This is a genomic window from Mycolicibacterium sp. XJ1819, assembly GCF_053483675.1.
In genome coordinates this window covers 228393-286063 of the sequence record NZ_JBEFST010000002.1, presented here as the reverse complement: position 1 = coordinate 286063, position 57671 = coordinate 228393, and the positions used below count along the sequence as shown (strand labels likewise).

General features: G+C 66.8%; 46 protein-coding genes and 1 pseudogene (2 of these 47 cut by a window edge). 24 read left to right on the top strand and 23 right to left on the bottom strand.

Annotated features, from left to right (window positions below):
- Positions 1 to 9230, bottom strand: the 5' portion of a protein-coding gene (locus tag ABQE89_RS03215) for an SDR family NAD(P)-dependent oxidoreductase (RefSeq protein WP_448414044.1). Its footprint begins 1720 nt before the window's first position; the window shows 9230 of its 10950 coding nt (coding positions 1-9230); it begins with the start codon at positions 9228 to 9230; its stop codon lies beyond the left edge, outside the window.
- 247 nt (positions 9231 to 9477) lie between these two features.
- Here ABQE89_RS03215 and ABQE89_RS03210 point away from each other — a divergent pair, with 247 nt between their 5' ends.
- The 4 genes from ABQE89_RS03210 (at position 9478) to pe (ending at position 16902) form a co-directional block, all read left to right on the top strand.
- The gene (locus ABQE89_RS03210; RefSeq protein ID WP_448414203.1) at positions 9478 to 10899 is read left to right on the top strand and encodes a condensation domain-containing protein; all 1422 of its coding nucleotides are present in this window, start codon (positions 9478 to 9480) and stop codon (positions 10897 to 10899) included.
- A 27-nt stretch (positions 10900 to 10926) separates the two neighbouring features.
- Positions 10927 to 13947 carry an MMPL/RND family transporter gene (locus ABQE89_RS03205; protein WP_448414042.1) on the top strand — a complete coding sequence of 1007 codons (3021 nt, stop codon included), beginning with the start codon at positions 10927 to 10929 and terminating at the stop codon, positions 13945 to 13947.
- Entirely contained in the window at positions 13944 to 15692 is a 1749-nt protein-coding gene (locus ABQE89_RS03200) for an AMP-binding protein (RefSeq protein ID WP_448414040.1), read from the top strand. Before ABQE89_RS03205 ends, ABQE89_RS03200 begins: the two co-directional genes overlap by 4 nt.
- A 73-nt stretch (positions 15693 to 15765) precedes the next feature.
- Positions 15766 to 16902: an acyltransferase PE gene (gene pe, locus ABQE89_RS03195; protein ID WP_448414038.1), complete on the top strand. Its 1137-nt coding sequence runs from the start codon at positions 15766 to 15768 to the stop codon at positions 16900 to 16902.
- 397 nt (positions 16903 to 17299) lie between these two features.
- On the opposite strand, the gene ABQE89_RS03190 is transcribed toward pe, so the two are convergent.
- Positions 17300 to 17944 carry a GAP family protein gene (locus tag ABQE89_RS03190; protein WP_448414037.1) on the bottom strand — a complete coding sequence of 215 codons (645 nt, stop codon included), beginning with the start codon at positions 17942 to 17944 and terminating at the stop codon, positions 17300 to 17302.
- Between the two features lie 135 nt (positions 17945 to 18079).
- On the opposite strand from ABQE89_RS03190, the gene ABQE89_RS03185 reads away from it, so the two are divergent.
- Positions 18080 to 18565: a flavin reductase family protein gene (locus tag ABQE89_RS03185; protein WP_448414035.1), complete on the top strand. Its 486-nt coding sequence runs from the start codon at positions 18080 to 18082 to the stop codon at positions 18563 to 18565.
- 16 nt (positions 18566 to 18581) lie between these two features.
- On the opposite strand, the gene ABQE89_RS03180 is transcribed toward ABQE89_RS03185, so the two are convergent.
- The 3 genes from ABQE89_RS03180 to ABQE89_RS03170 form a co-directional block, all read right to left on the bottom strand.
- A complete protein-coding gene (locus ABQE89_RS03180) occupies positions 18582 to 18743 on the bottom strand; it encodes a hypothetical protein (protein WP_448414033.1) in 162 nt (53 codons plus the stop codon).
- Between the two features lie 83 nt (positions 18744 to 18826).
- On the bottom strand, positions 18827 to 19810 hold the full coding sequence (locus ABQE89_RS03175; protein ID WP_448414032.1) for an acyl-CoA dehydrogenase family protein: 984 nt from the start codon (positions 19808 to 19810) through the stop codon (positions 18827 to 18829).
- Between the two features lie 2 nt (positions 19811 to 19812).
- Entirely contained in the window at positions 19813 to 20958 is a 1146-nt protein-coding gene (locus ABQE89_RS03170; RefSeq protein ID WP_448414030.1) for an acyl-CoA dehydrogenase family protein, read from the bottom strand.
- Positions 20959 to 21350: 392 nt separating this feature from the next.
- Between ABQE89_RS03170 and ABQE89_RS03165 the strand changes: the two genes are divergently transcribed.
- The 3 genes from ABQE89_RS03165 (at position 21351) to ABQE89_RS03155 (ending at position 24901) form a co-directional block, all read left to right on the top strand.
- Entirely contained in the window at positions 21351 to 22823 is a 1473-nt protein-coding gene (locus ABQE89_RS03165) for an aldehyde dehydrogenase family protein (protein WP_448414028.1), read from the top strand.
- Between the two features lie 46 nt (positions 22824 to 22869).
- Positions 22870 to 24075, top strand: a complete 1206-nt coding sequence (locus ABQE89_RS03160; RefSeq protein ID WP_448414026.1) for a CaiB/BaiF CoA transferase family protein — start codon at positions 22870 to 22872, stop codon at positions 24073 to 24075.
- A 76-nt stretch (positions 24076 to 24151) separates the two neighbouring features.
- The gene (locus ABQE89_RS03155; RefSeq protein WP_448414024.1) at positions 24152 to 24901 is read left to right on the top strand and encodes a GntR family transcriptional regulator; all 750 of its coding nucleotides are present in this window, start codon (positions 24152 to 24154) and stop codon (positions 24899 to 24901) included.
- 4 nt (positions 24902 to 24905) lie between these two features.
- Here ABQE89_RS03155 and ABQE89_RS03150 read toward each other — a convergent pair whose 3' ends face one another.
- Genes ABQE89_RS03150 through ABQE89_RS03130 form a run of 5 tightly spaced genes read right to left on the bottom strand, consistent with a single transcriptional unit; the run spans position 24906 to position 30273 of the window.
- Positions 24906 to 25724 (bottom strand): mycofactocin-coupled SDR family oxidoreductase, encoded by an 819-nt coding sequence (locus tag ABQE89_RS03150; protein ID WP_448414022.1) that lies wholly within the window; start codon positions 25722 to 25724, stop codon positions 24906 to 24908.
- On the bottom strand, positions 25711 to 26178 hold the full coding sequence (locus ABQE89_RS03145; RefSeq protein WP_448414020.1) for a Zn-ribbon domain-containing OB-fold protein: 468 nt from the start codon (positions 26176 to 26178) through the stop codon (positions 25711 to 25713). Before ABQE89_RS03145 ends, ABQE89_RS03150 begins: the two co-directional genes overlap by 14 nt.
- Positions 26178 to 27380: a thiolase C-terminal domain-containing protein gene (locus tag ABQE89_RS03140; RefSeq protein ID WP_448414018.1), complete on the bottom strand. Its 1203-nt coding sequence runs from the start codon at positions 27378 to 27380 to the stop codon at positions 26178 to 26180. The genes ABQE89_RS03145 and ABQE89_RS03140 overlap by 1 nt, the downstream gene beginning before the upstream one ends.
- Positions 27381 to 27407: 27 nt before the next feature.
- On the bottom strand, positions 27408 to 29237 hold the full coding sequence (locus ABQE89_RS03135; protein WP_448414016.1) for a flavin-containing monooxygenase: 1830 nt from the start codon (positions 29235 to 29237) through the stop codon (positions 27408 to 27410).
- 49 nt (positions 29238 to 29286) lie between these two features.
- Positions 29287 to 30273, bottom strand: coding sequence for a cyclase family protein (locus ABQE89_RS03130; protein ID WP_448414014.1), 987 nt, complete (start codon positions 30271 to 30273; stop codon positions 29287 to 29289).
- A gap of 242 nt (positions 30274 to 30515) precedes the next feature.
- On the opposite strand from ABQE89_RS03130, the gene ABQE89_RS03125 reads away from it, so the two are divergent.
- From ABQE89_RS03125 to ABQE89_RS03065, 13 genes are all read left to right on the top strand, one after another.
- Positions 30516 to 31238: a GntR family transcriptional regulator gene (locus ABQE89_RS03125; protein WP_448414012.1), complete on the top strand. Its 723-nt coding sequence runs from the start codon at positions 30516 to 30518 to the stop codon at positions 31236 to 31238.
- A 158-nt stretch (positions 31239 to 31396) separates the two neighbouring features.
- Entirely contained in the window at positions 31397 to 31618 is a 222-nt protein-coding gene (locus tag ABQE89_RS03120; RefSeq protein WP_448414010.1) for a ferredoxin, read from the top strand.
- Positions 31615 to 32820 carry a cytochrome P450 gene (locus ABQE89_RS03115; RefSeq protein ID WP_448414008.1) on the top strand — a complete coding sequence of 402 codons (1206 nt, stop codon included), beginning with the start codon at positions 31615 to 31617 and terminating at the stop codon, positions 32818 to 32820. The genes ABQE89_RS03120 and ABQE89_RS03115 overlap by 4 nt, the downstream gene beginning before the upstream one ends.
- A gap of 5 nt (positions 32821 to 32825) precedes the next feature.
- Positions 32826 to 33587: an SDR family NAD(P)-dependent oxidoreductase gene (locus ABQE89_RS03110; protein ID WP_448414006.1), complete on the top strand. Its 762-nt coding sequence runs from the start codon at positions 32826 to 32828 to the stop codon at positions 33585 to 33587.
- A gap of 357 nt (positions 33588 to 33944) precedes the next feature.
- Entirely contained in the window at positions 33945 to 34748 is an 804-nt protein-coding gene (locus ABQE89_RS03105) for an MlaE family ABC transporter permease (protein WP_448414004.1), read from the top strand.
- Positions 34745 to 35596, top strand: a complete 852-nt coding sequence (locus ABQE89_RS03100) for an ABC transporter permease (protein ID WP_448414002.1) — start codon at positions 34745 to 34747, stop codon at positions 35594 to 35596. Before ABQE89_RS03105 ends, ABQE89_RS03100 begins: the two co-directional genes overlap by 4 nt.
- A gap of 5 nt (positions 35597 to 35601) precedes the next feature.
- On the top strand, positions 35602 to 37044 hold the full coding sequence (locus ABQE89_RS03095; protein ID WP_448414000.1) for an MCE family protein: 1443 nt from the start codon (positions 35602 to 35604) through the stop codon (positions 37042 to 37044).
- An 18-nt stretch (positions 37045 to 37062) separates the two neighbouring features.
- The gene (locus tag ABQE89_RS03090) at positions 37063 to 38091 is read left to right on the top strand and encodes an MCE family protein (RefSeq protein ID WP_448414201.1); all 1029 of its coding nucleotides are present in this window, start codon (positions 37063 to 37065) and stop codon (positions 38089 to 38091) included.
- A complete protein-coding gene (locus tag ABQE89_RS03085) occupies positions 38088 to 39338 on the top strand; it encodes an MCE family protein (protein WP_448413998.1) in 1251 nt (416 codons plus the stop codon). Before ABQE89_RS03090 ends, ABQE89_RS03085 begins: the two co-directional genes overlap by 4 nt.
- Positions 39335 to 40645, top strand: coding sequence for an MCE family protein (locus tag ABQE89_RS03080; RefSeq protein ID WP_448413996.1), 1311 nt, complete (start codon positions 39335 to 39337; stop codon positions 40643 to 40645). Before ABQE89_RS03085 ends, ABQE89_RS03080 begins: the two co-directional genes overlap by 4 nt.
- Positions 40642 to 41787 (top strand): MCE family protein, encoded by a 1146-nt coding sequence (locus ABQE89_RS03075; protein ID WP_448413994.1) that lies wholly within the window; start codon positions 40642 to 40644, stop codon positions 41785 to 41787. The genes ABQE89_RS03080 and ABQE89_RS03075 overlap by 4 nt, the downstream gene beginning before the upstream one ends.
- Before the next feature lies 1 nt (position 41788).
- Positions 41789 to 43243, top strand: a complete 1455-nt coding sequence (locus ABQE89_RS03070; protein ID WP_448413992.1) for an MCE family protein — start codon at positions 41789 to 41791, stop codon at positions 43241 to 43243.
- Positions 43244 to 43267: 24 nt separating this feature from the next.
- On the top strand, positions 43268 to 43708 hold the full coding sequence (locus ABQE89_RS03065; protein WP_448413990.1) for a lipoprotein LpqH: 441 nt from the start codon (positions 43268 to 43270) through the stop codon (positions 43706 to 43708).
- Between the two features lie 70 nt (positions 43709 to 43778).
- Here ABQE89_RS03065 and ABQE89_RS03060 read toward each other — a convergent pair whose 3' ends face one another.
- From ABQE89_RS03060 to ABQE89_RS03045, 4 genes are read right to left on the bottom strand one after another with little or no spacing between them, the layout of a single operon-like run.
- Positions 43779 to 44528 carry a succinate dehydrogenase/fumarate reductase iron-sulfur subunit gene (locus ABQE89_RS03060; protein ID WP_448413989.1) on the bottom strand — a complete coding sequence of 250 codons (750 nt, stop codon included), beginning with the start codon at positions 44526 to 44528 and terminating at the stop codon, positions 43779 to 43781.
- A complete protein-coding gene (locus ABQE89_RS03055; RefSeq protein ID WP_448413987.1) occupies positions 44528 to 46495 on the bottom strand; it encodes a fumarate reductase/succinate dehydrogenase flavoprotein subunit in 1968 nt (655 codons plus the stop codon). Before ABQE89_RS03055 ends, ABQE89_RS03060 begins: the two co-directional genes overlap by 1 nt.
- 40 nt (positions 46496 to 46535) lie before the next feature.
- Positions 46536 to 47351, bottom strand: a complete 816-nt coding sequence (locus tag ABQE89_RS03050; RefSeq protein WP_448413985.1) for a succinate dehydrogenase subunit SdhC — start codon at positions 47349 to 47351, stop codon at positions 46536 to 46538.
- A 48-nt stretch (positions 47352 to 47399) separates the two neighbouring features.
- The gene (locus ABQE89_RS03045) at positions 47400 to 47696 is read right to left on the bottom strand and encodes an Rv0250c family protein (protein WP_448413983.1); all 297 of its coding nucleotides are present in this window, start codon (positions 47694 to 47696) and stop codon (positions 47400 to 47402) included.
- 110 nt (positions 47697 to 47806) lie between these two features.
- Between ABQE89_RS03045 and ABQE89_RS03040 the strand changes: the two genes are divergently transcribed.
- Positions 47807 to 48565 carry an isocitrate lyase/PEP mutase family protein gene (locus ABQE89_RS03040; RefSeq protein WP_448413981.1) on the top strand — a complete coding sequence of 253 codons (759 nt, stop codon included), beginning with the start codon at positions 47807 to 47809 and terminating at the stop codon, positions 48563 to 48565.
- On the opposite strand, the gene ABQE89_RS03035 is transcribed toward ABQE89_RS03040, so the two are convergent.
- Together ABQE89_RS03035 and ABQE89_RS03030 are read right to left on the bottom strand one after the other, a co-directional pair.
- Complete coding sequence (locus ABQE89_RS03035; protein ID WP_448413979.1) at positions 48562 to 48990, bottom strand: hypothetical protein; 429 nt, start codon at positions 48988 to 48990, stop codon at positions 48562 to 48564. The genes ABQE89_RS03040 and ABQE89_RS03035 overlap by 4 nt on opposite strands.
- Positions 48991 to 49084: 94 nt before the next feature.
- On the bottom strand, positions 49085 to 49522 hold the full coding sequence (locus ABQE89_RS03030) for an Hsp20/alpha crystallin family protein (RefSeq protein ID WP_448413977.1): 438 nt from the start codon (positions 49520 to 49522) through the stop codon (positions 49085 to 49087).
- Positions 49523 to 49796: 274 nt separating this feature from the next.
- On the opposite strand from ABQE89_RS03030, the gene nirB reads away from it, so the two are divergent.
- Both nirB and nirD read left to right on the top strand, forming a co-directional pair.
- Entirely contained in the window at positions 49797 to 52328 is a 2532-nt protein-coding gene (gene nirB / locus ABQE89_RS03025; protein WP_448413975.1) for a nitrite reductase large subunit NirB, read from the top strand.
- Positions 52325 to 52672: a nitrite reductase small subunit NirD gene (gene nirD, locus ABQE89_RS03020; RefSeq protein ID WP_448413974.1), complete on the top strand. Its 348-nt coding sequence runs from the start codon at positions 52325 to 52327 to the stop codon at positions 52670 to 52672. The genes nirB and nirD overlap by 4 nt, the downstream gene beginning before the upstream one ends.
- Here the strand turns inward: nirD and ABQE89_RS03015 are convergent.
- From ABQE89_RS03015 to ABQE89_RS02985, 7 genes and pseudogenes are all read right to left on the bottom strand, one after another.
- Positions 52670 to 53353, bottom strand: a pseudogene (locus ABQE89_RS03015) (sirohydrochlorin chelatase); the annotation flags it as partial. The gene nirD and the pseudogene ABQE89_RS03015 overlap by 3 nt on opposite strands.
- A complete protein-coding gene (locus ABQE89_RS03010) occupies positions 53350 to 54498 on the bottom strand; it encodes a uroporphyrinogen-III synthase (RefSeq protein WP_448413972.1) in 1149 nt (382 codons plus the stop codon). The pseudogene ABQE89_RS03015 and the gene ABQE89_RS03010, both read right to left, overlap by 4 nt.
- 88 nt (positions 54499 to 54586) lie before the next feature.
- Positions 54587 to 55141, bottom strand: coding sequence for a GNAT family N-acetyltransferase (locus tag ABQE89_RS03005; protein ID WP_448414199.1), 555 nt, complete (start codon positions 55139 to 55141; stop codon positions 54587 to 54589).
- Positions 55142 to 55220: 79 nt separating this feature from the next.
- Positions 55221 to 56111: a 5-oxoprolinase/urea amidolyase family protein gene (locus tag ABQE89_RS03000; protein WP_448414197.1), complete on the bottom strand. Its 891-nt coding sequence runs from the start codon at positions 56109 to 56111 to the stop codon at positions 55221 to 55223.
- Positions 56112 to 56122: 11 nt separating this feature from the next.
- Positions 56123 to 56788: a 5-oxoprolinase subunit B family protein gene (locus tag ABQE89_RS02995; RefSeq protein WP_448413970.1), complete on the bottom strand. Its 666-nt coding sequence runs from the start codon at positions 56786 to 56788 to the stop codon at positions 56123 to 56125.
- A 75-nt stretch (positions 56789 to 56863) separates the two neighbouring features.
- Positions 56864 to 57565 (bottom strand): queuosine precursor transporter, encoded by a 702-nt coding sequence (locus ABQE89_RS02990; RefSeq protein ID WP_448413968.1) that lies wholly within the window; start codon positions 57563 to 57565, stop codon positions 56864 to 56866.
- A gap of 12 nt (positions 57566 to 57577) precedes the next feature.
- On the bottom strand, positions 57578 to 57671 hold the final stretch of the coding sequence (locus ABQE89_RS02985; RefSeq protein WP_448413966.1) for an ABC transporter substrate-binding protein. 818 nt of this gene lie beyond the right edge of the window; only the last 94 of its 912 coding nucleotides appear in the window; its start codon lies beyond the right edge, outside the window — the gene reads right to left on this strand; it ends in the stop codon at positions 57578 to 57580.

The window sequence follows — 57671 nt, the reverse complement described above, 5'->3', positions numbered from 1 at the left end:
GGGCTCAGCCCGTCGGGCACCGTGGCCACCAACTGCGCGGGGACATTGAACCGGCTGGAGAACGCGCCCTGCATGAAACCGTAGACCCGCTGGCCCACGTGGAGTCCGGTGACGCCGTCTCCCAACTGCGTCACCGTGCCGGCGAAGTCGCCGCCGATCGGGCCGGGGTCACCCGGGTAGAGCCCGAGCACATTGAGCACGTCGCGGAAGTTCAGGCCCGCGGCCTCCACGCGGACCTGCACGTAACCCTCGGCGGGCGCGGGCACATCCGTCTCGGTCAGGCGCAGGTTGTCGATCGCGCCGCGTTCGGTGGGCGCCAGGGTGTAGTCGCCTCCGCGTGGCACCGTGAGGTGACCGCTGCGCGCCCATGGCAACAGCCGCGACGTCAGCAGCTTTCCCTGGCGCAGCGCGAGTTCCGGTTCGTCCACCGGGGTTTCCAGCAGATCCGCCAGCACCTGGACGGCCTCCTGCGAGCCGTCGCAGTCGACCAGGCGGCAGCGCAGCGCGGGTTCCTCGTTGATCGTGGTACGCCCGAATCCCCACAACGCGGCCTGCACCGGGTCGACCGGTTCGCCGGACTCGGTGGCGACCGCGCGCTCGGTGACGATCCACAGCCCGCCGGGCAGCTTCAGCTCGCCACCGGCCACCGCGTGCACCGTGCTGAGCAGGTTGGCGATCTCGGCCTCGATTCGCGCGGCGGCAGCGTCGCTCGACTCGTCGGGCCGCGGTGCCGCCGCGCGCCACACCACGCCGGAGAACGCCATCCCCCGCGAGTGGGCATCAGCCAGCAGCGGTCCCAGTAGTTCGGAATCGCCGGCCCGGTCCACCGACACGCAACCGGCCACGGCGGCGGCCAGTTCGTCGAATCCGGCGATCAGCCAGGTCCCGCCGGCACCGGCATCGGGCGCTGGGAGCGGCACCTCGTGCCAACCGACGGTGTGCAGCAGACGGGTGGCGTCGCCACCGAGGCCACGCAGCAGCGCTTCTCGCGGTGCGCGCTTCACCGTGAACTCCCGAATACCGCCGAGCTGGTGACCATCTCGACTGACGAACTCGAGATCGAAGACCTGGGTCTCGCTGTCCAGTGGGCCGCTGTGCCATTTGGCGCGACAGTAGAACCGGCGAGGCATCTTCTCCCGCAGCGTCACCTGCCCGTACCGCAACGGCAGGAACAGATCGCTGACGCCCTGTTCGGCCGCGACAAGCGCAGGGAACGCCGGGAACGCCACCCCGGTGCACAGGTCCATCAGCACCGGGTGCATGGGCTCGGTCCCGAGTTGTTCGGTGAGTTCTTCGCCGACGACGACGTCGCCGATCGCCTCACCGTCGCCGAGCCACAGCGACTTCAGGGAACCCGACCACGTCGGCCCCCACGCCAGTTCCATGTCGGCGAACGTCTCGAACAGGTCCTGCGGGCGCATCCGGGTGCACCGTTCGAGCGCCTCGTCGACGGGTTCGGATTCGTCGGCGGTGTCGGTCGAGCCGCTGACCACGGTGCCGTCGGCATTCAACGACCAGTCCGCGGCGCGTTCACCGTACGGCCGGCTGTGCACCTGGAAGCGCCACTCGCCGTCGACCTCCTGCGGATGCAACGTCAGCTGCACCTCACGAGAACTCTTCTCGGGCAGGATGATCGGTTCGTAGAAGAACACGTCCTTCACGCTTGCCGGGGTGCCGACCGCAGCCAACGCCATCGCCGCATACGTGGCGCCGGGGACGACGACGGTGCCGTAGATGACATGGTCGCAGAGCCACGGTTGCGACTTGACGGACAACCTGCTGGTGTAGACCGTGTCGCCGGACGCCAGGTCCTTTGCGCTGCCGAGGATCCCGGACACCGCGGGACCGTCGACGGCGATATTGGACGTTCTCGGCCAGAACCGGCGCCGCTGGAATGGGTAGGTGGGAAGTTCCAGCACGCGACGGCGCCGGCGATGCAGCGCAGCGAAATCGGGCTGGTGCCCGCCGACGTAGGCGGCGGCCAGCGCGTCGGCGATCTGACGCCGATCGCCAACCCCCCTGCGCAGCGAGACGATCGCGCGCGGCGCGGCCAGGTGCTCCGGCCAGACCTGCACCGCGGCCCCGGTCAGCACCGGTTGCGGTCCGATCTCCATCAGGACCGAACAGCCCAGCGCCGCCACGGTGCGCACGCTCTCGGCGAACTGCACCGGTTGGCGGGAATGCCGCCGCCAGTACGGCGCATCCAGCGGATGTTGCGCGGTCAGTACGGCACCGGTCCGGTTGCACACCAACGGCAACGTCGGCGCGGCGAACTCGAATTGCGCAGCGTAGGACTCGAACTCGTCGAGAACCGGGTCCAACAGTTCGGAATGGAAGGCGTGGCTGGTCTCCAGCCACGTGCAGCGGATGCCGTCGTCGGAGAACCTGGCCACGATCTGCTCGAGATCGTCACCGCGGCCGGACAGCACGGTGTTGGGGCCGTTGTAGGCGCCGACCGACACCCGCGGGAACTCGCTCGCGATCTCCTCGATCTGCTTGGCGTCGGAGAAGATCGCCACCATCCGGCCACCTTCGGGCAAGCTGCCGAACATCCGTCCGCGTTCGGCCATCAGTCGTGCACCGTCTTCGAGACTGAACACTCCGGCCACACAGGCCGCCGCGTACTGGCCGACGCTGTGCCCCAGCACCACATCGGGTGTGACGCCCCAGGACTGCCACAGCTGGGCCAGACCCATCTCGACGGCGAAAAGGGCGGGCTGCGCATACGACGTGTGCCGCAACCGCTCACCGGACTCCCGGTCGTCGGTGAAGAGCACCTCCAGCAGCGGCTGCGGCAGCATGTCCTCGACGGCGGCCGCGCAACGCCGCACGGTATCGGCGAAAACGGGTTCAGCGTCGAACAATTCACGCGCCATACCCGGATACTGGCTGCCCTGCCCGGTGAACAACCAGGCGGTGGTCGGCGGATGGGTGTGTTCGCCGCGAAGGACGCCCGGTCGCGTGCGGTTCTCGGCGAGGTCGGCCAGCCCCTGGCGGGCCGCGTCGACCGAATCCACCACCAGCGCGGCGCGGTGCTCGAAATGCGAACGGCCGGTACCTGCGGTGCGGCAGACGTCGGCAACGTCGACGCTCGGGTTGGCGTCCAACCAGGCGTCGTAACTTCGCGCCAGCGCCATCAGCGCCTCCGGTGAGCGGGCCGACAGCGGCAGCACGTGCGCGGACTCGCCGGAGGCGTCGGGCTCGGCGGCGTCTTCGCCTGCCGCACCGGCCGGTTGGGCCGGTGCTTCCTCGATCAGCACATGCGCGTTGGTCCCGGTGAAGCCGAACGAACTCACCCCGGCACGCCGGGGCCTGCCGTTGGTCTGCCACGGCAGCGTCTTGTCCACGACCCGTACCGGCAGCGAGTCCCACGGGATGTGCGGCGACGGATTGTCGAAGTGCAGGCTCTGCGGCAGCAGCCCGTGTTGCAGCGACAACACGACCTTGATCAGGCCGGCGGCCCCGGATGCCGACTCGAGGTGACCGATGTTGGTCTTCACCGATCCCATCAGCAGCGGCCGGTCGGCCTCGCGCGAGCCGCCGTAGGCGGCCGCGGCGGCCTGAACCTCGATCGGATCACCCAGCGGCGTGCCGGTTCCGTGCGCCTCGAGGTAGTCGACGTCCCCGCCGGTCAGCCCGGCACGCGTCAGAGTCTCCTCGATAAGCCGTTGCTGTGCACCGCCATTGGGCACGGTGAGACCGCTGGAGGCGCCGTCCTGGTTCACCGAGCTGGCGGGGATGACGGCGGCGACCCGGTCGCCGTCACGCAGCGCGTCGCCCAGTCTCTTGAGCACCAGGATCCCGCAGCCTTCGCCGCGCACATAACCGTCGGCAGACGCGTCGAACGTCTTGCACCGGCCCGCGGGCGACAGCATCCGCGCGCGGGAGGCGGCAACCGTGGTCACCGGGCTGAGCAATACGTTCACCCCGCCGGCCAACGCCAGATCGCAGTCACCGGAGTGCAACGCCTGGCACGCCTGGTGCACCGCCACCAACGCCGAACTGCACGCGGTGTCGACCGCGACCGCGGGTCCCTCCAGACCCAGCGCGAACGCGACCCGACCCGAGATGGCGTTGAGCGCGTTGCCGGTGATGAAGTGGGGTTCGATCTTGTCGATCGACTCGGCCGACAGCAGATGGGCGTACTCGTTGGCGGCCACGCCGGTGAATATCCCGGTGCGGCTGCCGCGCAACTCGGCGGCCGAGAGCCCGGCCCGTTCCAACGCCTCCCATACCGTCTCGAGCATCAACCGCTGCTGCGGTTCGATCCACACCGCCTCGCGCGGCGAGATGCCGAAGAATTCGGGGTCGAATCCGTCGACGCCGTCGAGGAATCCGCCGAATCGTGTGTAGGTCTTGCCCGGCGTCTCCGGATCGGGATCGTAGAACTCGTCGATGTCGAAGCGGTCCTCCGGGACCTCACGGATCGCGTCGACGCCACCCGCCAGCACCTCCCAGAACGCCTCGGGGTCGGGCGCGCCGGGGAAGCGGCACGACACCGCGACGATGGCGATGGGTTCGTCGGTGCGCGGCGTGGCCGAGACCGCCTGCGCTAGCCCGGCCTCTTCGGGGGCCTGCACCGCGAGCCCCAGCACATCGCCGAGCAGATAGTCGGCGGCATCGGACAGCCGGGGGTGGTCCATCACCAGGGTGACCGGGATCTGGAGGCCCAGCCCCTGTTCGAGGCGGCGCCGGAGTTCCACGGCCATCAGCGAATCCATGCCGAGGTCGAAGAACCCGGCCTCCTCGCGGATCTCGGCGGTGTCCACCCGCGTCACCTCGGCGACCGCGCTGCGCAGGTGCTCGGTCAGCAGCCGCTTACGCTGCCGCACCGGAGCGTTCGCCAGCCGCTCGACCAATGGGGTCCGCCCGGACGACGTCGCCCCTGCCGTCGAGGCCGCCTCGGTGGGCACCTCCTGCTCCAACTCCGCCAGGAACGCGCGTCGCCCGGCTTGCTGGTAGAGCGGAAGGAAACGGGCCCAGTCGATCCGGGCCACCACACCTTGTGGGTGTGTCTCGGAGGCCGCGACGGCGGCGGCAAGGCCCGCCAGCGCGTCGGCGGGTGCCAGCGTCTGGACCCCGCGTTGGTCCAGCCGAGCGCGGGACTCCGCATCGGCCATGCCCGCCGACCAGGGACCGAAGTTGACACTGACCCCGGCGATGCCCTGCTCGCGCAGGCGCCAGGCCATGCCGTCGAGGAACGCGTTCGCCGCGCCGTAGGCCGTCTGACCGAAGCCACCCCACACCGAAGCGATCGAGGAGGTGCTGATGAAGAAGTCGAGCGCCAGATCGATCGCCGCTTCACTCAAATGCCAAGCGCCCCAGACCTTGCCGGCAAACACCCGATCGACCTCGGCGTCGTCGGAGGAGCTCAGCGCAGTGGTGCCGATCTCACCTGCGGCGTGTACGATGCCGGCCAGCGGCGGCATCGCGGCCGATATGTCCGCAAGCAGGCGGGTGACGTCGTGCGCATCCGCGACATCGGCGGTGACCACCCGGACTTCGCAGGCGTGCTGTTCGCGCAGCGTGTCGATGCGCTGCTGCACGGCATCGTCGGGCGAGCGGCGACTGGTCAGCACCAGATGCCCGGCACCGTGCGCGGCCAGGTACCCGGCGATTTCTGAGCCCAGCGCACCGAGTCCGCCGGTCACCAGATACGTTGCGTCCTTACGCAACTGCAAGGGTGCGGCGCTGGGCGGCTCGGTCGGCCGAACCAACCGGGGAACGTAGACCGCCTGACCTCGCAACGCGATCTGGTCTTCTCTGATGTCGGAGTCGCGCGGCGCCGCGATCCGGTCGACGAGCCCAGACCATTCGTCGGCGGTGCCGTCGGCCAGATCCGCCAGCCCGCCCCACACCAGCGGAAGCTCCAGCGACGCGGCCCGGCCGAATCCCCACAGGCAACTCTGCTCCGGGGCCACGGTGTCCGCGTCGGTGACCCGCTGGGCGCCGCGGGTGACCAACCAGATCGGACTGCGCAGGTCGGCAGCGACCGCGGCGCGAAAGAGCCGCCGCGTCGGGCCCATGATCCGGTGTTGCATCCGCAGCAGCGACCGCATCGACGGCGTGCCGGCATCGGTGTCCAGCGCCGCCACATGCACGATCCGCAGCGTCGAGTCATCCTGCGCCGCAGCGCGCAACGCGTCGGTGAGCCGGGTCTCGTCCGCATCGGACACCGGCAGTCCGACGATCTGGTGCTCGATGTCGCGTGCGGCGAGTGCCTCGGTCAGGGGGCCGATGGCATCGGTGTCGTCGCTGATGAGGATCCAGGTGGACTTCTCGCCGGTGCCGGACCCGCGAGCAGTGGCCTGCTCCCAGCGGATCCGATAGCGGTCGTCGGCGATCGATTGCGATGATCGCTGCTGATTATGTTGTGCGGCAAACCTGGTCAGCACGTCGAGCGTCTGCTGATCGCCGTCGGCGCCGTCGAGCAGGGCCGCGAGCTCCCCGATCCGGCCCTCCTCGAGCAGGCGGACGGCCTCGGTGCGCGCGGGCCCGCCGGCCGTGTCTCGGTCGGTGGCCGCATCGTCGTCGCGATCGCCGGTTTGGTTGTCGGAGAACCAGTACCGGCGGTGTTCGAACGGATAGGTGGGTAGATCGACCGTGCGCGCCCGGTCCTCTCCGAGAGCGGCGAAGTCAGGCAGGTGGCCCAGAACATAAGCGTCGGCTAGGGCTTCGGTGACCTGCCGGTGGTCGGCGGTGTTCCGGCGCAGCGACGCGATGGCCCGAGGCGCGGTGGTGGGGTCGGGCCATGCGGCCAGGGCAGCGGCGGTGAGTACCGGCCGTGGGCCGATCTCGAGTAACACCTTGCAGTTCATCTCGGCGAGCGTGTGCACGCTCTTGGCGAACTCCACCGGTTGGCGCGCATGCCGGCGCCAGTACGCGCCGTCGAGTTTCACGCCCCAGCCCAGCGCGGCGCCACTGCGGTTGTCGATCAAAATCCGTTGCGGGGGGTGGAATTGGAAACCCTGCGCGTACGACTCGAATTCGTCGAGGATCGGGTCGAGCAGCGCCGAATGGAATGCATGGCTGGTCTCCAGCCAGTCACACCGGACACCGGTTGCGCTCATCCTCGCCACTGCCGTTTCGAGATCGCCTGCGGGTCCGGACAATACGGTGTTGGCACCGTTGTAGGCCGCGACCGACAGGCTTGGGAACTCGTCGGCGAGGCTCTCGACACGTTCGGCGGCGGTGAACACGGCGACCATCCGCCCGGCGGCGGGCAGCGAGCCGAACAGGCGGCCGCGTTCGGCGATCAGTCGCGCACCGTCGTCGAGGCCGAAAACTCCAGCGACGCAGGCCGCCGAGTACTGCCCGACGCTGTGGCCGAGCACCACGTCGGGCTGGAAACCCCACGACTGCCAGAGGCGGGCCAGGCCCATCTCCACCGCGAACAGGGCGGGCTGCGCGTAAGTCGTCTGCCGCAGGAACTCGTCGGCATCGGGACTGTCCACGTCGAAAATCGCGTCGAGCAACGGCTTTTCGAGAATGTCTGCCACGGCGTGCGCGCAGTGCTTCATCGTCTCGGCGAACACCGGCTCGGTGTCGAACAACTCGCGTGCCATGCCGGGGTACTGGCTGCCCTGACCGGTGAACAGCCATGCGGTCTTGGGTGTGTCGTGGGATTCTGCGCGCAGGACACCCGGCGCCGGGCGATCGTCGGCGAGCGCGCCGAGCAGTTCGACGGCCTTGTCTGTCGAATTGGCCACCAACGCGGCCCGGTGCTCGAGATGGGCGCGCCCCGCGCCGGCGGTGAGACATATGTCGGCCAGGGTGGCGTCCGGGTTCTCGGCCAGCCAGCCACGGTAGTGACCGGCGAGCTGCACCAGGGCATCGGAGGTGCGCGCCGACAGCGGAAGGAGACGGAACCGCCCGTCGGGCTGGTCGCTTGGTACCGGTGGCTGCGACGCCGTCGGGGCCTCTTCGAGGATGACGTGGGCGTTGGTACCGGCGAAACCGAACGAGCTCACCCCCGCGACGAGGGGACGGCCGTGGCGGTCCCACGGCATGGTCTCCGTCACCACCTCGATCGGAAGTCGGTCCCATGGGATGTGCGGGGACGGGTCGGTGAAGTTGAGGTGCTTCGGCAGGGTCTGGTGTTCGAGGGCCAGGATGACCTTGATGACACCCGCGATCCCCGCGGCCGCTTCCAGGTGTCCGATGTTGGTCTTCGCCGACCCGATCAACAGCGGCCGATCGGCGTCCCGGCCGGCGCCGAGCACCTCACCGGCGGCCTGGGCCTCGATCGGGTCGCCCAGCGATGTCCCGGTGCCGTGCGCCTCGAGGTATCCGACGGCGTTGGGTTCGAGATCGGCGCGCTTGAGCGCGTCGGCGATAACCCGTTGCTGGGCAACGCCGTTGGGTACCGTCAGTCCACCCGACGCACCGTCCTGGTTGACGGCGCTGCCGCGGATGACGGCCCGGATCCGGTCACCGTCGCGGATGGCGTCCTCGAGCCGCTTGAGGACGACGACGCCACACCCCTCACCGCGCACATAGCCGTCGGCGGCCGCGTCGAACGTCTTGCACCGGCCGTCGGGCGCGAGCATGCGCGCCTGGGAGAAGGTGATCATGGTGGCCGGGGTGAGCAGCACGTTGGCGCCGCCGGCGAGCGCGAGGTCACATTCACCCAAGCGGAGCGCCTGACACGCCTGATGGATGGCCACCAACGACGAACTGCACGCCGTGTCGACCGCGACCGCGGGCCCCTGCAGCCCCAACCGGTAGCTGATCCGGCCCGCCGCCGCGGCGTTCGACGTTCCGATCGCCATGTAGGCCTCGATCTCGGCATACGTCAGCTGATCAGACACCATGCCCAGGTAGTCATGGGTGGCCAGACCCACGAAAACGCCGGTGTCGGTATCTGCCAGGGCTGCGGGCGACGTGCCCGAATGCTCCACCGCGCGCCAGGCCGTCTCCAGCAGGAGCCGGTGCTGCGGGTCCATCAATCGGGCCTCGCGCGCCGACATCCCGAAGAACGGGGCGTCAAAGCCCGAGGCGTCGTCGACGAAGCCCGCACGGCGGGTCACGACCTTGCCGGGCGCCCCGGGTTCCGGATCGAAGAACTCCTCGACGTTCCAGCGGTCGTCGGGCACCTCGGAGATCGCGTCCCGGCCGTCGCGCAGCAGGGTCCAGAAGGCGTCGGCGTCCGGAGCTCCCGGGAACCTCGCCGCGTATCCGACGACTGCGAAACGACCTGTCGATTCGTTCGGGTGTAAGGCGGATCCCATGCCGGCTAGTGCTCCCTTGGCATCGACGGTCAGAAACATGCCCCCGTTCGAGACATCTGTCGCGTCCGTAAATAAACGCCTACCCCCGCACACTATGGCACGGGCGCGCACGGGATGCTGGGATCGCATCCCCGAGGTTGATCCCGCACAGGACACCCTCGAACGAGCGAGAGTATGTTGATCCGGCAACGGCACGATGCCGGATCGACAGCCGGCACAGAGCGGCTTGACCTGGGAGGACGACGGTTTGCGCATTGGCAAGATCACGGTTGGCCCACTCGACGAATGGGCGCTGAAGCCGGGGTCTGTCACTTCCTGGCATCCCACCGCCACCGCCGCCGCGAAGGCTCGGCATGCCCCGGTCAGTTCGGTGCCGGTCAGCTACATGCAGAGCCAGCATCTTCGCAATTACTGCGAGCGCACCGCCGCGGGACTGAATTTCTCCCGACAGATCATCGCGAGTTGTGAAGTGGCCGGCGAATGCGATATCTCGGCCATGGATCAGGCCGTCAACGCATATCTTCGCCGGCACGATACTTTCCGCAGCTGGTTCGAACACGCCGGCAACTCGGAGTTCATCCGCCATGCCATCGAGAATCCGGCCGACATCGAATTCGAGCCGATCGACCACGGCGCGATGACAGTCGAGGAGATACACGCCCATCTCGTCGCGATCCCCAGTCCATTGGAGTGGGCCTGTTTCACTTTCGGAGTCGTCCAGAACGACGGCCACTTCACGTTCTTTGCCGCCATGGACCATGTCCACGGCGACGCGACATTGATCGGCACCACAATGCTGGAAGCCAACGGCATGTATTCGGCGCTGCGCGGCGGCGGCGAGGCCCTGGTACTGCCCGACGCCGGAAGCTTCGACGAGTTCTGCATCCGGGAGCGTGAACGCACGGCGGAGTTGACCGTGGATTCGCCTGAAGTCCGGGCTTGGATCGAGTTTGCCGAGAACAGCGGCGGTGGCTTTCCGGAATTCCCGCTGCCGCTCGGCAATCCGTCCGAATCGACCAGCAGCGGGATGACCACCGAAGTGCTGATGAACACCGCCCAGACCGAACGTTTCGACGCGGCATGCGCGGCGGCAGGTGCGCGCTTCGTCGGCGGTCTGTTCGCCTGCCTTGCTCAGGTCGAACACGAGTTGACCGGCGCGCTGACGTATTACGGGCTCACTCCTCGCGATTCCCGTGCCGCCACCGACAATTTCATGACCCAAGGCTGGTTCACCGGCCTGATTCCGATCACCGTGCCGATTGGCGCGGCCTCCTTCGGGGACACCGCGTGGGCGGCACAGGCCTCCTTCGATGCGAATCTCAATATGGCCAAGGTGCCGTACTACCGCGTTGTGGAGTTGGCGCCGTGGTTGAGTTGGCCACGCCCCAATTTCCCGGTGTCGAATTTCTTCCACGCCGGCGCCGCTCCACTCAACGCCGTTCTGGCCGCCGCCGATATGGGCCTTGCGGACAATATCGGGATCTATCCGGACGGCAGATTCTCCTATCAGCTCACCATTTATCTATTCCGTTATGGCGAGGGCACGGTGATGGCGATCATGCATCCCGACAATCCGGTCGCGCAGAAGTCGGTGGCCCGCTATATGAAGACGATGAGATCGGTGTGCGAACTCGTCGCCGACAGCGGGCACTGGGGTCGTGTCGCATAGCACCGGCCCCGCGGGGGTGACCGCGACATGCGGCGGCTAGCCGATCTGGTGGTGCGCTGGCCCTGGGCGGTGATCGGCGTCTGGATCGCGATGGCCATCGCCCTGCCGCTGTCCTTCCCGTCGCTGGGCGAGATGGCCGAGCGCAATCCGCTGGTCATCCTGCCCGGCGATGCACCGTCGACGGTCACCGCCGAGAAGATGGCCGAAGCGTTCCACGAGTCGGGCAACGACGACCTGTTGGTGGTCGCGCTGATCAACGAGAACGGGCTGACGCCGGCCGACGAGGCTGCCTACCGAAAACTCGTCGACGCGCTGCACGACGACGTCACCGATGTCGTCTCGGTGCAGGACTTCGTCGCGACGCCACAGCTGCGACCGTTTCTGACCAGTGAGGACAAGACCACCTGGGTGCTGCCCGTCGGCCTCGCGGGGGAGTTGGGCACACCGCGGGCCTTCGACTCGTTCAACCGCGTTTCCGACGTCATCAGACACAACGTCGCGGGCAGCACCCTCGAAGTTCACCTGACCGGGCCGGCGGCCACCGTCGCCGACCTCACCGTCGCCGGCGAACAGGACCGCCTGCCCATCGAGATCGCGATCGCGGTGCTGGTGCTCGGCGTGCTGCTGGCGGTATACCGCAATGCGGTCACGATGCTGCTGCCGTTGGTGACGATCGGGACGTCGGTGGTGATCGCGCAGGCCGTGGTGGCCGGGTACGCTCACCTGACCGGTTCGGGCGTCTCGAATCAGTCCATCGTGTTTCTCAGCGCGATCATGGCCGGCGCCGGAACGGATTACGCGGTGTTCCTGATCAGCCGCTATCACGACTATCTGCGGCGCGGTGAGGGCTACGACCGCGCGGTCAAGGCGGCGATGATCTCGATCGGCAAGGTGATCGCCGCGTCGGCCACCACGGTGGGGTTCACGTTTCTGTTGCTGAACTTCGCCCAGATGGGCGTGTTCCGAACGGTCGGCATGGCGGCGGCGATCGGCATCGGCATCGCGTTCCTCGCCGGGGTGACCCTGCTTCCGGCGATCCTGGTGCTGGCCGGTCCGCGCGGATGGGTCAAGCCGCGGCGCGAGCTGACCGCGCGGTTCTGGCGGCGTTCGGGGATCCGGATCGTGCGCAGGCCGGTGCCGCATCTGGTGGTCAGCCTGCTCGTGCTGGTCCTGCTGGCCGGTCTGGCAGGTTTCGCGCGCTACAACTACGACGATCGCAAGGTCGTGTCCGAGTCGGCGCCGAGTTCACTGGGCTATGCCGCGCTGGAACGGCACTTTCCGGTCAGCAGGTCGATCCCCGAGTACATCTTGGTGCAGTCGCCGCACGACCTGCGCACGCCGCGCGCCCTGGCCGACCTGGAACAGATGGCGTCGCGGGTCGCGCAACTGCCGAACATCGGACTGGTCAGCGGCATCACCCGACCTCTCGGCGAGGTGCCGCCGGAATTCCGGGCCACTTTCCAGGCGGGTCTGGTCGGCAGCCGGCTGGCCGACGGCTCCGCGCAGATCGGCTCCCGCAGCGGCGACCTGAACCGACTGACCGACGGGGCAAACACACTCGCCGACAGCCTGGCCGACGTGCGTTCTCAGATCAACGCGATCGCGCCCAGCATTCAGGATCTGGTCGACACGTTCTCCTCGGTGCGCACCGAGTACGGCGGCGACAAGTTGGTGCGCGACGTCGAGACCGCGGCCAAGCTGGTCGCCAGCGTCAACGCGCTGGGCAATTCGATGGGCGTGAACTTCCGCACCGTCCGGGACATGTTCGCCTGGATCGGCCCGGTGCTGATGGCGCTGAACGGTAACGCGGTCTGCGACGCGAACCCGTCGTGCGTCGACACCCGACAACAGTTCCAGCGGCTCGTCGCGGCGCGCCAGGACGGCAGCCTCGACGAGATCAACGGTCTCGCGCAGGAGTTGCAGGGTGTCGAGGACCGGCAGACGCTCAACGAGGCGGTGACGAGGCTGAACGCCGCGATGGCGAACGTCACCAAGGCGGTCGACACCATGGGCCTGGATCAGCCCGGCGGCCCGCAGGCCGGGCTGGACGACCTGCAGCAGGGCGCCGACCGGCTGGCCACCGGAAGCCGGGAGGTGGCCGGCGGGGTCGATGAGCTCGTCAAGCAGGTCAAGGTGATCGCCGCCGGCCTCGACGAGGCCTCGACGTTCCTGCTGACCATGAAGAACAACGCGGCGGACCCGTCGCAGGCGGGGTTCAACATCCCGCCCGAGGTGCTCGACCTGCCGGACTTCAAGAAGGCCGCGGCGGCCTACATCTCGCCGGATGGCCGGTCGGTGCGCTACCTCGTGCAGACCGAACTCAACCCGTTCGGCCCCGAGGCGATGGATCAGGTCGACGAGATCTATGACGTCGCTCGCGGTGCCCAGCCGAACACCACGCTTGCCGACGCCGAGATCTCGATGGGCGGGTTCCCGGTCGCGTTGCGTGACACCAGGGACTACTACCAGCAGGACATCCGGTTCATCATCGCCGCGACACTCATCGTGGTCTTGTTGACCCTGACGGTGCTGTTGCGCACCGTCATCGCACCGCTCTACCTCGTCGGCTCCGTGGTGCTCTCGTACTTCGCGGCGGTCGGTATCGGCGTGCTGATGTTCCAGGTGATCCTCGGCCAGGAATTGCACTGGAGCGTGCCGCCGTTGGCGTTCGTGGTGCTGGTTGCGGTGGGCGCCGACTACAACATGCTCTTCGTGTCGCGTCTGCGCGACGAATCGCCGCACAGCGTGCGCTACGGCGTGATCCGAACGCTGGGCTCGACGGGCGGCGTGATCACCGCGGCGGGTCTGATCTTCGCCGCCTCGATGGGCGGACTGTTGTTCTCCAGCATCGGCATCGTGGTCCAGGGCGGTTTCGTGATCGGTGTGGGAATTCTGTTGGACACCTTCGTGGTACGCACCATCACGGTGCCCGCGATCGCGACGCTGGTCGGCCGGGCGAACTGGTGGCCGTCGCGACCGGCACCCGAGCGGCCTGCGCCCTCGGCCCCGGCCCTGTCGGCCGGGCGATCTGATACGGATATGTCGTGACCGCACCCGCCGAATCGTCGATCCTGTCGATGCTGCACGGGCGGGCCAGCCTGCGGCCCGACGACGTCGCGTTCACGTTCACCGACTACGGGCGCGACCCGGCGGGCGTCTCCGAAAGTCTCAGCTGGTCGCGGCTGGCGCACCGAACGATGAACCTGGCCCGTGAGATTGGCCGGCACGGCTCGGTCGGTGACCGAGCGGTGATCCTGGCTCCGCAGGGCCTGGAGTACATCCTGGCGTTCCTCGGGTCCATGCAGGCCGGACTCGTCGCGGTGCCGTTGCCGCTGCCGAATCCCGGCTCGGGGCACGACCGGGTCAGCGCGGTTCTCGCCGATGCGGAGCCTTCGGTCGTGCTCACGACATCAGCGTCGGCGGCCGACGTCGGCGAGTTCGTCGCCGCGGCGGCGCTGGACTCGGCGGCCACCGTCGTCGCCATCGATGCGCTGGATCTGGATGTCGAGGAGGCGGCGGGCGCGCCACCGATCGGGCTGCCTAGCATCGCGTATCTGCAGTACAGCTCGGGTTCGACCCGGCTACCCGCCGGAGCCGTGCTCTCGCACCGCAACCTCACGGTCAACGTCGAGCAGCTGATGCGGAGCTTCTTCGCGAAGTCCCCGCTGCCGCCGGACGCGACGTTCGTCTCGTGGTTGCCGTTCTACCACGACATGGGGTTGGTGCTGGGAATCTGCCTACCGATCCTCAGCGGCCATCCCGCAGCGTTGACGCATCCGGCCGCCTTCCTGGAGAGACCGGCCCGATGGATCCGCGCGTTGGCGGAAAATCCGCATGCCTTCTCCGGAGCGCCCAACTTCGCGTTCGACCTGGCCGCCCGCAAGACCTCCGACAGCGACCTCGCCGGTCTCGACCTCGGTGGGGTGGTGGGCATCATCAACGGCGCCGAACGTGTCGAGCCGGCCACCCTGGCACGCTTCGCCGATCGGTTCGCGCACTTCAACTTTCGGGATCACATGCTGCGTCCGGCATACGGCCTGGCGGAGGCGACGGTGTTCGTGACGTCGGGCAGCTGGCGTGAAGCCTCGCCGGCCGCCCTCTTCGACGCCGAAAAGCTGGGCGCGGGCCGCGTGCACCCCTGCCGACCGGGCGACGGCGCGACCACAGCGCTGGTGAAATACACCGTGCCGCAGTCACCTCTGCTCCGAATCGTCGACAGCGAGACCTGTCGCGAATGTCCGCCGGACGTGGTGGGCGAGATCTGGCTTCTCGGCGAGAACGTCGCCGGGGGGTACTGGCGTAAGCCGGCCGACGAACAGAGCTGCTTCGGCGCCACGCTCGTCGACCCGTCGGCCGGGACACCGGAGGGGCCGTGGTTACGCACCGGCGACCTCGGCTTCATCTACGACCGCGAGTTGTTCATCGTCGGCCGGGTCAAGGATCTACTGATCATCCGCGGTCGTAACCACTATCCCGAGGACATCGAGGCGACGGTGCAGCCGATCACCGGTGGGCGGGTCGCGGCGTTGGCGGTTCCGGTGGACAGCACCGAGAGACTGGTCACCGTGATCGAACTCAAGCAGCCGACCGTCCCCGCCGAGGACGCGATGCGGCGACTCGACGCGGTCAAGAGCGACGTCACCGCGGCGATCTCCAACGCGCACGGCCTCAGTGTCGATGACGTCGTCCTGGTGGCGGCCGGGTCGCTGCCCATCACCACGAGCGGCAAGATCCGGCGCGGCGCATGCGTCGAGCAATATCGGCGCGGCGAGTTCGCCCGGTTGGACGGCTGAGGCCGACGGCATGGGCGGAGTAAGGTCTCAACCGAGGCGGCCGAGCGCGGTCGGCGGGAGGTGCACGACAGGGATGAGACGACTCCTCGCCTCGGGCACCGCGCTGATAACCGTCGGCGCCGCAGGCGCTTTCGGGCTCGGCGTCGCCGTCGCCGATGAGCCGCCCGCACCTGCGGACCCGGCCCGGGCGGCTGACGGCCCGCCGCTGGGCACCCCGGGGCGGGCATACGCGCTGGGCGGCGCGCATGTCCTGGGCATCCCGTACGACGAATACATCATGCGCACGGGTGCGGACTGGTTCCCCGGACTCCAGCGGCAGATCGTCGACTACCCCGCCGGCCAGGTGCAGGGGCACACGCTGGAGCGGCTGTTCCCCGGCATCGGCGAATTCGGGGACAGCTATGTGCCGGGCCTCGGGCTCGACGGCCCCAGCGTCGGCGAATCCGTCGATGTCGGAGGGCCGAACCTGATCACCGCGATCCGGGAGGGCGGCCGCGGCACCGCGATCGGCCTGTCCGAGGGCGCGATGGTGCTCAACGACGTGCAGGCGCGGTTGGCCTACGATCCCGCCGCGCCACCGCCGGACGAGTTGAGCTTCGCGATGTACGGGGACCCGGTCGCCCGGCATGCCTTCGGCGAGAGCTTCTTGACCCAGATGTTCCCGGTCAGCAGCGTGGTGCCGTCGCTGGACTACCGGATCCCCCCGCCCGTCGAAAGCCAGTACGACACCTATCAGTTCGTCTCCGCCTACGACAGCATCGCCGACTGGCCGGACCGGCCCGACAACTGGCTCTCGGTCGCCAACGCGATCGTGGGTCTGGCGACCGGTCACACCGCGGTGGCGTTCACCGACCCGAGCATGGTGCCGCCGCAGAACATCAGGACGACGGTCAACTCGAGGGGCGCCAAGACCACGACGTATCTGATTCCCGAGGAACATCTGCCGCTGGTGCTGCCGTTCAAGTACCTCGGCGTCGACCAGGAGACGCTGATCAAGCTCGACGCGGTGCTCAAGCCCTACGTGGACGCCGGATACTCCCGCCACGACAATCCGCTGACCGCGCCGATCACCGTCGATCCGGTGAACGGTTACGACCCGGCGGAGGTCACCGCACCGGCCACGCAGGCAGCGTTCGGTGGCGGTGCGGACCCGGTGTCGCAGTTGCTGGCCGGGCTGCAGTACGTCCTGGACAATCAGCCGCAGCCGTAGTTCCGGCTACCGCCCGGCGAGTCCGACGACCAGCAGCACACAGCCGAGCGCGGCCAGCAGCGCCGCCGTGTCACGCCGGCGTCGATGCCCCGGCGGCCGGTCCACATCCACGCGGCCGGCGCATAGACGAGTAAGTCCGTGGGTTCGCCTTTGCACACGTACACGTCGGGGTGGAGAGCGGTGTAGTTCCACCGCAGTGCACCCCGCGAGGATGGGACCAGTCATAGGCGACGATCGTCTTGTCGGCCAGTGACGAATCACAAGTGCTATGCCCCAGTTCGACACCACGGCTGTAGATAACGCGTCCGCCGGCGAATCGACAGCCCTGACGTCGATATCGAGGTTAGGACTGCGTTCGCACTACCGCCAGGACGGCGGCCAGTTCTGCATGTCCACGCTATAAGCCGGCTACTCCCACACCGAGCAGCACACAGCCGAGGACGGCCAGCAGCGCTGCCACGTCGCGTCGGCGCCGCGACCGCACCCAGTCGTGCAGCGACGTCATCGCCGCCTGGGTTCGCGCCGGCGCCACCAAATAGGCCAGCAGGGGGACCTCGACGAACACGAAGGCCACCGCGTTGAAGGTCAGCAGCGCACCGATCTGAGTGGCGGCCTGCGCCCCGGAGGCGGCGATGACCGCCAGCGCGGCGAGGTAGTCGATCGAGGGCAGCGCGATACCCAGGCCCGCCACCGCCGCGACCCGCAGCGAGTGGCCGTCGGCGAGGCGACGGGCCCACGCCGAGACACGCTGTCCGTAGCGGCCGGTGCCCACCGGCCGGACGGCGATCACGGCCGCGATCAGCAGCGCCAGCACCCCGATCACCACCTGCACCCTGGGCAGGGTGAACTGGGCGGGATCGACCGCCGAGCCCACGACGAACAGCACCACCAGGCCGACGGACACTCCCATCGCGAAGCCCCCGCACAGGAACACCAGCAGTTGCCGCAGCGGCCGAGGTCGGTTCAGCATCAGCACCGTCATCCCGATCCGGAATGGTTCGAAGCTCACGGCGACGGCCATCACCAGCAGGGTGATCCACATGCGCGCGGGAATCAGGCGCGGTCGCGCCGAGTCGCGATGCGGAGCGGGATTGGCACGGGCGTCACGTTACCGCTGGGCACCCCGGCGATGCCCGGCCGCCACCGCGCGCGCAGTTCATGTGACGATGGAGGTGCTATGAGTGACACGAACCTGAGTCCCACGTCGTTGCGGGAGGCTTTCGGGCATTTCCCGTGCGGAGTCATCGCGATCGCGGCGGAGGTGGACGGCGTCCGGGTCGGACTGGCGGCCAGCACCTTCGTCCCCGTGTCGCTGGATCCGCCGCTGGTCTCGTTCTGCGTGCAGAACACCTCGGAGACCTGGCCGAAACTCAAGGATCGGCCGTCGCTGGGCATCAGCGTGCTCGGCGAGTCACACGACGAGGCCGCGCGCACACTGGCGGCCAAGACCGGCGACCGGTTCGCGGGCCTGGACACGGTCTCGCGCGAGTCGGGTGCGCTGTTCATCGGTGGGACCAGCGTGTGGCTGGAGAGCTCGATCGAGAACGTGGTTCCCGCGGGGGACCACACCATCGTCATCCTGCGGGTCAAGGACATCACGGTGAACCCGGACGTTGCACCGATCGTGTTTCACCGCAGCACGTTTCGCCGCCTCGGCGCGTGACGGCCGGTCGCGCGGGTCAGGGCCGAGTGGCGAGCTCCTCGCGGTAGGCCTGGATCCGCTGCTCGATCTCCTCCGCATCGGCGATTCGGCTCTCTTTGCGGGCCAGGGCCGCTCGTTTGCTGAGCTCGCGGATCGCGGTGCGGATCTCGGTGATGCTGTGTCGCTCACGCAAGGGCATAGCGCTGCCTTTCGTCGTTGATTGGCTGCTTTCCCCGAGGTTACCCGCGCCCCCGGTGAACTCAAGGCCGCCTTTAGCAGCGGTCAGCCGAGGACCGCCGAGGCGACCGCGTCTTCGTGGGCGGCGGTCGTGCCCCAGGCGGTGCCCAGCGCCCACACCCTTTTCATCCACAGATGCAGGTCGTGCTCCCAGGAGTAGCCGATCGCGCCGTGACATTGCAGCGCGGTTCGCGCCGCCAACTCGGCTGCGCGCTGGGCATAGAGTTTGGCGAAGCAGACCGCGAGTTCCGGGTTCGGCGCGCCGGCGGCCAGAACCCACGCAGCGCGATAGGCGACCGGGCGCGCGTGTTCGAGGCTCACCAACGCGGTGGCGAGCAGATGCTTGACCGCCTGCTGCGAACCCACCGGGACCTCGAATTGGGTTCGCAACTTCACGTATTCGGTGGACATCGTGATCATGCGATCCGCCAGGCCGAGAAGTTGTGCGGCAGCGGCCAACGTCGCCCGGTGTCGGGCCAGCACGGCGTCGGCGCCGGGCAGTGTCCGCGTCCGCACCGGGGTGACGACCGCAGAGGGAACCGACCGGTCCACCGATGACGGCCGTCGGTCGATGTCGAGGTCGGCACGCGTCGCCAACCCGAGGCCTTCGTCGTCGGGGTAGATCAGCAGGTCCGCTCCGGTGACCCAACGGACCCGTCGGGCGCCCGGCTCCTGGACGGCAACCACGACGTCGCCGGCGATGGCGGCGTGGACCTCCGGGGTGCCCGCGGCGGCCAGTGCGGGCACCGCGGCCGCGATGTGCTCGCCAAGTGGTCCCGGTACGGCGAACTTTCCGCACTCCTCGACCAGGCAGACGAGATCGATCTCCGAACCCCCGAGCCCGCCGATATCGGCGGGCGCGAGCAGTCCGAGCAGTCCGACCGCCCCGAGTTGCCTCCACAGACCCGGGACCGGGCCGGGGAAGTCGCGCCAGGCGTTGCGCACCACCGCGGGCGGGCACGTCTCGACCAGGACATCGCGCAGATTCTCGCGGAGCGCGAGCTGATCGGTGGTGAACCCGAAGTACATGACTATCGCCTCGGCAGTCCGAGGAGCCGCTCGGCGATGATGTTTCGCTGCAGCTGATTGGTGCCCGCGTAAATCGGGCCGGACAACGCGAACTCGAAGCCGTTCATCCATTCGTCGTCGAGGTCGGCGTCGTGGCCCTGCAATGCCAGTGCCGCCTCGTGAAGTCGGATGTCCAACTCCGACCAATACACCTTGCTCAGACTGGCTTCGGCTCCCAGCGGTGCGCCGTCGAGCAGTCTGGTGACGGTCCAGTCGGTGGCCAGTTTGTAGGCTTGCGCGCCCATCCAGGCGTCCGCGACCCGGCTTCGGTATCGGGCGTCTGTGCGGATCGCTTCCGGCGCTTCCCGGAACTGCTCGATCAGCCGTTCGGCGGTCGCCAGGAACCGGCCCGGGCTGCGGAGCGAGAGACTGCGCTCCGACCCCGTCGTGGCCATCGCGACCGCCCACCCGTTGCCGACTCCACCCAGCACATCCGCATCGGCGACGAAGGCGCCGTCGAAGAAGACGTCGGCGAATCCGGGTTGACCGTCGAACTTGGCGACCGGCTGCACGGCCACCCCGGGCTGGTCGAGATCCACGAGGAAGTAGGTGAGGCCGCGATGACGTCCGGCCGTGGGGTCGGTGCGAAAAATCCCGAACATGTGCGTGCTGAAGGCCGCTCGTGTGGTCCAGCACTTCTGACCGAAAAGCCGCCAGCCGCCGGCGGCTTCGTCGCGCGCGGCATGTGAACGCAGCGACGCGAGGTCACTGCCCGCCTCCGGCTCCGACCAACCCTGACACCACAGGTCCTCGACGGAGGCCATGCGCCGGAGGAACCGGTCCCGTTGATCGTCGGTACCGAACTCCAGCAGCGACGGTCCCAGCAGGAAGATTCCGTTCTGTGCGACGCGTTGTGGCAGTCCTGCCCGATAGAACTCTTCCTCGAAGATCAGCCAGTGCCACAGGTCGAGGTCACGGCCGCCGTATCGTTGCGGCCAGGTGACCACCGCCAGGCCGGCATCGAACAGTCGCCTCTCCCAAGCCAAATGGGTGGCCAAGTGGTCCGGCGAGTCGCCCGGCGGCATGGGCAACGTTGGCTTGTTGTCGGCAAGCCACTGGCGGACCTCTGCGCGGAACGCCTGATGGGCCTCCGTCGGTCTCAGATCCATTCGAATTCCCTCTGTATCCAGGATGCGACGAATGCTAGGTGCGCCGGCCGGGGGTGTCAATCGGCGAGTGGACCGGGATGAGGTCGGCCCGCGGGAGATGGCTGTCGTCAGCCGGACGGCGGTGTCACGACGTGCATAGTGGATGTTGGTACTGGTAAACGGTTGTGGGTCAACAGTTTCGTGGGAGCGGGGCGGGCAGTGTCAGGGCATCGGCGTGGGATCTCGGGAGGTGTGAAGACGTGATCGGGGGCCAGGCGTGTCGCCCGCCCGGCGATGGTCGCCCGAGTGGGTCGACTCCGCGCTGCGTTGACTTTCCGTCGTGGCGCGGTATAGGTTACCGGTGAATCCGGGATACAAAGATATGGCCGCTATCGCTTTGGCAGGAGGCATGTATGGCCGAGGATTTCACCCCTCAGCTCTTGATCGACGGACGCCTGGTGGCCGCGCGCTCGGGTAAGACCTTTCCGAACATCGACCCGTACTTCGAGACCGAGATCGGTCAGACCCCGGATGCCGGAGTCGAGGACGTGGATGCGGCGGCCTCCGCGGCACACCATGCCTTCCAGAACACCTCGTGGTCCAAGGACCATGCGTTCCGGGCGCGGTGCCTGGGCCAGCTGCGAGAGGCGATGCAACGCCACCTCGAAGAGCTCCGCGAGATCCTCGTCGCGGAGGTCGGCTGCCCGATCTTCATGACCAAGCAATTCCAGCTCGACGATCCGGTCGATGAACTCACCGACTGGATGGAGTTCGCCGAGACTTATCCGTTCGAGCGCAACTTGGCGCCCCATCCGGCGATGGTGTCGCCGAACGAGCGGCTGCTGATCAAGGAGCCGTGGGGCGTCACCGCTCTCATCACGCCGTACAACTATCCGATTCAACAGCTCTGCTACAAGGTCGGTCCGGCCCTCGCGGCCGGCAATACGGTGGTGATCAAGCCGTCGCCGCTGACCCCGTGGACCGCCAACTTCATCGGGAAGCTGGTGGTCGAGGAGACGGATATCCCGCCCGGCGTCGTCAACGTCATCACGAGCTCGGAAGCAGAGGTCAGTGAGGCGCTGGTGGCGCATCCCTACGTCGAGATGATCAGCTTCACGGGGTCCACCGCGGTCGGCAAGAGGATCATGGCCACCGCGGCGGAGCGGGTGAAGAAGGTCGCCTTGGAGCTGGGCGGGAAGTCGGCCACCATCGCGCTCGACGACGCCGACATCGAGACGGTGGTGCGCTTCAACGTTCCGCGGATGGCTAGGCACTCGGGCCAGGGCTGCACGAACCTCACCCGGCTGCTGCTGCCGAGAGCGAAGTATGAGGAAGGCCTCGAACTCGCCGCAGAGGTTGCCTCCCAAGTCATCTGGGGCGACCCGCGCAACTTCGACACGCACATGGGTCCGCAGATCAGTGGAGCCAACCAGCAGCGGGTGCTGCAGCACATCGAAAAGGCCCGCGCCGAGGGCGGCCGCATCATCGCGGGCGGCGGCGTCCCGGAGTCGGCCGAGACCGGCTACTTCGTCGAGGCGACGGTGATCGCCGACGTGGATCCGGACTCCACCCTGGCTCAGGAGGAGACGTTCGGTCCCGTTCTCGCGGTGATTCCCTACGACTCGGAGTCCGAAGCCGTGGCCATCGCCAACAATTCGTTGTTCGGCCTGTCGGGTGCGGTGTACTCGGCCACCGACGAACGGGCACTCAGCGTGGCCAAACAGGTCCGCACCGGCACGATGGATGTGAATGGGGCGACGTGGTTCGCGCGCGACACCCCCTTCGGGGGCATGAAGCAGAGCGGCCTGGGCCGCGAATGGGGCGAGGCGGGCTTCGAGGAGTTCCTGGACACCCGCGTCATCGGCTACCCCACACCAAAGTCGTGACCGCGCGGCCGAAATCATCACACAGCGTAGAAGTGCCGAGGTCGGAATGAAGGTGTTCAAGGGCATCCGGGTGGTGGAACTGGCCTCGTATCTGTTCGTTCCGGCCGCGGGGGCGATCTTGGCGGACTGGGGCGCTGATGTGGTCAAGATCGAGCACCCGGAGCGACCGGACCCGCAACGGCATCTCGTGATCGCCGACATGAGTGTGGGCAACGCCCCGTTCGAACCGCTCGTGCAACAGACGAACCGCGGCAAGCGGAGTTTGGGTCTCGACATCAGCACGGCCGATGGTCATCGCTTACTGAGCAGGCTCATCGCGACCGCGGACGTCTTCTTGACCAACCTGCTGCCGGAGAGTCGCCGGCGGCTGCGGTTGGAGGTCGACGATGTCCGGGCGATGAACCCGGATGTCGTCTACGTCCGGGGCAGCGGCTACGGTCCCGCGGGTGACGACCGGAACATGCCGGGATTCGACGGGACGACCTTCTGGGCCAGGGGCGGAGCGGCGGACAACCTGACCCCGGCCGGTGCGGCGGAGCCGGCGCCGATGCCCCCCGCGTTGGGCGACCTGCCCGGGTCGACCGCCGTTGCCGGCGCGATCGCGGCGGGCCTGTTCCATCGAGAGCGCACCGGTGAACCTCCCCTGGTCGACGTCTCCCTGCTCGGCGTTGCGGTGTGGGGCAATTCGCCGGCGATCATCGCTTCCGCCCAGCGCGGTGGACCCATCCAGAAAACGTCTCGCGAGGAGAACCTGAACCCGGCGTCACTGACGTATCGCACCCGGGATGGACGATTCGTCAAGCTCTCGCTGTTTCAGTCCGATCGGTATTTCGGGCGGCTCTGTGAGTGTCTGGGCGTGCCGGAGCTCGCGCAGGATGTGCGGTTCCTCGACTCCGCGGCGCGTGGGGTGAACAACAAGGCGTGCACCGCGGCCCTGGACCAGACCTTCGCCCGCTACGACCTCGCGGAGATCACCGAGAGGCTGGCGGGCCTGGGCGGACCGTGGTCGGTGGTGCAGACCACCTACGAGGTGAGCCGGGATCCGCAGGTGCTCGCCAACGAGTACCTGATGGGTGTCGACGTCAACGGCAGCAACGTCACGATCGCCGCTTCACCGTGGCAGTTCGGCGAACAGCGCTACCCGCTACGGCCGGCGCCCGAGCACGGCGCCGACACCGACGAAATCCTGCTCGAGCTGGGGCTCGACCATGAGGAGATCATCGATCACAAGGTGTCCGGCACCGTCCTCTGAACTGCAAGTTCGACAAGGCTTTTGCGGCTCAGCGGTGATATTGCCACTCGCGCCGCCCCAGCTGTATCCTGGATTCGTGTCAGCCAGCCGCCGGAGTTCCCCCGACAAGAGCAAATCTGCGTCCAAACAGCGGGTCGCCGGGGGCCGGCTGGTGGACGGCATCACGGCAAAACTACGCGAGATGATCCTCGATCACACGATTCCGCCCGGAACCGTTCTGCTCCAGAACGAGTGGTCGGAAAAGCTACAGGTCAGCCGCACACCGCTGCGGGAGGCCTTTCGCATTCTCGAGCAGGATGGATTGGTCCGCGTCTCGAACGGCAACCGCACGATCGAGGTCGTCGAGTTCACCAGCCGCGAGCAGGAGCTACGGGGCCTCTATGAGGTGCGCGAGGTGCTGGACGGCTTGGCCGCACGGCTCCTGGCCACCAAGGGATTGTCGGAGAAGACCTCGAAGCAACTGGACTCCCTGCTGACCGAGATGGATGAGGCGACTGATCCATTCGACTCGTCTCGCTGGTTTTCCGCCCACATGGATTTCCACGTCCACATCGCGGAGTCGTGCGGCAACAGCCGCCTACGTCAACAGCTGGACGTGATCAGGATGACCAGCGTGTCGCTGCACAGTTATCTCGGTGACCTGGATCCGACAGAGGATCGGTTGGTCGAGGTGCTGGCGACCGCGGGTAAGCAGCATCATGCCATCGTCGACGCAATTCGCAGCGGCAACGGGGATCTCGCGGAATTGGCTGCGTGCCAGCACATCCGCGCCGTGCTGAACTCGGACCTGATCGAGGTAGCCTCCCGCGCCACCAGCCCGGGATGACGGGTCACTTGTTGATCATGCCCGCATCCACCGGCAGCGTGATACCGGTGACGTAGCGAGCCTCGTCGGACACCAGCCAGGCGATCGCGTTGGCGACGTCGCGTGCCTCGATCAGTGATACGGGCAGCGGGTTGCCGAGGCCCGCGGCCAGCGCTGGGTCGGCGGCGGCAGCGGATTCGTGAAAACCGGCCAGCATCGGGGTGTCGACGCCGGTCGGGTGTACGGTGTTGACGCGGATACTCTGTGGCGCCAGATAATTCGCGTACATCCGCATCAGCCCGACCACACCGTGCTTGGCTGCCGCGTAGCCGAAGTTGCCACCGTTGGTCCCCGCGACCATGCCCTTCAAACCGTTGACGGAACTGGTGATGACGATGGAACCGCCCTGTCCCTGACGCTCGAGTGTCGGCAGTGCCGCCTGGATCGTGTTCCACACACCGACCAGCATCACCTCGATGGCATCGCGGAACGCCTCGTCGTCGCGGCCCGCACCGAGGCCCTGGAACATGATGCCCGCGTTGGCCAGCACGATGTCGAGCCGTCCGAGCGCGGCCACCCCGTCGGCGACTGCGGACTTGAGCGCGGCGGCGTCGCGGACGTCGACGACGAAGGACTCCATGCGGCGTCCGAGCTTCTCGACCAACGCGACTGTCTCGGCAAGATCGTCGGGCGTGGCCATCGGGTACGTCACGGTGCCGATCTGGTCGCAGATGTCGACACCGATGATGTCGGCGCCCTCCTCGGCGAGTCGGATCGCGTGGGCGCGGCCCTGCCCGCGGGCGGCTCCGGTGATCAAGGCGACTTTGCCCTCAAGCGTTCCCATGGCGTTCCTCGCTTTCGTTTGGTTGTTCGTCCGGGAGCTCCGAGGCGGGGACAGGCTCCCACTGGGGCAGCGTGACGCCGGGTTCGACGTCTTCGAAGCGCACCCGCATCGGCATGCCGGCGGTGAGTTGTGCCGCGCCGGGCAGCTGGCCGACGAAGCGGATCGACGGGTCCTCGTCGAGTTGTATCAGCACCACCGTCCATGGCGCCGGAAACGCCTCGTGAACCGTGTGGTGGAGAACGGTCCACGAATAGACCGAGCCTCTCGGCCGCACGTCGCGCCAACCGACATCCCACGATCCGCAGTGATGGCAGTACGACTTCGGCAGATGAAGCGTGCCCGCGCAGGCATTGCACACGCGGACCACGAGTCGGTGTTCGCTGGCCGCCTTCCAGAATCCGCCGGTTTCCTCGTCGTCGACGACCGGAAGCGGGCGCGGGCTGCCGGCGGACATCACGCCGCCCTCAAGATCATCGCGCTGGTCATCGCCGGCGCACCCGATGTGACCAGACACGTCTGCGCCGACGGCACCTGCGACGTCGACTGGCCACGCAGCTGCCGAACTCCCTCCAGAATGTGATTCATCCCGTGGATGTAAGCCTCGGACAGATTGCCCCCGGCGGTGTTGATGGGGATGCTGCCGGCCATGTCGATGGCGCCGCTGGAGGCAAAGGCGCCGCCCTCCCCGGTCGCGCAGAAGCCGTAGTCCTCGAGCTGTAACAGCACCGTGATCGTGAAGCAGTCGTAGAGTTGGGCGACGTCGACATCGGCCGGGCCCAGCCGGGCCCGTCGGTACAGCTCGCGGGCCACGCTTCTGGACGGGTTGGTCATCAGGTCAGGGCGCATCAACGCAGGAAATACCTTACCGCCCTGCATTTCTGGAACGGTTCCCTGAGAGACCGCGCGAATCAGCACCACCGGCTGTGGCGAGTCAGCGGCGCGGTCGGCAGCGGTGACCACCACAGCGCACGCTCCGTCGGACTCCAGACAGTAGTCGAACAGCCGCAGCGGATCGGCGATCATGCGCGACCGGTGGTAGTCGGAGAGCGACATCGTGCGGTCGGCCATCATGGCCGCCGGGTTCGCGTTGGCGCGTTTGCGGACGGTCATCGCGATACTCGCGAGGTCGTCTGCAGTCGAACCGTATTCGAGCATGTGCCGGCGTGCGTAAATCGCGTACAGCTGCCCCGGGGCCATCAGGCCGAACGGCAGGAAGAACTCATCGAGGGTGCCGCCGCCACCGACGCGGTGTGCGCCGCCGGACTGCTGAATCGCCGTTCCCTTACCGAATCTCAGACCGGACCGGCCGTTGAGCGCCCGGTAGACCAGGACGTTGTCGGCCTGACCGGACATGATCGCGGCAACCGCTTGGCCGATCATGCCGCAGGGGGAGGCCCCGCCGGTTCCGGTCGCACCCCAGTAGGTGAGATTGGTCAACCCCAGCCACTGACCGATGTCGCTGTGATGAACGGTGTCGTAGTCGGAGCGGACCACACCGTCGATGTCCGCGGCCGTCAGCCCGGCGTCGGCGATCGCCGCCAGGCTGGCCTCGGCCGCCAGCGCGGCGACACTACGACCCGAGGTCTTGGAGAACTCCGTCGCGCCGATCCCGATGATGGCGCACGTGTCACGGTGGTGGTGGTCAGTGTCGGTCATTTCAGACCCTGAAGTCGCCGGGGTCGACTAGTGGTCGTCGGACTCACCGGCACGCACGATGGTGGCCCTGGTCTCGTACGCGCGCGACTGCACCCACTTCGACAGGATCTCCTGGTATTCGAACGTCCCACCACCGTAGGCATCGACCCAGATCGGCCGACCGTGCTCGAAATTGCCGGTGTCGGCGTCGAAGTCACCCTCGTTGTTGAAATAGCCGGGTGTACAGGCTTGGACCGCCTCTGCATTGAAGACCAGGCCCACCTTCTCGTCCATGACATCACACCACTCCTGAACGGCGGATTCGGTGATGTCGATCTTGGCCACGTCCTGCTCCCGCAGCGCTGCGATGTAGGAAGCCACGTGCCGGGCCTGATAGTTGAACGCGTAGGTGTTGTTGACGGTGACCGCGGTCTGCCGCAGCCCGCCGACGATGTACATGTTCGGGAAACCGTGAGTCTGGATTCCGTGCACCGACCGCACTCGCTGCTGCCAGGCCTCGGCGAGGGTGCGGCCGTGGCAACCGATGACATCGAAGCCTCCGGAGCGGTCAGGGGTGACCACGGCCTCGAAACCGGTGGCGTAGACGATGACGTCGACCTCGTATTCCTTGCCGCCGACGACGATCCCGTTCTCGGTGACCGCGTCTGCCCCCTTGCCGTCGGTGTCGAGCAGGTGCACGTTGGGCCTGTTGAAGGACTGCAGGTACTCGTCATTGAAGCCGGGCCGCTTGCAATGCGTGGCATACCAGGGCTTCAACGCCTCAGCCAGTTCGGGATCGTCGACCACTTCCTCGATCCGCGCCCGGGCACGTTCCATCTGGGCGATGTCGTTGTCCTCGACCCTGCGCAGATACGCGTCCATGTCGGGTTCGGAACCGTCCTCGGGCGTCTCCAGGGGTGGGATGCTCCATACCCGGGTCCACTCGTCTTCGACGATCTTCTCCTCGACCGGGATGCCGAGCATCTGCGCCTCGAAGTTGGCCCAACGCCTCTCCTGCCAGCCCGGCTCCTGATTGACGAACCATTCCTCGTCGGTGGGCCCGTTGTTGCGAGGCAACACGATGGTGGGCGTGCGCTGCACCAGGTAGGTCTCCTTCGCACTCTTGGCCACGTGCGGAAAGGCCTGCAACGCCGTCGGTCCGGTGCCGACGATCGCGACCCGTTTGTCGGCGAGCTTGTGCAGATTGCCTCGTGAGTCCCCGCCGGTGACATCGAAATCCCATCGGCTCGAGTGAAACCAGTGGCCCTTGAAGGTCTCGAGTCCGGGAATGCCGGGCAGTTTGGGGCGGTGCAGGATGCCGCCGGTGGCCAGGACGACGTATCGCGCCCTGATCTGGTCGCCGCGGTCGGTGGTCACCGTCCAGCGAAACGCGTCGTCGTCCCAGACGACATCGCGGACCCGGGCCTGAAACACCGCACCCTCATAGAGGTTGTACTGTTTGGCGATCGCCTTCGCGTAGTCGAAGATCTCGTCGCCCGGGGAGTACTTCATCGCCGGAACGTAGCCGGTCTCCTCCAACAGGGGAAGATACAGATAAGAGTCGGTGTCACAGGCGATGCCGGGATACCGGTTCCAGTACCAGGTCCCGCCGAAGTCGGCCGCCTTGTCGATGACGGTGATGTCGTCGACGCCCTCTTTCCTCAGGTGTACTGCGGACAGCAGACCGGCGAAGCCGGCCCCGATGACCGCGACCTCGGTGTCCTTCGTGATCGGCTCGCGGGGATGAGTTTTGGTGAACGGATCTGCCTCGACCTCGGAGCCGATCTCGACCGGAATGTATTGACCCGCGCCGTCGGCCCGGATGCGCTTCTCGCGCTCCTCCGCGTACTTCCGTGCCAACTCCTGCGGGTCAACCATGCTTGTCGCCTCCTACGGATGGATTGGGGTGTGGGGGTCAGACGTGCCGCTATTTGAGCGCGATGGGGTTCACGGGTGAACCGACAGCACCAGTGACTCGCAGTGGGGGCGCCACCAACTGGAACTCGTACACACCGTCGGCGGCACAATCAGCCGCCAGATCATCGAGGAACCAGAATTCGCCGAGCATCATGCCCATGTCCCGCAACGTCAACAGGTGCAGCGGGTTGAACATGCCTTCGACTCCGGACTCGAGGCTCTCGACTTGGACGTTGTCCGACGCGACGGCAGCGACCTCATGGTCGTGCAGCCAGGACGCGACCGTCCAGGCCAGGCCCGAGTAGGGCTCCAGGGAGTTTCCGGTTTGCCGGAACTTCGCGATCCAGCCGGTGCGGACAGCGACGACGTCGCCCCGCTGCACGGTGACGCCCTGCGCGGCGGCGGCCGCGTCGAGCTCCGCCGGGGTGATGTCGTTACCGGGTTCCAGGAAGTCGACACCGCGGTGCTTGACGATGTCGATGAGCACACCGCGCGTCGTCACCCCCTTGATGTCGACCTTGTCGATCGAGCAGTAAAAAGCGCCCGCGCTGGTGACCGACGCGGCCGGAAAGCCGTTGTAGAGCTGGCCGTCGTAGTATGCGTGCGACAGCGCGTCCCACTGCGTCGATGCTTGGAGAGGCATGATGATCATGTCGTCGTTGAATCGGAACGCGCTGGCGCCGAAGTAGTGGCTGATCTGTTGCGCGGTACTGTTTTCCGGCCACTGACTGCCGTACCTGGCCCACTGGGTCTCGTCCCCGCCGTCCACGGTCATCAGGTGAATCGGCTTGTTACGGAAATCAAGACCACCCTGCGGGCTCGAGGTCCCGAACTCGATTCCGAGCGGAAAGACCTTGCCCTTCTTCACCAGGCTCGCGGCCTGCCTGACCTTGTCGTCGTCGATGAAGTTGAGGGTGCCCAGTTCGTCGGCCGGACCCCAGCGACCCCAGTTGCGCACCTGGGCAGCAACTCGATGGAATTCGCTCAAACTATCCACTTGGACTCAATCTGCTCGGTCGTGAAGGTTCACCATCGCCTGGCAGGGCTCGGAACTCTGTTCCAGCGCAGTATTGCATCCAGGATGCGCATCGACAAGACCACCTTTTGATTTACCTGATTTACACTGGTCTCACAGCGCGAACCCGAAGGAAGGCGGCGTGATTCGGCCACGCGTCCGGCGCGTGGGACGCAGGGCCGAGATCCGCTGGCAGACTCCGGGCCCGCCCCTAAGGAGGAACAATGACGGCCGACGCATCAACCCGCATGGAGTTGCTACGGCGGACCCCACGGTTGGTCGACGAAGTCATCAACCGGCTCAGGGAGAGCATCGTCGACGGGACGCTGCCCGCCGGCACCCCGCTTCCTCAGGTCGCGCTGGCCGCCCAACTCGGCGTGAGCCGCACACCGTTGCGAGAGGCGCTCCGCGTCCTGGACAGTGAAGGACTGGTACGTAGGTCGGATGGCAACCGGACCGTCGAGGTCGTGCAGATCAGCCCGGACGAGCTGCGGGAGATGTACGAGCTTCGTGAGGTCATCGACGGGCTCGGGGCCCGCCTCGCTGCGCGAAATGGCCTGGCGGAAGGGGACGAACAGCGCGCTCGCCACCTGCTGGCCGAGATGGCGGACTCCTCGGATCCCTATGACCCGGTCCGCCGCAACCGTGCGCACGCGGAGTTCCATGAGTTGTTCGCACTCGCGTCGGGCAATGCCAGGGTGCAGTCCTTCTCCTCGTTGATCCGCACCAGTTCGGCAATGCTGTACCTGCCGCTCGTGCGGGAGACCGCCGCCGCGAACCTCACCGCCGCAAACCCGAACAACACGTACAAAGAGATCCTCGACCAGGCGCAGGCACAGCACAAGAGCATCCTGGAGGCGGTTGTCGCACGCAAGCCCGAGGCGGCGGAGCAGGAGGCGAGGCGCCATATCCAGCGAACACTGCGCCTCGCCCCGTATTTCGGCTGACGGTACCCCCGGTCACCGAAACGATTGACGGCGTGTTTGGTTCTCCGGTAACGTCCGGCTTGTCTGTATCCAGGATGCGCTATGCGACTGGATCGGCTGGATGCGAGTAGTCAGCCGCGGGAAATATCCGAGAACCGGAGAAATAAGGGACACCATCGATGAAGGTTCTAATCGACCAGGACCGTTGTCACGGCCACGGGCGTTGTTACGCCATCGAACCGGATTTGTTCGAACCCGTCGACGACCATGGCCATTCCGGATTCCTTCCTGACGGGCTATCTGCGAATGACGCTGATCTGTTGGCTCGGGTGGCCGAGGTCAGCGCGAACTGTCCGGAGCAGGCAATCACGATCCACGAGAGTGAGAGTGCGCAGCGATGACCAAGGTGACCGAATCGACCGCTTGTCCGGTGAGCTACTCCGATTTCGACCATATGACGACCAAGCCCGACGGGCAGTCGCCATACCCGATCTACCGCGAGCTCAGGGCCGAATCCCCGGTTGGCAGAAGCGAACTGTACGGCGGCTTCTGGGTCGCCACCGGTTACCAGGAATGCTACGAGATCATGCACCGGCCAGAGGTTTTCTCGTCGCGTCGCATCACGTTTCCGGCATTCCCGCAGGATGCGCCGATGATTCCGATCGAACTCGATCCGCCAGATCATGCGCTGTACCGCTCGTTGCTCGCGCCGGCGTTCTCACCACGGCGAACCCGGGAGCAGTGGGAGGAACCGATCCGCGCCGTGGTCAACCAACTCATCGACGGATTCATCGACGCCGGCCGGTGCGACGCGTACAAGACACTGGCAGAGCCGATTCCGTGCTACATGGGCACCACGCTGCTGGGTGTGCCCAACGAAGACGCACCGCTTCTGTTGGAATGGGTGTCCGCGGTGGTCGACAACTCGCCGGATGATCCCGAGGCGCCCAAGGTGGCGATGCAGAAGCAGTACGAATACTTCACGGCCAAGCTCGAGGAGCGGCGTGCAGACCCCTCCGGAGACGACGTCCTGTCCCGGCTGATCCGCTCCGAAGTCGACGGCAAGAGCCTCACCCAGGAAGAGCTGCTCGGCTTCTGCCTGCTTCTGCTGTTGGCCAGTATCGACACCACGCAGAAGGCCATTGGCTCGATGATGTGGCATTTGGCCAAGGACCCCGACCTTCGTCACGAGCTGGCCTCCGATTACTCGAAGATCCCCGGCGCGGTCGAGGAGATGCTCAGGTTCTGGTCACCTTCGCAGCCCAGCCGGGTGGTGGTGCAGGACATCGAGTTTGCCGGACAGCAGATGAAGGCCGGCGACGTGGTGATCATGATGGTCGGATCTGCGGATCGCGACGAGCGGGAGTTCCCGGAAGGGGAGACCTTCGTGCCCGACCGTAGCCCCAACCGTCATCTCACCTTCGGCGGGCACATCCACAAGTGCATCGGAGCTCACATCGCGAGGCTGGAAATGCGCGTCCTCCTCGAGGAGTTGTTACGCCGCATCCCAGACTTCGAAATCGAGGATGATTCCAAGGTGCGATGGTGCCCCGGACAGGTACAGGGGTATGTCTCGGTTCCGATCAAGTTCAACGTCGGATGACGGCCATGTCGAGACTCGAATCGAAGGTCGCCCTGGTGACCGGCGCCGCCAGAGGGCTGGGCGCCGCGGTCTGTGAGTGGATGGTCGCCGAAGGGGCGACGGTGGTCGCCGCGGACGTCAACAGCGCGGACGGCAAGAGCCTCGTGGCCGGCCTCGGCGATCGGGCGTCGTTCGTCGAACTCGACGTGACCAGCGAGCTGTCCTGGGACAGTGCCGTTTCCGAGGTCACCCGTCAGTTCGGACGCATCGATGTGCTGGTGAACAACGCGGGTGTGCTCTGGATCGCGCCGGTGATCGGTAGCTCACTGGACGACTACCACCGGGTGGTCGCGGTGAACCAGACCGGCCCCTACCTCGGGATGCGCGCGGTGCTGCCCGGGATGGTGGAAGCCAAGAGCGGTTCGATCGTGAACGTCTCCTCGATGAACGGCATCCGCGGCATGCCCGGCGAGGCGGTCTACAGCGCCACCAAACACGCGGTCATCGGACTGACCCGGTCGGTCGCCCTGGAAGTCGCCGAATCAGGCGTCCGGGTCAACGCGGTCTGTCCGGGCCCGATCGACACCCCGATGCTGGAGGAAGCCGACATCGGGGCCGAGGAAGGCACCGCGGAAGCGTTGAAGCCGTTGGTCCCGTTCAAGCGACTGGCCACGCCGGCAGAAGTCGCCGAAGTCGTCGGGTTCCTTGCATCAGATGCCGCTTCCTATTGCAGCGGAGCCGAATTCGTCGTCGACGGAGCTTGGACCTCGGGCCTCTCGTTCTCGTAGAGGCGACGCGAACACCCACCGACTGAACGGTGGATCAGACCATCCCGGATGCAAGGCCGCCTCGATGGTCCGGTCAACCCGGACCGATGGCCTTTCACCCTGTGCGAGAACGGGTTTTACATGACTCACACACCGTCGGTCCCGGTGGCGGGCACCAACGCCTGTCACGCCGTCGGCGCTCGACACGATGTCCGCGCAATAGCCGAAAGTGACCGAAAAGGGCCTGTTTCGGCCGTTTTCGTGCACCGATACGGGGGATTGACGGCATGATCGGCCTGCTGTACGTTGAGCAGCGTCTGTATCCAGGATGCGTGGCCGTGCGGCGGCTGTCGACCATGGAGGGAGGACCTAGCTGGCATGGCAGTTCAGACTGAGGTCCCGACCGCTGACCCCGAGAGGGCGATACACGTCGTTGCCAAACCGGCGCGCGAGATCGGCAACTTCTTCGCCGTTTCGCTCGACATTCTGGTGCAGATGTTTCGGCCGCCGTTCGCGTGGCGCGAGTTCATCGACCAGACATGGTTCGTCGCTCGGGTGGCGATCGTCCCGGCCATCCTGCTGTCGATCCCGTTCAACGCGTTCGCCGTCTTCCTGCTCAACGCCCTTCTGGTCGAGCTCGGTGCGGCCGATGTCGGTGGTGCCACCGCCGGCGTCGCGTGCATCACCCAGATCGCGCCGATGGTCACGGTTTTGGTGGTCGCGGGCGCAGGTGCGACAGCGATGTGCGCCGACCTCGGGTCGCGAACGATTCGCGAGGAAATCGACGCACTGCGCGTGATGGGACTGGACCCGGTTCGCGGGCTGCTGGTGCCCAGGGTGGCCGCGCTGACGGTCAACGCCCTGCTGCTCAACGCCATCACCACCGCGACCGGACTGGCGGCCGACTATGCCTTCACGGTCTACCTGCAGAACGTCACGCCGGGTGCCTTCGCATCGAGCCTGACCCTCCTTGTGGGACTTCGTGAATCGTTGATAGCGATTGTCAAGGCCGTCCTGTTCGGTCTGGCCGCGGGATTGATCGCCTGCTACAAGGGCATCACGGTAGGGGGCGGGCCGCAGGGAGTCGGAAACGCGGTCAACGAGACCGTCGTCTTCTCGTTCATGACGCTGTTCATGATCAATGTCGTACTGACCGCGATGAATGCGCAGATGGCCTCATGAGTACTCCCACCCGCCAACCCTGGCCCCGAATCGTGCACATGCTGCGGAAGTTCGGCGACGAGTGGAATCGCGCCGGCGTCCAGGCGGCGTTCTACGCCAACACGTTACGGCTGATTCCCAACGCCCTGGCTCGCTACAAGGTCGAGACGTTGCGGGTGATCGCCCAGACCAGCTTGGGTGTGGGGACGCTGGCCGCCATCGGCGGAACCGTCGTCATCGTCACGTTCCTGCTGATGTCGCTGGGGGCACTCAACGGACTCGAGGCGCATCGGTCACTGAGCCACGTGGGCGCCGACGCGGTGGGCGGGTTCTTCTCCGCATACGTCACCACTCGCGTCTCGGCGCCGCTGATCACCAACATCGCCCTGGCCGCCACAATCGGTGCCGGCGCCACGGCGCAACTCGGTGCGATGCGCATCAACGAGGAGGTCGACGCGCTCGAGGTGATGAGCATCAACTCGATGGCCTACCTGGTGTCCACCCGCGTGGTGGCCGGCGTGATCGTCACCATCCCGCTGTTCTGTCTGTCCGCACAGGCGGCATACCTGACCACACGCTTCGTCTACGTCTATGCGTTCGGACAGTCGGCGGGTGTCTACGACCACTACTTCACCACCTACCTCAAGCCACTCGACCTGATCTGGGCGCTGACCCAAGCCGTCGGAACGGCCCTGGTGGTGATGCTGCTGCACACCTACTACGGATTCACCGCCAAGGGCGGACCGGCAGGTGTCGGCGAAGCGGTCGGTCGCGCGGTACGCGCGTCGTTGATCGTGGCGGTGGCCACCACGCTGATGATCGGCATGGCCGTCTACGGCAAGGCCGGCGATTTCAACCTATCGGGATAGCGAAGATGAGACCTAAATCGCGTGTGGCCGGGCTGCATCCGGCGATTTGGATGACGATCCAGGTGGCGGTGATCGCCGGCCTGGTCGTGTTGACGGTCGGCATGTTCAACCGCGACTTCCGGCCGTACACCAGAGTGACGCTGACGTCAGACCGGGTCGGCTTGGTGATGGAGAAGGACGCCAAGGTCAAACTGCGCGGTGTGCAGGTGGGTCGGGTGGCCTCGATTCAGGCGGACAACCCCGTGCGACTCGAGCTGGAGCTCTACCCCGAGCAGTTGAAATACATTCCGGCCAACGTCGAAGGCCAGATCGCCGCGCCCACCGCGTTCGGCGCCAAGTATGTCGAGCTCATCACGCCAGAGCAGCCAAGCGCGAAAAGCCTTGCGGCCGGGGCGGTCGTGAGGACACGCAATGTGAGCATCGAAGTGAACACCGTCTTCCAGAACCTGGTCAACCTGCTGCAGCAGGTCGACACATCGAAACTCAACGCGGTGTTGTCCGCATTGGCTGAGGGGCTGCGCGGTAAGGGCGAAGGACTCGGGGAGGCCATCACCGACATCAACGAGGTGATGTCGGCGGTCAACCCCCGCAGTGAGACGATGCGGGAGAACTTCCGTGCGCTCAAGTCCGTCGCCGACACTTACGGCGCCGCGGCTCAGGACATCGTGACGGTTCTGGACGCCGCGAGCACAACGAGTACCACGATCACCGAGAACGCCGAGGCGTTGGATGCCTTGCTGCTCAACCTGATCGGGCTGTCTCGCACCGGTATCGATCTGATCGCTCCCAACAAGGACAACCTGGTGGACAGCATCAACTCGCTCGAGCCGACCACCCGTCTGTTGAAGAAGTACGACCCGGTGCTGACCTGCACGTTGGTCGGCGCACAGAAGGCCATGGACATGGGTTGGGGCGAGATCGCAGGCGGGCGCAACGGCAAGTCGATCATCCTGGATGTCGCACTGCTACCGGGCGACGACCCGTACAAATACCCGCAGCACCTACCCGTCAACGGCGCCAAGGGTGGGCCCGGCGGCAAGCCGAGTTGTGGTTCGCTGCCTGATGTCTCGAAGAACTGGCCGCAGCGCTACCTGGTCACCAACACCGGCTGGGGAACCGGGTTGGACCTGCGTCCGAATCCGGGTATCGGTTTCCCGGGGTGGGCGAACTACTTCCCCGTCACCCGCGCGGTGCCGGAGGCGCCGAGCATCCGCTACCCCGGCGGCCCGGCTCCGGGGCCGATCCCGTACCCCGGTGCGCCACCCTACGGCGCTCAGCTGTACGCGCCGGATGGCACGCCGTTGTACCCCGGCCTTCCGCCGGCACCGCCACCCGGCGAACCCCGCGAGCCCGGTCCGCTACCACCCGGAGAGGAGCCGTTCCATGCTCCGCATCCCGGAGCGCAGCCGACTCCATTACCGGCGCACCCACCGCTGGGTCCGAGCTAGGCGGTTAGGCGGATGAACATGCAAAAAGGGCTGCTTTCAAAGATCCTGCGACTGGCTGTGTACGCGACGGTGTGTATCACGCTGACAGTCACCCTGATCGCGATCATGGCGGAATTGCGTTTCCAGCCGCAGCAGACATACGCGGCGGTGTTCTCGAACGTGACCGGGTTGCGGCCCGGCAACTTCGTCCGCGTCGCCGGCGTCGAGGTGGGCAAGGTCAAGAAGATCACCGTCCGGCGGGACTCCACGGTGCTCGTCGAATTCGGGGCGAACGACTCCGTCATGCTGACCGACGGCACCAGGGTCGCCGTGCGTTTCGACGATCTCATCGGCGGTAGGTTCCTGGCGCTCGAACAGGGGCCCGGTGGGGTCGAACGGCTGGAGCCGGGGGCGACCATCCCGCTGGCTCGAACAGAGCCGGCGCTCGACCTCGAGGCACTAGTCGGCGGGTTCCGGCCTCTTTTCCGAGCGCTGGATCCCGACCAGGTGAACGCACTGACCGGCCAGCTCATCGCGGCCTTCCAGGGCCAGGGCGTGACGATGAGTTCGATACTCGCCGAGACCGCGTCATTGACGAACACGCTTGCCGATCGTGATCAGCTGATCGGTCAGGTCATCGGAAACCTGAACACCGTCCTCGGCTCGCTCGGCGACCAGAGCGACAAATTCGGCACCGCCGTGGACTCGCTGTCCGAGCTCGTCGCGGGTCTCGAAGCGCGGAAAAAGGACATCAGCAACGGCGTCGCATACGCCAACGCCGCGGTGGGATCGATCACCGACCTGCTGCAGGAAGCCCGCCCACCGGCGAAATCGGTGATCGCTGAGGCGGATCGGGTCGCGGGAGCGGTGGTGGCCGACCACGAGTACGTCGACCGTCTGCTCGAAACATTGCCCGACGCTTACCAGTTACTCGACCGGCTGGCCCTCTACGGCGACTTCTTCAGCTTCTACATGTGTGAGGTCGTCCTGAAGGTGAACGGCAAGGGCGGCCAGCCCGTCTACGTCAGGCTGGTCAACCAGCCATCGGGAAGGTGTGAGCCGAAATGACAAGGTTCACCGAACGCAATCCGTATACCGTCGCCGCCGTCGGCGTCAGCTTGACGGTCGCAGGCGCGCTGCTTGCGTTGAACTACGGCAAGTTGCCGTTCTTCAACACGGGTAGGGACTACGCGGCGTATTTCACCGAGGCCGGCGGGCTGAAATCCGGTAGCGCCGTTGCTGTTTCGGGCTACGACGTCGGCAAGGTCTCAAGTGTGGAGCTGGACGGTCCGGGCGTGCTGGTGAAGTTCCGGGTCGACGGAGTGGACCTGGGGGATCGCACCGAGGCATCGATCAGGCTGGAGGGCCTGCTGGGCACCCGCCACCTCGAACTCACGTCGCGTGGCGACGGTGAGCTGACCGAGCCGATTCCGCTGGAGCGCACGACATCGCCCTACGAACTGCCCGACGCGCTAGGCGATCTCTCCAGGACGATCAGCGGGTTGGACACCGACCAACTGTCGGACTCGCTGGCCGTTCTCTCGGAGACATTCTCCGATACCGCCCCCGCGTTGAAGGAAGCCGTCAAGGGTGTGGCGCGGGTGTCGGAAACCCTGGACAAGCGCGACGAGTATCTGCGAAATCTGCTGAAGAACGCCAACAAAGCGACCACGGTGCTGGCCGAGCGCAGCGATGCCGTGGTGAAGCTCGTCGGCGACACCAACGCGTTGCTGGTGGAGTTGCGGACCCAGAGCGCCGCCCTGGATCACATCTCCACCAACCTGTCGGCGATGGCCCGTGAGCTCAAAGGTTTCATCGCGGACAACAACGAGACGATGAAGCCGATGCTGGACAAACTCAACGGCGCATTGACGATCGTCGACAATCGCAAGGAGAACGTGCAGCAGGCCATCAAGAAACTCAACCCCTATGCACTGGGTCTGGGTGAGGCGTTGGCGTCCGGGCCGTTCTTCAAGGCGTATGTGGTCAACCTGCTGCCCGGTCAATTCGTCCAGCCCTTCGTCGACGCGGCTTTCTCCGATCTCGGATTGGACCCGAATGTGTTGGCGCCCACCGAACGCCACGACCCCCAGGTCGGTCAACCGGCAACACCACCACTGCCGGTGCCTTATCCGCGCACCGGTCAGGGCGGAGAGCCGCATCTGACGCTGCCCGACGCCATCACCGGAAAACCCGGCGACCCGCGCTACCCCTACCGGGAGCCGCTGCCGCCACCACCGCCGGGCGGTCCGCCACCGGGGCCGCCGGGCTTGCCGGTCGACCACACTCAACCAGCTGAGGAGAATGGGCAGTGAGATTCCCTAAGGCGACGGTCGCAGTGGCCGTGGCACTGGCCGTGGCGCTGGTCGGCGGAATCGTCGTGGTCACACGATCTGTCGGAGGTCTGGGCCGCACCCAAGTCGTCGGGTATTTCGACAACAGCAACGGGATCTACGTCGGTGACCATGTGGTCATCCGCGGCGTGCCGGTCGGCAAGATCGACAAGATCGAACCCGAGCCCGACCGGGTCAAAGTCTCCTTCTGGTACGACAACAAGTACCAAGTGCCTGCCGACGTGAAGGCCGTGATCCTGTCGCCCACCCTGATCACCGCTCGGGCGATACAACTGACACCGCCCTACAGCGGCGGCCCGGTGCTGGGAGACCACGCGACGATCCCCCAGGAGCGCACGGTGGTGCCGATGGAGTGGGACGACCTGCGGATGCAGCTGGAGAAGCTGACCGAGACGCTGCAACCGACAGAACCCGGCGGCGTCAGCACGCTGGGCGGTTTCGTCAGCACCGCCGCCGACAACCTGCGCGGGCAGGGGCCGGACATCCGCGAGAGCGTGACGAGGCTGTCGCGGGCGATGTCCACCCTCGGTGATCACAGCGACGACCTGTTCTCGTCGCTGAACAACCTGGCAACGCTGGTGTCGGCGCTGGAGGACAGCGACTCGTTGTTGACCGCGCTGAACCAGAATCTGGCGGCTGCCACACGCCTTGTCGCCAACGACCCCAACGAGGTCGGCAACGCCATCAGGGACCTCAGTGACGTCGCAGGCGACGCCACCAGGTTTGTCGCCGACAATCGGGAAGCCCTGGGCATCACCACCGACAAACTGACGTCCGTCTCGACCGCGGTGGTGGAGATTCTCGACGAGATCGAGCAAGCGCTACATGTCTTCCCGACCACCGCACAGAACTTCAACAACATCTATCAACCCGCCCAGGGCACGTTGACCGGCATCTTGGCGGCCAACAACTTCGCCAACCCCATCCAGTTCCTGTGCGGTGCGATACAGGCGGCGTCACGGTTGGGTGCCGAGCAGTCGGCCAAGCTGTGTGTGCAGTACCTGGCGCCGATCATGAAGAACCGGCAGATCAACTTCCCGCCGCTGGGGATGAACCCCTTCGTGGGTGCGACGGCGCGGCCCAACGAGATCACCTACAGCGAGGACTGGCTGCGCCCCGATTACATCCCGCCCAGTCCACCCAGTCCACCGAGTCCACCGAGTCTTCCGGCCGAGCACGGCGCGGTCGCGATGCATGGCGATTCGGCGTCGACGGAACCGGCCGACGGGCTGCGGACAATGATGGTTCCACAGGGGGCCGGACAATGAGCAGACGGTCGCACCGGTATCGCCTCGGTCTGCATGTGCTGATCGCCATCGCGATCGCGGGTGTGCCGGCCTGCAGCGACTTCCAGGGTCTGAACTCGGTGAAGCTGCCGGGCACGAAGGGCGGCGGCCCGGGCTCGTTCACCATCCAGGCCCAACTCCCCGATGTGCAGAACCTCGAACGGAACTCGCGAGTCCGCGTCAACGACGTGACCGTCGGCAACGTGGAGAAAACCGAGGTGCAGGGATGGCATGCGCTGGTCACGATGACCCTCGACGGTGGTGTCGATCTGCCCGCCAACGCCACCGCCACGGTCGGCCAGACCAGCTTGCTGGGTTCGGTGCACGTCGAGCTCGCGCCACCCAAAGATGCTGCTCCCGAAGGGAAGCTGAAGGAAGGCTCGCTGATCCCGTTGTCGTCGGCGGGGGCGAGCCCGTCGACCGAGGAGACCCTGGCCGCGGTGGCGATGGTGCTCAACGGGGGTGGTGTCAGCCATCTGCAGGACATCGTCACGACATTGAGCACCGCGTTCACCGGCCGCGAGGATGAGCTGAGAAGCCTGATCGACCAGGCCGATACATTCATCGGCAACCTCGACGACCAGAAAGACGACATCATCGCCGCGACGGAGAGCCTCGATGATCTGGTGGGCCAGTTCGCCGCGCAGAAACCGGTGATCGACCGTGCGCTGGAGACCGTCCCGCAGGCGCTCACGGTGCTCAAGGACGAGCGTGAGGTGCTGGTCGACGCGGCTACCGAGGGCGGCAAGTTCAGTGCGCTGGTCGCCGATACGGTCGACCAGACCAAGGAGAGTCTGGTCAAGGAGCTGCACGATCTGGGGCCTGTGCTGAAGTCCTTGGCCGACGCCGGGCCGGCGATGACCAGGTCGCTGGATCTGCTTTCGACACTGCCGTTTCCGAATCCCACCCTCAAGAACTGGATCCGGGGCGATTACGCGAACCTCACCGCGGTGGTCGATTTGACGTTGAGTCGTATCGACGCGGGGCTGTTCACCGGAACCCGTTGGGAGGGTGACCTGACCGAACTCGAGATGCAGTGGGGCCGCACGATCGGACAGATGCCAAGTCCGTACACCGCGGCCAACCCACTGGTCGCTCCCTACCATTTCGACCAAGGGCCCTAACATGCGTTTGAAACGAGGAGTCAAGATCCAGCTGGCGGTCTTCGCGGTGATCGCCACCGTTGCGGTCACGGTGATGTTCTTCAACTACATGCGGATACCGGCGGCGTTCTTCGGTGTGGGCCACTACACGGTGACCGTGCAACTGCCGCAGGCCGGCGGCTTGTACCCGGAAGGCAATGTCACCTACCGAGGTGTCAAGGTGGGACGCGTCGTCGACGTCCGGCTGACCGAAACCGGCGCCGAGGCCGTGTTGAGGCTGAAGTCGGGAATCGACATCCCCGCTGATCTCGATGCCGAAGTGCACAGCGTCTCGGCCGTGGGCGAACAGTATGTGGCGTTGCTACCGCGGACACGGGAGGCGTCGCCGTTGAAGAACGGCGACGTGATTCCGATCTCGCGCACCAGCATTCCGCCGAATATCAACTCGCTGTTGGCCTCGGCGAACCGTGGTCTGGAAGCGATACCCCGCGACGATCTGAAGACCGTGGTCGACGAGTCCTACGTCGCGATCGGCGGCCTGGGGCCTGACCTTTCGCGGCTGCTGAAGAACACGATCACGTTGTCCAGAGACGCACGGGATAACCTGGACTCCATCGTGGCATTGATCGACAAGTCGAAGCCCGTGCTGGACAGTCAGATTCAGTCGTCCGATTCGATCCAGGCCTGGGCGTCCAACCTGGCCACCGTCACGACGCAGCTGAAGGACAACGATTCTGACGTCGCAGGGCTGCTGAAAAAGGGCAGCCAGTCCACCGACGAGGTGCGGATGCTGCTCGACCGGGTGAAGCCGACCCTGCCCGTACTGCTGACCAACCTGGTCAGTGTCGGTGAAGTGGCCCTCACATATCGGGACAACATCGAAACGCTGTTGGTGGCGGTGCCCCAGGCGGTCGCCAATGTCCAAGGGATCCTGGTGGCCAACGCGGACACGAAGCAGGACTATGCCGGCGCCTATCTGAGCTTCAACCTGAACCTGAACGCGCCGCCGCCGTGCACGACCGGATTCCTGCCGGTGCAGCAGCAGCGCGCGCCCAGCTTCCAGGACGCACCGGATATCCCGGAAGGCAGCTTCTACTGCCGCATTCCGCAGGATTCACAGATCGCCGCCGTCCGCGGTGCCCGGAACCTGCCGTGTGTGACGCGGCCCGGCAAGCGCGCACCGACGGTGAAGATGTGCGAGAGCGACGAAGAGTATGTGCCCCTCAACGACGGCTTCAACTGGAAGGGCGATCCGAACGCGACCCTGTCCGGCCAGGACATCCCGCAGTTCGCGCCGGGCGAGGGGCCCAGTGCGCCCGAGGTTGCGCCGCCGCCCGTCGCGGTCGTCGAGTACGACCCCGACACCGGCACATACATGGGTCCCGACGGACATATGTACACCCAACAGGATCTGAACAAGCATGCCGGCGAGCACAAGTCGTGGCAGCAGATGCTGATGCCGCCGGCGCAGAACTAGGCGCGCCGTCGCCCAGGAGGTGTGATGAGAAGCCAACGCATGCTGGTCGCAGCCGTGCTCGTCGTGGCGGGTGTCAGCGGCTGTTCGTCGGGGGTGGGCGCGGCCGAGCCGGGACCGGGACAGCTGTCCCCCGGTACGGCCCAGCTCACCCTCGACGGCCGTGAGACGGTCAAAAGCGAAGCGGTGCAGTGTTTACCGAACGAGCACCTGATGATGATCACGATCGGCGAAGAACCACCGATCGCGGTGGCCATGGTCTCCAATACCGACGACCTGGCCGTCAAGTGGGTCAGATTCCATGATGCGGACGGCTTTTCCGGCAGCTACAACGACGGACTGGGCGGGAAGGCCAAGGCCACGCTCGCCGGATCGACGTATCAAATCTCCGGCGTCGCCGAAGGTTTCAGAGAGCAACAAGCCGCTCGGCCGACAACCGAGACGTTCGCGGTAGAGGTCGCCTGCTAGCCGCCACGCGCTAGGCAAAGCACTGTGCCGCGGCCGACACCAGATGTGTGCCGGCCACGGCACCAGAGGCTTAGCCCCGCCGGAACAGCTTGTTGCCCAGCCACACCACGGGGTCGTAGCGGCGGCCGGCCACGCGTTCCTTCATCGGGATGATCGCGTTGTCGGTGATCTTGATGTGCTCGGGACATACCTCGGTGCAGCACTTGGTGATGTTGCACAGCCCCAGGCCCGCTTCGTCCTGGGCCAGATCGCGCCGGTCGGCGGTGTCCAGCGGGTGCATCTCCAGTTCCGCGGTGCGGATGAAGTAGCGCGGCCCGGCGAACGCCTTCTTGTTCTCCTCGTGATCACGCATCACGTGACAGACGTTCTGGCACAGGAAGCACTCGATGCACTTGCGGAACTCCTGTGACCGTGTGACGTCCTGCTGCATCATCCGGTACTCGCCGGGCTGCAGATCCTTCGGCGGGGTGAACGACGGGATCTCCCTGGCCTTCTCGTAATTGAAGGACACGTCGGTGACCAGGTCGCGCATCACCGGGAAGGTCCGCAGCGGCGTCACCGTGATGGTTTCGGAGGGGTCGAATGTCGACATCCGCGTCATGCACAGCAGTCGCGGCCGACCGTTGATCTCCGCCGAGCACGATCCGCACTTGCCGGCCTTGCAGTTCCACCGCACGGCGAGATCGCCCGCCTGGGTCTGCTGCAGTCGGTGGATGACGTCGAGCACCACCTCGCCGTCGTTGGCTTCGACGGAGAAGTCCTCCAACTGCCCGCCGTTGTCGTCGCCGCGCCACACCCGCAGCTTTGCCTGGTAGCTCATCAGCTTCTCCTTGCCGAGTGGTTGGCGAGTTCGTCGGGAGTGAAGTACTTCTCCAACTCGTCGATGTCGATCAGTTCCATGAGGTCCTCACGCATCGGAACCTGATCCTCGCGGGTGATGGTGATGTCGGGGACCACCGGGGCGCTTCCGTCGGCCTGCCCGTTCTGGCTGGCACGGCAGACCAGCAGCGTCTTGCGCCAGTTCGCCTCCATCGACGGATAGTCGTCTCGGGTGTGTCCGCCCCGGCTCTCGGTGCGTTCCAGCGCCGCCTTGGCCACGCATTCGCTGACCAGCAGCATGTTGCGAAGGTCGACGGCCAGGTGCCAGCCGGGGTTGTAGTGCCGGTCTCCCTCGACCCGCACGCGCTTGTACCGCTCGCGCAGTTCGGTCAGCTTGCCGATCGCCTCGGTGACCTCCTGGGCGTGGCGGATGATGCCGACCAGCGAGTTCATCGTGTCCTGCAGATCCAGCTGCAGCGTGTACGGGTTCTCGGTGGGCTGACCGTCGCCTGGCCCGTCGAACGGCTTGAGCGCCAGATCGGCGGCGGCGGTCACCGCGTCGTCGGAGACCGTGGGCCGGTCCTTCAGAGCGCGCACGTAGTCAGCCGCGCCCAGCCCGGCCCGCCTGCCGAAGACCAACAGGTCCGACAGCGAGTTACCACCCAGGCGGTTGGAGCCGTGCATACCGCCCGCGCACTCGCCGGCGGCGAACAGGCCCGGGGTCTTGGCGGCCGCGGTGTCCGGATCGACCTCGATCCCACCCATGACGTAGTGGCACGTCGGGCCGACCTCCATCGGCTCCTTGGTGATGTCGACCTCGGCCAGCTCCATGAACTGGTGGTACATCGACGGCAGCCGCCGCTTGATCTCCTCAGGGGACAGCCGCGACGCGATGTCGAGGAACACACCGCCGTGTGGCGAACCGCGACCGGCCTTGACCTCGGAGTTGATGGCCCGGGCCACCTCGTCGCGAGGCAGTAGATCCGGGGTGCGGCGGGCGGAGTCGTTGTCCTTGAGCCACTGGTCGGCCTCTTCGATGCTCTCGGCGTACTGGCCCTTGAACACCGCCGGGATGTAGTCGAACATGAACCGCTTGTCGTCGGAGTTCTTGAGCACCCCGCCGTCGCCGCGCACACCCTCGGTGACCAGGATGCCCTTCACGCTGGGCGGCCACACCATGCCGGTGGGGTGGAACTGGACGAACTCCATGTTGATCAGCGTCGCGCCCGCCCGCAGGGCCAGCGCATGCCCGTCGCCGGTGTACTCCCAGGAGTTCGACGTCACCTTGTAGGACTTGCCGATGCCTCCGGTGGCCAGCACCACCGCGGGGGTCTCGAACAAGACGAATTTGCCGCTCTCGCGCCAATACCCGAAGGCGCCCGAGATCCGGTCACCGTCTTTGATCAGGTCGGTGATCGTGCATTCGTGGAACACCCGGATGCGGGCCTCGTAGTCACCGAACTCGGCCTTGTCCTCCTGCTGCAGCGAGACGATCTTCTGCTGCAGGGTGCGGATGATCTCCAGGCCGGTGCGGTCACCGACGTGGGCCAGCCGCGGGTAGGTGTGCCCGCCGAAGTTGCGCTGGCTGATCTTGCCGTCCTTGGTGCGGTCGAACAGCGCGCCGTAGCTCTCCAGCTCCCAGACCCGGTCCGGCGCCTCCTTGGCGTGCAGTTCGGCCATCCGCCAGTTGTTGAGGAACTTGCCCCCGCGCATGGTGTCCTTGAAGTGCACCTGCCAGTTATCCTTGGGGTTGGCGTTACCCATGGCCGCCGCGCAACCACCCTCGGCCATCACGGTGTGCGCCTTGCCGAACAACGACTTGGTGATCACGGCCACCTTCAGGCCGCGTTCGCGGGCCTCGATGACCGCCCGCAGACCGGCGCCGCCGGCACCGATCACCACAACGTCGTAGGAGTGCCGTTCGACATCCGATGTGCCGCTTGCGCGGCGGTTTCCAACTTCAGTCATTGATCCTCATTGAATCTGTGCTAATTGACGAATCCGGTTATCACCCAAAGAAACGGAAATCAGTGATCGTTTCGCTGGCGACCAGCATGATGTAGAAATCGGTGAGCATCAGCGTGCCCAGCGTGATCCATGCGAACTCCATGTGCCGGGTGTTGAGCTTGCTGATCTGAGTCCACATCCAGTAGCGCACCGGGTGCTTCGAGAAGTGCTTGAGCCGGCCGCCGGTGATGTGGCGGCACGAGTGGCACGACAGCGTGTAGGTCCACAGCAAGACGATGTTGACCACCAGGATGAGGTTGCCCACCCCGAAACCGCCGGCCGGCGACATGAAGGACAGGATCACGTCGTAGCTGTTGATGATCGAGATCACCAGAGCGGCGTAGAAGAAGTAGCGGTGCGAGTTCTGCACGATCAGCGGCAACCGCGTCTCACCGGTGTAGCTCGAATGCGGTTCGGCGACAGCACATGCCGGCGGCGACTGCCACACCGAGCGGTAGTAGGCCTTGCGGTAGTAGTAGCACGTCAGCCGGAAGCCGAGCAGGAACGGCAACGACAGCGCGGCGTAGGGCAGCCACCACACATCGGGCAGGAACTGGCCGAAGTGGCTGGCCTCGGGGATGCAGCCGGTGCTGATGCACGGTGAGTAGAACGGCGTCAGGTAGCCGTACTCCTCAACCCAGTACGCGCTGCCCCAGAAGGCTCGTACGGTCGCGTAGATGACGAACGCGGCGAACCCGAGGTTCGTCCAGAACGTCGGCATCCACCAACGGTCGGTGCGGAGGGTGCGCGCGGGAATTTGGGCACGACCCGGCGAGAAGACGCCGGTCGCCTTGCGGTCGGCGGTCGGTGCGCTCACTGTTGCCTTTCGGTGTTCGGGTTATCCAGGTGCTGATGCGGCATGCGCTTATCGCGTACCGCCGAGACCCTCGTCGTCGACACCACGCCAGAAGTCGGTGTCGTACTGAGTGTCGGGAATCGGAATGCGTTCGCCGGAGTGCTGGGGATGAACCACACCGCGGGAAAGTTCGAACTCTTCAGCGTCGATGTCCAGCCGGTCGATGTCGTTGAGGATGCGTTCGGCGTCGTTGACGAGGCGTCGGGTGGCGGGGGTGTCCCCGTATCTCGACGCCAGCGATGTCACGCACCGCCGCAGGCTTCCGATCAATTCATGCAGTTCAGCAAGTTCGGGAGCGCCGGACATGTGACCTCCTTGGGCTGAAGGGTGTCGTGATCACAGTACGACACCGGTTGTAGGCCACATCATGTAGTACAGAGTGAGACCGATCACTTGGAAAACGGAGGTTGCGGCAAATGTCAGATCAGGATCTCAACGGGCAGGCGCGGACGCTGCTGGACCTCCACCAACCCGGAAATCCGGTGGTGCTGCCGACCGTGTGGGACGCCTGGTCAGCGAAGCTCGCGGCCGACGCCGGTTTCGCCGCGCTCACCGTGGGCAGCCACCCCGTGGCCGACTCCCTCGGCAAGAAGGACAACGAGGGGATGGCGTTCGACGACGTCTGCGCCAGGGTCGCCCAGATCACCGCGGCCGTGGACCTGCCGGTGTCGGTCGACCTCGAAGCCGGCTACGGCCTGCCGCCGGAGCGGCTCATCGAGGGGTTGCTGGGGGCAGGCGGGGTGGGGCTGAACATCGAGGACACCGTGCACAGCGAGGGCGGTCGACTGCGCTCGGACACAGAACACGCGGAGTTCGTCGGCGCGCTGCGCGCAGCGGCCGACGCCGCCGGTGTGCATGTCGTCGTCAACGCGCGCACGGACCTGTTCCTGCGCCAGATCGGCGACGAAGCCGACCGCGCCGAGCGGGCGATCGCCCGGCTGAAACAGGCCGCGCAGGCAGGTGCCGACTGTCTCTACCCGGTTGGGCGGCACCAACCGGAGCTGCTGCGCCGCTTGACCTCGGAGCTTCCCCTTCCGGTCAATGCCATCGCGCTGCCCGATCAGGACGATCCGGCGTCGTTCGGCCCGCTGGGGGTCGGCCGGATCAGCTTCGGCCCGTTCTTTCAGGGCGCGCTGTCGGCGCGGGCCGCCGAGATGCTGGGCCGCTGGCGCTAGACGATCCAGCCGGCGACGAAGCCGGCCAGCAGCACGGCGAAGCCGCCGATCTCGCCGACGATCAACGCCGCCATCGCCAGGTGCAGGCCGGCGTCGGGATGCTCGAACTGGTTGGTGGTGTCGCGCCGAGCGCCGTGGAAGATGTACGACGCGATCGCGGCTACGAAGAAGAACACCAGCACCATCGCTGCGGTCAGATCCACCCACATCGGCCACGCGCTGAGCTCGACGAAGACCGCGACCAGCATCGTGGCGAACGCGTAGAGCAGCGCGGCGCGGTGTGCGATGTCGACATAGGGATGGGCGAGATGGGTCTCGCTGGTCGCCATCTCCCGGTACTTCCAGACGCCCAGGCACAGAGCGAGAAGGAAAATCAGGCCGGCGGCGAAGATGGTGATGACGGTGTCGGTGCCAAGTGCGTACATGGTGTGTCGCACAGTACCGGGCCGGCCGGACGGGCCCCTCAAAGGCGAAGAGTCCGGTGGGGCTCGTCACCTCACCGGACTCGGATACTCGGGTTTACTTGCTTTCGATCGCGATGCGCTGGGTGTCGGCGCTCTTGTAGGCGCCTGCCACGCGCACGCTCAGCACACCCTTGTCGTAGGTGGCCGAGATGTCGTCGCTGGTGATGTGCGCCGGAAGCTTGAACGACCGGCGGAACGATCCGTAGCGGACCTCCCGCAGCATGCGGCCGTCCTTGTCCTCGGAGTGCTCGTCACGCCGCTCACCGTGGATCACCAGTCGACCCTGATCGATCTCGACGTTGACGTCCTTGTCGACGTCCACGCCGGCCAACTCGAGCCGGATCACCGCGTCGTCACCGTCGCGGGTCATTTCCGCGGCGGGGGTGAACGCGCTGCTGGTGAACCAGTCGTCAGCGGTGGCCGGGCCGAAGAAGTCGCGAACCCAGCGCTCGAGGTCCCAGGCGGGACGTGTACGTAATGCCAAAGCGCTCATCGTCATCCCTCCTTTTCCTGTCTGTCTGCATGTGTCCGACCGGCTCTCCGCCGGTCTCCACCCCTTTAGGACGTGGGCTGACCCGCGGTTATTCCCGCATACCGTCAATTTCGGTGGGTTCCGGCTGAATCCCGTTGACCTCCCGCACTTTCAACGCAGGCCTCGTCTGCTTTCGTCCACTCACATTCGCGCGCGGGCCTGGGTGAGCACACCGTGACGGGCGCTTCACACGACGCGACACGGCCGCAATATCGGCTGCCTAGCGTTCTGCGACATGCGTTCAACGCGAAACGTCGTAGTCGTCGGGCACGGCATGGTCGGTCACCGGTTCGTCGAGGCGCTGCGCTCACGCGACACCGACGGCCGGTGGCGGGTGACCGTGCTCGGCGAGGAGGCCGATCCGGCCTACGACCGGGTCGGCCTGACCGGCTACACCGAGCACTGGGATCGTGGACTGCTCGCGCTGCCCGGTAACCGTTATCCGGGCGACGACCTCGTCGAGCTGCGGTTGGGCCGCCGGGTCACCGGCATCGACCGAGCCGGCAAGGCCGTGCTGACCGCCTGCGGCGACCGCATCGGCTACGACGCTCTGGTGCTGGCCACCGGCTCCTACGCGGTGGTGCCGCCGGTGCCCGGCCACCACCTGCCGTCCTGCCACGTCTACCGCACCCTCGACGACCTCGACGCGATCCGCGCCGATGCCCGCCGCGCCCTCGACACCGGGCCCGGCGCGGGTGTCGTGGTCGGTGGCGGGCTGTTGGGGCTGGAAGCCGCCAACGCGTTGCGCGCGTTCGGGCTGCAGACCCACGTGGTGGAGATGGCGCCGCGGCTGATGGCCCAGCAACTCGACGAGGCCGGCGGCGCGCTGCTGGAGCGGATGATCACCGAGCTGGGAATCGAGGTGCACGTCGGCACCGGCACCGACGCGATCGAGCCGGCGGCAGGTGAGTCGGTGACGGTCACGCTGACCGACGGCACCGTGATCGAGGCGGGCGTGGTCGTCTTCGCGGCGGGTGTGCGTCCGCGTGACGACCTCGCCAGAAGGGCGCAGCTGCCGATCGCCGAGCGCGGCGGGGTGCTGACCGAATTGTCCTGTGTCACCGCCGATCCGAGCATTTACGCCATCGGAGAGGTGGCCGCCGTCGAGGGCCGCTGCTACGGCCTGGTCGGCCCGGGCTACACCGCGGCCGAGGTGGTCGCCGACCGGCTGCTGGGTGGGGCCGCCGAATTCCCGACGACCGACATGTCGACCAAGCTCAAACTGCTCGGTGTCGACGTCGCCAGCTTCGGCGACGCGATGGGCGCCACGCCGGGGTGTCTGGAGGTGGTGGTCAACGACCCCGTCAACCGAACCTATGCCAAGCTCGTGCTCTCCGACGACGCCGCGACGCTGCTGGGCGGCATCCTGGTGGGCGACGCCTCGGCGTACGGCATCCTGCGCCCGATGGTCGGCGAACCACTGCCGGGTGATCCGCTGGCTCTGATCGCCCCGGCCGGGACCGCCGACGGGACAACGGCTCTGGGGATCGGCGCGCTGGGTTCGGCGGCGCAGATCTGCTCGTGTAACAACGTCACCAAGGGTGATCTCGCCGACGCGATCGCAGGAGGCTGCCGTGACGTGGCGGCGCTGAAGGCCTGCACGTCCGCGGGCACATCGTGCGGGTCGTGCGTGCCGCTGCTCAAACAACTGCTCGAGGCCGAGGGTGTCGAGCAGTCCACGGCGCTGTGCGAGCACTTCGACCAGTCGCGGACCGAGCTGTTCGAGATCGTCACCGCCGGACCTGTCGACGCCGTCCGCACCTTCTCCGGACTGATCGAACGGTTCGGCCGCGGAAAAGGTTGTGACATCTGCAAACCCGTGGTTGCTTCGATTTTGGCCTCGACCAGTTCCGACCACATCCTGGAGGGTGAGCAGGCCTCCTTGCAGGATTCCAACGACCACTTCCTCGCCAATATCCAGCGCAACGGCAGCTATTCGGTGGTGCCACGGGTACCCGGCGGCGACATCACCCCCGAACAGCTGATACTGATCGGCGAGATCGCGCGTGACTTCGACCTGTACACGAAAATCACCGGCGGTCAGCGCATCGACCTGTTCGGCGCCCGGGTGGAGGACCTGCCGCGGATCTGGCGGCGGCTCGTCGACGGCGGAATGGAATCCGGCCATGCCTACGGTAAGGCTTTGCGCACCGTGAAGAGCTGTGTGGGCAGCGACTGGTGCCGCTACGGACAACAGGACTCGGTGCAGATGGCCATCGATCTGGAGATGCGCTACCGCGGGCTGCGGGCGCCGCACAAGATCAAGATGGGCGTCTCGGGCTGCGCCCGGGAATGCGCCGAGGCGCGCAGTAAGGACGTCGGCGTCATCGCGACCGAATCCGGCTGGAACCTGTATGTCTGCGGGAACGGCGGCATGACGCCCACACACGCTCAGCTGCTCGCGGGTGATCTCGACGACGAGACCCTGGTGCGTTACATCGACCGGTTCCTGATGTTCTACATCCGCACCGCGGACCGGTTACAGCGCACGGCGCCGTGGCTGGAAAGCCTCGACGGCGGCCTGGACCACCTGCGAGAGGTGGTCTGTGACGATTCACTCGGATTGGCCACGGAGTTCGAGGAAGCCGTGCAGCGCCATGTCGAGGGCTACGCCTGCGAGTGGAAGGGCGTGCTGGACGATCCCGACAAGCTGGCGCGCTTCGTGTCGTTCGTCAACGCCCCCGGGGTCACCGACCCCACTGTCGAATTCACCGATCGCTCGGGCCGCAAGGTCCCGCTGATGATGCCGGAGGTACCCCGACGATGACCCTGCTCAACGAGATTCAGACATGGACCACCGCATGTCGCTTCGACCACCTGATCCCCAACCGGGGCGTCGGGGTGTTGCTGCCCTGCGGCGCGCAGGCCGCCCTGTTCAGGCTCGACGACGGGTCCCTGCACGCGGTCGGAAACATCGACCCGTTCTCGGGTGCGGCGGTGATGTCACGCGGCATCGTCGGCGACCGCGGTGGGCGTGCGAGCGTGCAGTCACCGATCAAGAAGCAGGCGTTCGCCCTTATCGACGGCGTCTGCCTGGACGCGCCCGAGGTCACACTGCCGGTCTATGCCGCCCGGCTCACGGTCGACGGGTACGTCGAAGTGGCCGCCTAGCTGCACCCGCCGGAACCGGCCGGTGATCAGTCGGGCCGTGGCCGGATGTGAGCCGAGCGGTTCCGTGACGGCGTCGGCGCCGCTTTCGCACAGGCGGGCGTGGAACACGCCGGGCGCCAACAGGTAGGAGGCCACCACCACCCGTCGGGCGCCGCGGCGGCGCAAGCGGGCGACGGCGTCGGTCACGGTCGGCGAGCCGCCGGCGGCGTAGGCCAACTCCACCCGCTGTCCGAGCAGTGCCGAAAGCACCGCGCACGCCCGCCGCAAGTCGGACTGGGCGTGACGGTCGGCGGTTCCGGCCGCGGCCAGCACCACTGAATCGCCTGGGCACCAGCCGGATTCGGCAAGCCGTCCGGCCAGCGCGTGGGCCAACTGCGGGCTGGGCCCCAGCGCGTCGGTGACGACGACGCGACGGTGTCCGCTCGCGGCCACCTGCGCCGGGATGTCGACGTTGACGTGATATCCGCGCGACAGGAACGCAGGCACCACGACCGCGGGCGCCGCGAGGCCTGCCAGCACGTCGGCGGGTGTCGGACCCAGCACATCGACGAACGCCACCGCCACCTCGGAGCCCAACAGGTCGGTCACTCGTCGTGCGAGTTCGGCGATCAGCGCGACCCCGTCGGGCTTTCGGGTGCCGTGCGCCACCAGCACGTGCGCCCGCCCGCACGGCACGTTCATTCCGCGTGGGCCATGTCGTCGTCCACCGTCAGCCGATAGCCGCGCTTGACGACCGTCGACACGATGTTCTTGTCCCCCAACGCGGTCCGCAGCCGAAGCACCGCCGTCTCCACCGCGTGGGTGTCGGTGCCGCTGCCCGGCAGCGCGGCCAGCAGCGTGTTGCGTGACACCACCGCGCCCGGGCGCACCGCGAGGGCGCGGATCGTCGCCATACCGGCAGGCGACACCGCCTTGACGTCACCGTCGACCAGCACACACGTGCCGCGGATCTCCAGTGAATGCCCGCCGGCCCGCAATGTATGCGAACACAGCAGCGGCAATTCGTCGGTGATGTGACGGGCCAACGCGCCCAAGCGCATTCGCTCCGGCGCCGATGTCGGCACCCCCAGCCGCGCCAACGGGCGCGCGGTCACCGGCCCGACGCACATCGCATGCACGTGAGTGCGCATCGCCGCCAGCACCCGGGCCTCGATGCCCATCTCGGCGGCGCGCATCAGCGTCGCGGCGACCGCGGGTGCCGAGGTGAAGCTGACCGCGTCGAACTTCTCCTCCGCGATACCCGCCACCAATGCGTCGAAGTCGCCGCCGCGGGCGGTCGGACGCCAGCGGTAGACCCGGATCGGCACCACCTCGGCGCCCGCGGCGCGCAGTTCGTCGAGGAACTCCGGGTAGGGGTCCCACTCGTCGGTCGCCCCGTGCAGTTGCACCGCGATGCGCCGGCCTGCGATGCCGCCGTCGACCAGGTAGTGCAGCAGTTCGCGCAGCGACTCCGAGTCCGGCGACCATTCCTCGGGCAGGCCCGCGGCGCGCAGCGCTCCGGTCGCCTTCGGTCCGCGCGACACGACGCGCGCTCCGGACAGAGCGGCGAGCAGCTCGCCCGCCACCCCCCAGCCGTCGGCGGCCGCCATCCAGCCGCGAAACCCGATGCCGGTGGTGGCGATGACGATGTCGGGCGGGGCGGCCAGCAGGGCCGCGGTGTGTGCGCGCAGGTCGTCGTCGTCGGGCAGTGGCACCATCGCGATCGCGGCCGCGCTGGTGACCGTCGCGCCGCGGCGACGCAGCAGCGCGCTGAGTTCGTCGGCGCGCCGGGCGGACGTCACCGCCACCCGAAACCCGGTGAGCGGCGCCCAGTGGGGTGCACTCATGCGACCTGTGTATTCAGGTCATGTTTCGCAACGATTACTCACCCATTGCCTCGACGTGTCAGCCCCGGCTGGGTGGTGAAGTTGCAGGTCACCACACCTCGCCGTCGCGCCAGTCGCAGGTGATCTCGGCGGTGGGGTCCAGAGCGAGCCCGTCGGGCAGGTTGACCGGAAGTACGAACAGCGCGCTGTCGTCGTCGGGGGTCCGTGTGACGCCCACCGGCGCAAGTACCGACGTCGGGCCTCGCCACGGCAGCCAGCCCCGAGCCTCATAGATCGGCCGCCCCGCCTCCGATGCGCTGAGCGCTCCGACCTGATAGGCGCCCCGCAGCACCTGCTCGACGGCGTCCATCACTGCGCGTGCCAGCCCCTGGCCCCGCCAGTCCTCGCGCACCGCGACGGCTTCCAGATAGCCGCACCGCAGCGGGATGTCGCGGTAGAGCAGCCGTCGCTGCACGACGGCGGCGTGGGCGATCACGGCGCCGTGGTCGAAGATCACGGCGTGCATGCCACCGAGTGAATGCTCCCAGTCGGCATCGGTGAACTCACCGTCGAACGCTGTGATGACCATGCGGCGGGCGTCGTCGCGGGTCTCGGGGTCGAGGTCGGAGGTGTGGATCAGCCGAGCGGTCTGGACACGGGTCAGCTGATCCTGACGAACGTGCGGAGCACTGACGTTGTGCGCGTACACACTGCCGTTCTACCAGGAGTTTCGCGGGTCTGCATCAGTCGAGCGGGCGGCGCGGATGCGACCAGTGCATCCGCACGGTCTGGCCCGGCCGGATCTGGGCGACCTTGTCGATGTCCTCGTCGGTCACCACCCCGATCACCGGGTAGCCGCCGGTGACCGGATGGTCGGGCCCGAGGATGACCGGAAATCCGTTCGGCGGTACCTGGATCGCGCCGCGGGTGGCGCCCTCGCTGGGCAGCTGGCTGTCGGGCCGCCGGTACTCCAGCGGCATCCCGACCAGGCGCATGCCGACCCGGTCGCTCTTGTTGGTCATCAGCCAGTTCGTGCGGATCAGGACATCGGGATCGACGAACCAGTCGTCGCGCGGGCCCGGCACCACGATCAGTTCGCAGATGTCGTCCTCGATGGACGCCACCGGCGCCTGGTCGAGTTCGGGGAACTCCTCGGTGTGCGCGCCGACCGGCAACATGTCGCCCGGTCGCAGCGGCAGCGGTCCGATCGCCGACATCACGTCGTAGGAGCGTGACCCCAGCACCGGGTCGACGTCGATACCGCCCCGCACCGCGAGATAGGTCCGCAGTCCCGAGCGGGGCGCGCCCAGCGAGATCACCTCACCGTCACGGGCATAGTGGATGCTGTTGGTGCCGAACGGTTTTCCGTTGACCGCCGGATCGGTGTCCGCGCCGGTGACGGCGATCGCGACGCCGTCCTCACCGCCGCCGTGCACCCGCGCCGAGAAACCGCCGAACGTCACCTCGATGGTGGCGCGGTCGTCGGGGTTGGCGACCAGCCGGTTGGCCAGCGCATGCGACCGGCGGTCGGCGGCCCCGGACGGGCCGACGCCCATGTGCGACAGGCCGGGCCGCCCCAGATCCTCGACCAGCGCCAGCGGTCCGGACCGCAGGATCTCCAGCGTGATCATGATCCGTCCGCCTCCTAGCCGACCGCCCGGAACCGCACCCAGACCCCCGGCGTGAGGAGCGCGGGCTTCTCCCGGTCGACGTCGAACAGCACCGCGTCGGTTCGGCCGATCAACTGCCATCCGCCCGGAGACTGTCGCGGATAGATGCCGCTGAACTGTCCCGCCAGGCCCACCGACCCGACGGGCACGCGGGCGCGCGGCTCTGCGCGGCGCGGCACCTCCAACCGCGAGTCGCCACCGACGAGGTAGGCGAAACCCGGTGCGAAACCACCGAATCCGACGCGCCACGGAGTGCCGGTGTGCGCCTCGACCACCTGATCGGGCGACAACCCGGTCCGTCCGGCCACCTCGTCGAGGTCGGGGCCGTCGTAGACGACGTCGATCTGGACGTCGATCTGCCCGGGGGCCCCGGTGAGGCGCCGCTCGGTGAGGTTCGGCCCGCTCAGTGTGCCCAGGCGTTGACGGGTCGGCGCGAGGTAGCGGGGTCCGGCCAACCTGACCAGGACGGTGCGCGCGGCAGGCACGACGTCGAGCACGCCCGGCAACTCGGCGCCGCGGATCGTCTCGGTCCACGCCAACACGTCGTCGGTGGTGTCGAACTCCAACAGCAGCGCCTGATCGCCGTAGTTCCGCACGGCGCGCAGATCCCTGGGGTCGGCCACGTCGGCAGTCATGCTCATACACCCGAACTTACCGCCGAGTAGCTACCGAAGCTCGTGCTCTGTGAGCCTTGCCAGAGGAGCCTTACCGAAGCCTCAAACGGCGGGTCGATACGTGGGCTCGCGACGTTTGATGAACGCGATCACCCGGTAGGTCAGCGGCAGGACCGCGACTTCGACGGCGGTCTTGTAGAACCACCCGATCGCGACGTAGGTGAGGAAGTCCGGCCAGGTGTCGATACCGATGGCGCCCGCGGCGATGGCGCAGAAAACCAATGTGTCGGCAAACTCTCCGACAATCGTCGAGCCGATCAGCCGCGCCCACAGATGGCGCTCCTTCGTGCGCGCCTTGATGCGCACCACCACCCAGGCGTTGAGTGTCTGCCCGACGATGAAACCCGCGAGCCCGGCGATGATCAGCTGCGTGAACGGCTTCACCACGGCCTCGAACGCGGCCTGGTTGGCGTAGAAGTCGGCCGCGGGCAGGTACGCGGTGACCCAGAAGGTGACCGCCGCGACGACCTCCATCGCGAAGGCGATGAAGATCGCGCGCCGTGTGGCGGCAAACCCGTAGACCTCCGAAAGCACGTCGCCGATGACGTAGGTCAGCGGGAACACCAGGAAGCCGCCGTCGGTGATCAGCGACCAGTCACCGACGATCGGACCGAACTCGATGCCCTTGGTGGCCGTCACATTCGAGATCAGCACCAGCCCGGTGAAGACGGCCACCAGCGTCGGATAGTAGGCCGAGCCCGTCTGCGCGAAGCCGCGGTGCTCGAGCGATCCGGTGCCGGTCACCCGGTCATCCTGTCAGGCCAGCGCCTGCGTCAGGTGCGGTGGCAGCCCCGCGGCGACCACCGGCAGTGACAGCGGCGAGGCGAACGCGATCGCGCCGGCGAGTTCC

Coding starts and splice junctions, on each gene's coding strand:
- ABQE89_RS03205 (WP_448414042.1), top strand. CDS start 10,927: ATGCGGCGGCTAGCCGATCTGGTGGTGCGCTGGCCCTGGGCGGTGATC.
- pe (WP_448414038.1), top strand. CDS start 15,766: ATGAGACGACTCCTCGCCTCGGGCACCGCGCTGATAACCGTCGGCGCC.
- ABQE89_RS03190 (WP_448414037.1), bottom strand. CDS start 17,944: ATGTGGATCACCCTGCTGGTGATGGCCGTCGCCGTGAGCTTCGAACCA.
- ABQE89_RS03185 (WP_448414035.1), top strand. CDS start 18,080: ATGAGTGACACGAACCTGAGTCCCACGTCGTTGCGGGAGGCTTTCGGG.
- ABQE89_RS03180 (WP_448414033.1), bottom strand. CDS start 18,743: ATGCCCTTGCGTGAGCGACACAGCATCACCGAGATCCGCACCGCGATC.
- ABQE89_RS03175 (WP_448414032.1), bottom strand. CDS start 19,810: ATGTACTTCGGGTTCACCACCGATCAGCTCGCGCTCCGCGAGAATCTG.
- ABQE89_RS03170 (WP_448414030.1), bottom strand. CDS start 20,958: ATGGATCTGAGACCGACGGAGGCCCATCAGGCGTTCCGCGCAGAGGTC.
- ABQE89_RS03165 (WP_448414028.1), top strand. CDS start 21,351: ATGGCCGAGGATTTCACCCCTCAGCTCTTGATCGACGGACGCCTGGTG.
- ABQE89_RS03160 (WP_448414026.1), top strand. CDS start 22,870: ATGAAGGTGTTCAAGGGCATCCGGGTGGTGGAACTGGCCTCGTATCTG.
- ABQE89_RS03150 (WP_448414022.1), bottom strand. CDS start 25,724: ATGGGAACGCTTGAGGGCAAAGTCGCCTTGATCACCGGAGCCGCCCGC.
- ABQE89_RS03145 (WP_448414020.1), bottom strand. CDS start 26,178: ATGTCCGCCGGCAGCCCGCGCCCGCTTCCGGTCGTCGACGACGAGGAA.
- ABQE89_RS03140 (WP_448414018.1), bottom strand. CDS start 27,380: ATGACCGACACTGACCACCACCACCGTGACACGTGCGCCATCATCGGG.
- ABQE89_RS03135 (WP_448414016.1), bottom strand. CDS start 29,237: ATGGTTGACCCGCAGGAGTTGGCACGGAAGTACGCGGAGGAGCGCGAG.
- ABQE89_RS03125 (WP_448414012.1), top strand. CDS start 30,516: ATGACGGCCGACGCATCAACCCGCATGGAGTTGCTACGGCGGACCCCA.
- ABQE89_RS03120 (WP_448414010.1), top strand. CDS start 31,397: ATGAAGGTTCTAATCGACCAGGACCGTTGTCACGGCCACGGGCGTTGT.
- ABQE89_RS03115 (WP_448414008.1), top strand. CDS start 31,615: ATGACCAAGGTGACCGAATCGACCGCTTGTCCGGTGAGCTACTCCGAT.
- ABQE89_RS03110 (WP_448414006.1), top strand. CDS start 32,826: ATGTCGAGACTCGAATCGAAGGTCGCCCTGGTGACCGGCGCCGCCAGA.
- ABQE89_RS03105 (WP_448414004.1), top strand. CDS start 33,945: ATGGCAGTTCAGACTGAGGTCCCGACCGCTGACCCCGAGAGGGCGATA.
- ABQE89_RS03100 (WP_448414002.1), top strand. CDS start 34,745: ATGAGTACTCCCACCCGCCAACCCTGGCCCCGAATCGTGCACATGCTG.
- ABQE89_RS03095 (WP_448414000.1), top strand. CDS start 35,602: ATGAGACCTAAATCGCGTGTGGCCGGGCTGCATCCGGCGATTTGGATG.
- ABQE89_RS03090 (WP_448414201.1), top strand. CDS start 37,063: ATGCAAAAAGGGCTGCTTTCAAAGATCCTGCGACTGGCTGTGTACGCG.
- ABQE89_RS03085 (WP_448413998.1), top strand. CDS start 38,088: ATGACAAGGTTCACCGAACGCAATCCGTATACCGTCGCCGCCGTCGGC.
- ABQE89_RS03075 (WP_448413994.1), top strand. CDS start 40,642: ATGAGCAGACGGTCGCACCGGTATCGCCTCGGTCTGCATGTGCTGATC.
- ABQE89_RS03070 (WP_448413992.1), top strand. CDS start 41,789: ATGCGTTTGAAACGAGGAGTCAAGATCCAGCTGGCGGTCTTCGCGGTG.
- ABQE89_RS03065 (WP_448413990.1), top strand. CDS start 43,268: ATGAGAAGCCAACGCATGCTGGTCGCAGCCGTGCTCGTCGTGGCGGGT.
- ABQE89_RS03060 (WP_448413989.1), bottom strand. CDS start 44,528: ATGAGCTACCAGGCAAAGCTGCGGGTGTGGCGCGGCGACGACAACGGC.
- ABQE89_RS03055 (WP_448413987.1), bottom strand. CDS start 46,495: ATGACTGAAGTTGGAAACCGCCGCGCAAGCGGCACATCGGATGTCGAA.
- ABQE89_RS03045 (WP_448413983.1), bottom strand. CDS start 47,696: ATGTCCGGCGCTCCCGAACTTGCTGAACTGCATGAATTGATCGGAAGC.
- ABQE89_RS03040 (WP_448413981.1), top strand. CDS start 47,807: ATGTCAGATCAGGATCTCAACGGGCAGGCGCGGACGCTGCTGGACCTC.
- ABQE89_RS03035 (WP_448413979.1), bottom strand. CDS start 48,990: ATGTACGCACTTGGCACCGACACCGTCATCACCATCTTCGCCGCCGGC.
- ABQE89_RS03030 (WP_448413977.1), bottom strand. CDS start 49,522: ATGAGCGCTTTGGCATTACGTACACGTCCCGCCTGGGACCTCGAGCGC.
- nirB (WP_448413975.1), top strand. CDS start 49,797: ATGCGTTCAACGCGAAACGTCGTAGTCGTCGGGCACGGCATGGTCGGT.
- nirD (WP_448413974.1), top strand. CDS start 52,325: ATGACCCTGCTCAACGAGATTCAGACATGGACCACCGCATGTCGCTTC.
- ABQE89_RS03010 (WP_448413972.1), bottom strand. CDS start 54,498: ATGAGTGCACCCCACTGGGCGCCGCTCACCGGGTTTCGGGTGGCGGTG.
- ABQE89_RS02995 (WP_448413970.1), bottom strand. CDS start 56,788: ATGAGCATGACTGCCGACGTGGCCGACCCCAGGGATCTGCGCGCCGTG.